65 protein-coding genes and 1 pseudogene (2 of these 66 running past the window's edge) are annotated in these 53,946 nt (G+C 53.3%); 38 read left to right on the top strand and 28 right to left on the bottom strand.

Translation table 11 applies throughout. The features are described 5' to 3' along the window. From K4305_RS11865 to K4305_RS11840, 6 genes are all read right to left on the bottom strand, one after another. Positions 1-1,488: the 5' portion of an ABC transporter ATP-binding protein gene (locus tag K4305_RS11865; protein ID WP_331562687.1), read on the bottom strand. It extends 57 nt beyond the left edge of the window; the window shows 1,488 of its 1,545 coding nt (coding positions 1-1,488); it begins with the start codon at positions 1,486-1,488; the stop codon falls past the left edge of the window. A 5-nt stretch (positions 1,489-1,493) separates the two neighbouring features. Next, positions 1,494-2,450 carry a zinc-dependent alcohol dehydrogenase gene (locus K4305_RS11860; protein WP_331562685.1) on the bottom strand — a complete coding sequence of 319 codons (957 nt, stop codon included), beginning with the start codon at positions 2,448-2,450 and terminating at the stop codon, positions 1,494-1,496. Positions 2,451-2,490: 40 nt separating this feature from the next. After that, positions 2,491-2,832, bottom strand: a complete 342-nt coding sequence (locus K4305_RS11855) for a phage holin family protein (RefSeq protein WP_331562684.1) — start codon at positions 2,830-2,832, stop codon at positions 2,491-2,493. A gap of 76 nt (positions 2,833-2,908) precedes the next feature. Beyond that, positions 2,909-4,282, bottom strand: coding sequence for a DNA repair protein RadA (radA, locus tag K4305_RS11850; protein ID WP_331562683.1), 1,374 nt, complete (start codon positions 4,280-4,282; stop codon positions 2,909-2,911). 6 nt (positions 4,283-4,288) lie between these two features. Further along, entirely contained in the window at positions 4,289-5,179 is an 891-nt protein-coding gene (gene folD / locus K4305_RS11845) for a bifunctional methylenetetrahydrofolate dehydrogenase/methenyltetrahydrofolate cyclohydrolase FolD (RefSeq protein WP_331562682.1), read from the bottom strand. 63 nt (positions 5,180-5,242) lie between these two features. Further along, positions 5,243-5,590 (bottom strand): hypothetical protein, encoded by a 348-nt coding sequence (locus K4305_RS11840; RefSeq protein ID WP_331562681.1) that lies wholly within the window; start codon positions 5,588-5,590, stop codon positions 5,243-5,245. On the opposite strand from K4305_RS11840, the gene K4305_RS11835 reads away from it, so the two are divergent. From K4305_RS11835 to aroQ, 5 genes are all read left to right on the top strand, one after another. Continuing rightward, a complete protein-coding gene (locus K4305_RS11835; RefSeq protein WP_331562679.1) occupies positions 5,589-6,173 on the top strand; it encodes a DUF3109 family protein in 585 nt (194 codons plus the stop codon). The two genes, K4305_RS11840 and K4305_RS11835, sit on opposite strands and share 2 nt — an antisense overlap. Further along, entirely contained in the window at positions 6,161-7,615 is a 1,455-nt protein-coding gene (gene rpoN / locus K4305_RS11830; protein WP_331562678.1) for an RNA polymerase factor sigma-54, read from the top strand. Before K4305_RS11835 ends, rpoN begins: the two co-directional genes overlap by 13 nt. 15 nt (positions 7,616-7,630) lie before the next feature. Then, positions 7,631-8,179, top strand: coding sequence for an ATP-dependent protease subunit HslV (gene hslV, locus K4305_RS11825; RefSeq protein WP_331562676.1), 549 nt, complete (start codon positions 7,631-7,633; stop codon positions 8,177-8,179). A 65-nt stretch (positions 8,180-8,244) separates the two neighbouring features. Further along, positions 8,245-9,717, top strand: coding sequence for an ATP-dependent protease ATPase subunit HslU (hslU, locus tag K4305_RS11820; protein WP_331562675.1), 1,473 nt, complete (start codon positions 8,245-8,247; stop codon positions 9,715-9,717). A gap of 11 nt (positions 9,718-9,728) precedes the next feature. After that, a complete protein-coding gene (gene aroQ, locus K4305_RS11815; protein ID WP_331562673.1) occupies positions 9,729-10,199 on the top strand; it encodes a type II 3-dehydroquinate dehydratase in 471 nt (156 codons plus the stop codon). A gap of 95 nt (positions 10,200-10,294) precedes the next feature. Here the strand turns inward: aroQ and K4305_RS11810 are convergent, their stop codons facing one another. Continuing rightward, a complete protein-coding gene (locus K4305_RS11810; RefSeq protein ID WP_331562672.1) occupies positions 10,295-10,765 on the bottom strand; it encodes an L-2-amino-thiazoline-4-carboxylic acid hydrolase in 471 nt (156 codons plus the stop codon). A gap of 210 nt (positions 10,766-10,975) precedes the next feature. Here K4305_RS11810 and K4305_RS11805 point away from each other — a divergent pair, with 210 nt between their 5' ends. Beyond that, positions 10,976-11,494, top strand: a complete 519-nt coding sequence (locus tag K4305_RS11805; protein ID WP_331562671.1) for a pyridoxamine 5'-phosphate oxidase family protein — start codon at positions 10,976-10,978, stop codon at positions 11,492-11,494. Positions 11,495-11,612: 118 nt separating this feature from the next. Beyond that, positions 11,613-12,632 (top strand): 6-phosphofructokinase, encoded by a 1,020-nt coding sequence (gene pfkA, locus K4305_RS11800; RefSeq protein ID WP_331562669.1) that lies wholly within the window; start codon positions 11,613-11,615, stop codon positions 12,630-12,632. Between the two features lie 43 nt (positions 12,633-12,675). Here the strand turns inward: pfkA and K4305_RS11795 are convergent, their stop codons facing one another. Both K4305_RS11795 and K4305_RS11790 read right to left on the bottom strand, forming a co-directional pair. Beyond that, the gene (locus tag K4305_RS11795) at positions 12,676-13,434 is read right to left on the bottom strand and encodes a SagB/ThcOx family dehydrogenase (RefSeq protein WP_331562668.1); all 759 of its coding nucleotides are present in this window, start codon (positions 13,432-13,434) and stop codon (positions 12,676-12,678) included. Positions 13,435-13,437: 3 nt separating this feature from the next. Continuing rightward, a complete protein-coding gene (locus K4305_RS11790; RefSeq protein WP_331562666.1) occupies positions 13,438-13,836 on the bottom strand; it encodes an NUDIX hydrolase in 399 nt (132 codons plus the stop codon). Between the two features lie 130 nt (positions 13,837-13,966). Here K4305_RS11790 and K4305_RS11785 point away from each other — a divergent pair, with 130 nt between their 5' ends. Continuing rightward, the gene (locus K4305_RS11785) at positions 13,967-14,500 is read left to right on the top strand and encodes a hypothetical protein (RefSeq protein ID WP_331562665.1); all 534 of its coding nucleotides are present in this window, start codon (positions 13,967-13,969) and stop codon (positions 14,498-14,500) included. A 75-nt stretch (positions 14,501-14,575) separates the two neighbouring features. Here the strand turns inward: K4305_RS11785 and K4305_RS11780 are convergent, their stop codons facing one another. After that, positions 14,576-14,800: a hypothetical protein gene (locus tag K4305_RS11780; RefSeq protein WP_331562664.1), complete on the bottom strand. Its 225-nt coding sequence runs from the start codon at positions 14,798-14,800 to the stop codon at positions 14,576-14,578. 208 nt (positions 14,801-15,008) lie between these two features. On the opposite strand from K4305_RS11780, the gene K4305_RS11775 reads away from it, so the two are divergent. Further along, on the top strand, positions 15,009-16,484 hold the full coding sequence (locus tag K4305_RS11775) for an aminoacyl-histidine dipeptidase (RefSeq protein ID WP_331562663.1): 1,476 nt from the start codon (positions 15,009-15,011) through the stop codon (positions 16,482-16,484). On the opposite strand, the gene K4305_RS11770 is transcribed toward K4305_RS11775, so the two are convergent. Then, positions 16,447-16,803 (bottom strand): GTPase, encoded by a 357-nt coding sequence (locus K4305_RS11770; RefSeq protein ID WP_331562662.1) that lies wholly within the window; start codon positions 16,801-16,803, stop codon positions 16,447-16,449. The two genes, K4305_RS11775 and K4305_RS11770, sit on opposite strands and share 38 nt — an antisense overlap. A gap of 229 nt (positions 16,804-17,032) precedes the next feature. Between K4305_RS11770 and purT the strand changes: the two genes are divergently transcribed. From purT to K4305_RS11755, 3 genes are read left to right on the top strand one after another with little or no spacing between them, the layout of a single operon-like run. Beyond that, a complete protein-coding gene (gene purT, locus K4305_RS11765) occupies positions 17,033-18,226 on the top strand; it encodes a formate-dependent phosphoribosylglycinamide formyltransferase (RefSeq protein WP_331562661.1) in 1,194 nt (397 codons plus the stop codon). An 11-nt stretch (positions 18,227-18,237) separates the two neighbouring features. Then, positions 18,238-19,143, top strand: coding sequence for a damage-control phosphatase ARMT1 family protein (locus K4305_RS11760; RefSeq protein WP_331562735.1), 906 nt, complete (start codon positions 18,238-18,240; stop codon positions 19,141-19,143). A 43-nt stretch (positions 19,144-19,186) separates the two neighbouring features. Continuing rightward, positions 19,187-20,053: a hypothetical protein gene (locus K4305_RS11755; protein ID WP_331562660.1), complete on the top strand. Its 867-nt coding sequence runs from the start codon at positions 19,187-19,189 to the stop codon at positions 20,051-20,053. Between the two features lie 6 nt (positions 20,054-20,059). On the opposite strand, the gene K4305_RS11750 is transcribed toward K4305_RS11755, so the two are convergent. After that, positions 20,060-20,344 carry a hypothetical protein gene (locus K4305_RS11750; protein WP_331562659.1) on the bottom strand — a complete coding sequence of 95 codons (285 nt, stop codon included), beginning with the start codon at positions 20,342-20,344 and terminating at the stop codon, positions 20,060-20,062. Positions 20,345-20,545: 201 nt separating this feature from the next. Here K4305_RS11750 and K4305_RS11745 point away from each other — a divergent pair, with 201 nt between their 5' ends. The 3 genes from K4305_RS11745 (at position 20,546) to K4305_RS11735 (ending at position 22,944) form a co-directional block, all read left to right on the top strand. After that, on the top strand, positions 20,546-21,745 hold the full coding sequence (locus tag K4305_RS11745) for an NADH:flavin oxidoreductase (protein ID WP_331562658.1): 1,200 nt from the start codon (positions 20,546-20,548) through the stop codon (positions 21,743-21,745). A gap of 110 nt (positions 21,746-21,855) precedes the next feature. Next, entirely contained in the window at positions 21,856-22,470 is a 615-nt protein-coding gene (locus tag K4305_RS11740; RefSeq protein WP_331562656.1) for a DUF134 domain-containing protein, read from the top strand. 105 nt (positions 22,471-22,575) lie between these two features. Continuing rightward, complete coding sequence (locus K4305_RS11735) at positions 22,576-22,944, top strand: NifB/NifX family molybdenum-iron cluster-binding protein (protein WP_331562655.1); 369 nt, start codon at positions 22,576-22,578, stop codon at positions 22,942-22,944. A 20-nt stretch (positions 22,945-22,964) separates the two neighbouring features. On the opposite strand, the gene zupT is transcribed toward K4305_RS11735, so the two are convergent. From zupT to K4305_RS11705, 6 genes are all read right to left on the bottom strand, one after another. Next, complete coding sequence (gene zupT / locus K4305_RS11730) at positions 22,965-23,765, bottom strand: zinc transporter ZupT (RefSeq protein WP_331562654.1); 801 nt, start codon at positions 23,763-23,765, stop codon at positions 22,965-22,967. A gap of 91 nt (positions 23,766-23,856) precedes the next feature. Beyond that, positions 23,857-24,414 carry a TIGR00730 family Rossman fold protein gene (locus tag K4305_RS11725; RefSeq protein ID WP_331562653.1) on the bottom strand — a complete coding sequence of 186 codons (558 nt, stop codon included), beginning with the start codon at positions 24,412-24,414 and terminating at the stop codon, positions 23,857-23,859. A 153-nt stretch (positions 24,415-24,567) separates the two neighbouring features. Next, the gene (locus K4305_RS11720) at positions 24,568-25,203 is read right to left on the bottom strand and encodes a glycosyltransferase family 2 protein (RefSeq protein ID WP_442880484.1); all 636 of its coding nucleotides are present in this window, start codon (positions 25,201-25,203) and stop codon (positions 24,568-24,570) included. Further along, a complete protein-coding gene (gene chlG / locus K4305_RS11715) occupies positions 25,203-26,204 on the bottom strand; it encodes a chlorophyll synthase ChlG (protein WP_331562651.1) in 1,002 nt (333 codons plus the stop codon). Before chlG ends, K4305_RS11720 begins: the two co-directional genes overlap by 1 nt. Before the next feature lie 50 nt (positions 26,205-26,254). Continuing rightward, positions 26,255-26,635: a type II toxin-antitoxin system RelE/ParE family toxin gene (locus K4305_RS12350; protein ID WP_442880480.1), complete on the bottom strand. Its 381-nt coding sequence runs from the start codon at positions 26,633-26,635 to the stop codon at positions 26,255-26,257. Continuing rightward, a complete protein-coding gene (locus K4305_RS11705; protein WP_331562649.1) occupies positions 26,632-26,922 on the bottom strand; it encodes a type II toxin-antitoxin system Phd/YefM family antitoxin in 291 nt (96 codons plus the stop codon). Before K4305_RS11705 ends, K4305_RS12350 begins: the two co-directional genes overlap by 4 nt. Positions 26,923-27,357: 435 nt before the next feature. Between K4305_RS11705 and K4305_RS11700 the strand changes: the two genes are divergently transcribed. Then, positions 27,358-27,678: a type II toxin-antitoxin system RelE/ParE family toxin gene (locus K4305_RS11700; protein ID WP_331562648.1), complete on the top strand. Its 321-nt coding sequence runs from the start codon at positions 27,358-27,360 to the stop codon at positions 27,676-27,678. Next, positions 27,678-28,004, top strand: a complete 327-nt coding sequence (locus tag K4305_RS11695) for a helix-turn-helix domain-containing protein (RefSeq protein ID WP_331562647.1) — start codon at positions 27,678-27,680, stop codon at positions 28,002-28,004. Before K4305_RS11700 ends, K4305_RS11695 begins: the two co-directional genes overlap by 1 nt. A gap of 198 nt (positions 28,005-28,202) precedes the next feature. On the opposite strand, the gene K4305_RS11690 is transcribed toward K4305_RS11695, so the two are convergent. Then, entirely contained in the window at positions 28,203-29,375 is a 1,173-nt protein-coding gene (locus K4305_RS11690) for an ATP-binding protein (protein ID WP_442880483.1), read from the bottom strand. Positions 29,376-29,613: 238 nt separating this feature from the next. On the opposite strand from K4305_RS11690, the pseudogene cas6 reads away from it, so the two are divergent. The 7 genes and pseudogenes from cas6 to K4305_RS11655 all read left to right on the top strand — a co-directional run. After that, positions 29,614-30,138, top strand: a pseudogene (cas6, locus tag K4305_RS11685) (CRISPR-associated endoribonuclease Cas6); the annotation flags it as partial. A 297-nt stretch (positions 30,139-30,435) separates the two neighbouring features. Continuing rightward, a complete protein-coding gene (locus K4305_RS11680) occupies positions 30,436-30,903 on the top strand; it encodes a hypothetical protein (RefSeq protein ID WP_331562645.1) in 468 nt (155 codons plus the stop codon). Between the two features lie 21 nt (positions 30,904-30,924). Further along, complete coding sequence (locus tag K4305_RS11675) at positions 30,925-31,416, top strand: GNAT family N-acetyltransferase (RefSeq protein ID WP_331562644.1); 492 nt, start codon at positions 30,925-30,927, stop codon at positions 31,414-31,416. 161 nt (positions 31,417-31,577) lie between these two features. After that, on the top strand, positions 31,578-32,198 hold the full coding sequence (locus K4305_RS11670; RefSeq protein WP_331562643.1) for a LysE family translocator: 621 nt from the start codon (positions 31,578-31,580) through the stop codon (positions 32,196-32,198). Between the two features lie 69 nt (positions 32,199-32,267). After that, entirely contained in the window at positions 32,268-33,389 is a 1,122-nt protein-coding gene (locus K4305_RS11665) for a Rieske 2Fe-2S domain-containing protein (protein ID WP_331562641.1), read from the top strand. A gap of 180 nt (positions 33,390-33,569) precedes the next feature. After that, complete coding sequence (locus K4305_RS11660; protein WP_331562640.1) at positions 33,570-34,469, top strand: D-alanyl-D-alanine carboxypeptidase family protein; 900 nt, start codon at positions 33,570-33,572, stop codon at positions 34,467-34,469. A 4-nt stretch (positions 34,470-34,473) separates the two neighbouring features. Beyond that, entirely contained in the window at positions 34,474-34,776 is a 303-nt protein-coding gene (locus tag K4305_RS11655; RefSeq protein ID WP_331562639.1) for a Dabb family protein, read from the top strand. Between the two features lie 163 nt (positions 34,777-34,939). Here the strand turns inward: K4305_RS11655 and K4305_RS11650 are convergent, their stop codons facing one another. From K4305_RS11650 to K4305_RS11625, 6 genes are all read right to left on the bottom strand, one after another. Continuing rightward, positions 34,940-35,128, bottom strand: a complete 189-nt coding sequence (locus K4305_RS11650; protein WP_331562638.1) for a 4Fe-4S binding protein — start codon at positions 35,126-35,128, stop codon at positions 34,940-34,942. A 115-nt stretch (positions 35,129-35,243) separates the two neighbouring features. Continuing rightward, positions 35,244-36,692 (bottom strand): B12-binding domain-containing radical SAM protein, encoded by a 1,449-nt coding sequence (locus K4305_RS11645; RefSeq protein WP_331562637.1) that lies wholly within the window; start codon positions 36,690-36,692, stop codon positions 35,244-35,246. Between the two features lie 273 nt (positions 36,693-36,965). Continuing rightward, entirely contained in the window at positions 36,966-37,154 is a 189-nt protein-coding gene (locus K4305_RS11640) for a 4Fe-4S binding protein (protein WP_331562636.1), read from the bottom strand. A gap of 141 nt (positions 37,155-37,295) precedes the next feature. Beyond that, the gene (locus K4305_RS11635; protein ID WP_331562635.1) at positions 37,296-38,255 is read right to left on the bottom strand and encodes a PhoH family protein; all 960 of its coding nucleotides are present in this window, start codon (positions 38,253-38,255) and stop codon (positions 37,296-37,298) included. Between the two features lie 12 nt (positions 38,256-38,267). Next, positions 38,268-39,266 (bottom strand): ADP-glyceromanno-heptose 6-epimerase, encoded by a 999-nt coding sequence (gene rfaD, locus K4305_RS11630; RefSeq protein WP_331562633.1) that lies wholly within the window; start codon positions 39,264-39,266, stop codon positions 38,268-38,270. A 117-nt stretch (positions 39,267-39,383) separates the two neighbouring features. Continuing rightward, positions 39,384-39,806, bottom strand: coding sequence for an RNA polymerase sigma factor (locus tag K4305_RS11625; protein ID WP_331562632.1), 423 nt, complete (start codon positions 39,804-39,806; stop codon positions 39,384-39,386). 180 nt (positions 39,807-39,986) lie between these two features. On the opposite strand from K4305_RS11625, the gene hisC reads away from it, so the two are divergent. From hisC to K4305_RS11610, 3 genes are all read left to right on the top strand, one after another. Next, positions 39,987-41,054, top strand: coding sequence for a histidinol-phosphate transaminase (gene hisC, locus K4305_RS11620; RefSeq protein WP_331562631.1), 1,068 nt, complete (start codon positions 39,987-39,989; stop codon positions 41,052-41,054). A 1-nt stretch (position 41,055) separates the two neighbouring features. Then, a complete protein-coding gene (locus tag K4305_RS11615) occupies positions 41,056-41,595 on the top strand; it encodes an RNA methyltransferase (protein ID WP_331562629.1) in 540 nt (179 codons plus the stop codon). A 66-nt stretch (positions 41,596-41,661) separates the two neighbouring features. Then, positions 41,662-42,495: an alpha/beta fold hydrolase gene (locus K4305_RS11610; protein ID WP_331562628.1), complete on the top strand. Its 834-nt coding sequence runs from the start codon at positions 41,662-41,664 to the stop codon at positions 42,493-42,495. Here K4305_RS11610 and pth read toward each other — a convergent pair. Both pth and K4305_RS11600 read right to left on the bottom strand, forming a co-directional pair. Beyond that, positions 42,492-43,064 (bottom strand): aminoacyl-tRNA hydrolase, encoded by a 573-nt coding sequence (pth, locus tag K4305_RS11605; RefSeq protein ID WP_331562627.1) that lies wholly within the window; start codon positions 43,062-43,064, stop codon positions 42,492-42,494. The genes K4305_RS11610 and pth overlap by 4 nt on opposite strands. Positions 43,065-43,155: 91 nt before the next feature. Continuing rightward, positions 43,156-45,240, bottom strand: coding sequence for a sodium-translocating pyrophosphatase (locus K4305_RS11600; RefSeq protein ID WP_331562626.1), 2,085 nt, complete (start codon positions 45,238-45,240; stop codon positions 43,156-43,158). Positions 45,241-45,548: 308 nt separating this feature from the next. Between K4305_RS11600 and K4305_RS11595 the strand changes: the two genes are divergently transcribed. The 3 genes from K4305_RS11595 to K4305_RS11585 all read left to right on the top strand — a co-directional run bounded on the left by K4305_RS11595 (position 45,549) and on the right by K4305_RS11585 (position 47,072). Next, positions 45,549-45,851 carry a helix-hairpin-helix domain-containing protein gene (locus tag K4305_RS11595; protein WP_331562625.1) on the top strand — a complete coding sequence of 101 codons (303 nt, stop codon included), beginning with the start codon at positions 45,549-45,551 and terminating at the stop codon, positions 45,849-45,851. Then, positions 45,851-46,675, top strand: coding sequence for a DUF1848 domain-containing protein (locus K4305_RS11590; RefSeq protein WP_331562624.1), 825 nt, complete (start codon positions 45,851-45,853; stop codon positions 46,673-46,675). Before K4305_RS11595 ends, K4305_RS11590 begins: the two co-directional genes overlap by 1 nt. Positions 46,676-46,850: 175 nt before the next feature. Then, a complete protein-coding gene (locus K4305_RS11585) occupies positions 46,851-47,072 on the top strand; it encodes a hypothetical protein (RefSeq protein ID WP_331562623.1) in 222 nt (73 codons plus the stop codon). 2 nt (positions 47,073-47,074) lie between these two features. Here K4305_RS11585 and K4305_RS11580 read toward each other — a convergent pair whose 3' ends face one another. After that, positions 47,075-48,109: an endonuclease/exonuclease/phosphatase family protein gene (locus K4305_RS11580; RefSeq protein WP_331562622.1), complete on the bottom strand. Its 1,035-nt coding sequence runs from the start codon at positions 48,107-48,109 to the stop codon at positions 47,075-47,077. A 111-nt stretch (positions 48,110-48,220) separates the two neighbouring features. On the opposite strand from K4305_RS11580, the gene K4305_RS11575 reads away from it, so the two are divergent. The 8 genes from K4305_RS11575 to K4305_RS11540 all read left to right on the top strand — a co-directional run. After that, the gene (locus tag K4305_RS11575) at positions 48,221-48,625 is read left to right on the top strand and encodes a RidA family protein (protein ID WP_331562621.1); all 405 of its coding nucleotides are present in this window, start codon (positions 48,221-48,223) and stop codon (positions 48,623-48,625) included. An 83-nt stretch (positions 48,626-48,708) separates the two neighbouring features. Further along, the gene (purC, locus tag K4305_RS11570) at positions 48,709-49,419 is read left to right on the top strand and encodes a phosphoribosylaminoimidazolesuccinocarboxamide synthase (RefSeq protein WP_331562620.1); all 711 of its coding nucleotides are present in this window, start codon (positions 48,709-48,711) and stop codon (positions 49,417-49,419) included. A gap of 31 nt (positions 49,420-49,450) precedes the next feature. Next, a complete protein-coding gene (locus K4305_RS11565) occupies positions 49,451-50,095 on the top strand; it encodes a DedA family protein (protein WP_331562619.1) in 645 nt (214 codons plus the stop codon). Positions 50,096-50,180: 85 nt separating this feature from the next. Next, positions 50,181-51,098 (top strand): transketolase, encoded by a 918-nt coding sequence (locus tag K4305_RS11560; RefSeq protein ID WP_331562618.1) that lies wholly within the window; start codon positions 50,181-50,183, stop codon positions 51,096-51,098. Between the two features lie 10 nt (positions 51,099-51,108). Further along, a complete protein-coding gene (rsmD, locus tag K4305_RS11555) occupies positions 51,109-51,660 on the top strand; it encodes a 16S rRNA (guanine(966)-N(2))-methyltransferase RsmD (RefSeq protein ID WP_331562734.1) in 552 nt (183 codons plus the stop codon). Next, positions 51,657-52,160, top strand: coding sequence for a pantetheine-phosphate adenylyltransferase (coaD, locus tag K4305_RS11550; RefSeq protein WP_331562617.1), 504 nt, complete (start codon positions 51,657-51,659; stop codon positions 52,158-52,160). The genes rsmD and coaD overlap by 4 nt, the downstream gene beginning before the upstream one ends. Before the next feature lie 12 nt (positions 52,161-52,172). Then, positions 52,173-53,381 carry a pyridoxal phosphate-dependent aminotransferase gene (locus K4305_RS11545; protein WP_331562616.1) on the top strand — a complete coding sequence of 403 codons (1,209 nt, stop codon included), beginning with the start codon at positions 52,173-52,175 and terminating at the stop codon, positions 53,379-53,381. 9 nt (positions 53,382-53,390) lie between these two features. After that, positions 53,391-53,946, top strand: the 5' portion of a protein-coding gene (locus K4305_RS11540) for a lysophospholipid acyltransferase family protein (RefSeq protein WP_331562615.1). 206 nt of this gene lie beyond the right edge of the window; 556 of the gene's 762 nt are visible here — the first part of the coding sequence; it begins with the start codon at positions 53,391-53,393; its stop codon lies off the right edge, out of view.

The raw sequence follows: 53,946 nt of genomic DNA, 5'->3' as shown, positions 1-53,946 counted from the left end.
AGCGATCTCCTCTTCGGCGAATACTTTTTTCAGGGATCCGTTGTACAGACAGCCGATTCTGGTCGAAAGCGTTATCAGTTCATCGAGTTCAGACGAAATCAGGAGGATTGCGACTCCCTTGTCCCGCGTTTCGATGATGCTGCGGTGAATAAGCTCAATGGCTCCGATATCTACTCCCCGGGTCGGTTGAGCGAGAATGAGAAGCTTCAGTGCCGGTCTGTCGAGTTCCCTTGCGACCACCACTTTCTGCTGGTTTCCGCCGGAAAGAGAGCCGAGGGATTGTTTATGGATATCGTCGAACCTGATGTCGAAGCGTTCAGCAAGTTCCCGCGCATAGGCGTCGAGCGTCTTCCTGTCGAAACCGGCGCCTTTCCGGAAGCGTTGTTCACGCTGCCGCCCGAACACAATGTTTTCGGTGACGCTGAAACTTCTGATGACGGCATGTTTCAGCCGGTTCTCAGGAATGTGCGATACGCCCAGCGATGCGATTTCGGCCGGGCTTTTGCCTGTAATCGGTGTGCCTTCAAGCCGGATGGCGCCGGATAAACGGTTTTTCCTGTCATTGAGCCCGCAGAGAATCGAGAGCAGTTCGCTCTGTCCGTTGCCTTCGACGCCGGCAATGCCGAAAATTTCTCCGCCTCGGATCGTAAAGCTCAGATTGTCGAGTTTCATTACCCCTTTTTGGGTTCTGCAGCAGAGCTTCTCGACGGCAAGCAGAGGCTTTAACGGAACGGGAGCGGGATTTTCAACCCTGAGCAGCACATTGCGTCCTACCATCATTCTGGCGAGTTCCGTCTTCGAGGTGTTTCGACATTCCACTGTGCCGGTCATTTCTCCTTTTCGCATGACGCTCACCCTGTCGGCAAGAGAAAGCACCTCATCGAGCTTGTGTGTGATGATCAGGATGGTTTTGCCGTTATCGCGCAGCGAGCGCAGCACGGAAAAGAGACGGTCGGTTTCCTGCGGCGCAAGGACTGCGGTAGGCTCGTCGAGAATGAGGATTTCGGCTTTCCGGTAAAGGACCTTGAGAATTTCCACCCGCTGTTCCTCTCCCACAGAGAGCGAACCGGTCAATGCCTCCGGATCCACCGGCATACCATAGCGTTCAGAAAGGATTCTGATCGATTCGGCGGTTTTCTTGAGGGAGATCGATGCGAAGAGAGCTTTTTCTTCGGCTCCGAGCATGATGTTTTCAGTAACGGTAAATGTCGGAACGAGCATGAAATGCTGGTGTACCATGCCTATGCCAAGAGCGATAGCGTCCTTTGGGGAGTTCATCGACACGGTTTTTCCATTAACGGCTATCGACCCGCTGTCCGGACGGTACAATCCGTAAACCATTTTAGCCAGCGTGCTTTTTCCGGCGCCGTTTTCTCCCGCTATGGCATGGATGCTTCCTTTCGGTACCGTGAGCGAAACGTTTCTGTTCGCCGCGACTGTACCGAATTTCCTGGATACGCCGGATAGTTTCAGAGCGTCCTGCGCCATGATCATCATACCCAGCTTATTACGGTCTTGATTGCCTCCTTGCTGTCGAGCGCGATACGGTAGGCAAGTTCGTACTGGCTGACAGGAAAGACATTCGTGAAAAACTTTTCCGTATCGAGCATTTCGCTGTCAAGGAGGGTATTGGCTTCCTTGAGATGGGCGAGGGTCGTTATGCTGGAGCAGAAAATCGCCGGTTCCTTGTGCTGAATCAGCCGGTAATCGTAAGCCATGACTTCATAATTGCCCATGAGAAGCACCTTCGCACGTGGCTTGAGAAGGCGGATGGATTTTTCTATCATCAGAATCCTTCCGGTCGTTTCGATCACCAGGTCATATCGGTCGTTGAATTCCGGAGTGAAGTCGCCGATTTCAAATGCGATATTCCCGGCATGGGAGAGCTGTCCCCTGATGCCGAACGTTTCTACGGCGTCAACCAGCATGCACCCTTTATTGCGCAGAAACTCCGAGACCATCAGCCCAACCGAGCCGAGGCCGAGGATGAGAATCCGCGACGACGTGTCGAAGGATACCTTCTCGAGAGCGCTGATGACATAGGCAACCAACCCTGTAAGCAGATCCCTGTGGATCGGCTGCCGTCCGAGTGGCAGGACGTTGCAGGCGGAGGTAGGTATCAGTTCCGCGTGGCATCCGTAATAGGGTTTTGCTCCGCTCCATCGGTCGCCGAGGAACGCATAGACAAAATCTCCGGCCTGCAGGCCACTGGCATCAGGGCCGGCTTCGACAACCTGTCCTATCGATTCGCTGCCGGTTATGATCGGGTATTCTATCACCCTGTGCGATACCGGTTTGTTGGTCAGGAGCAGGCGGTCGAGACCTGGCGTGATGGTGCTTGCGATGGTCTTCACCAGCAGATCGCCAGGCTTTCCGGCATCATATCCGACAGGCTGCAGTTTGAGTTTGTTGGCTTTTGGCAGTACGATTGCTGTTGCTTCGCCCTTCATGGCAGAGAGGAGTTGGTTACTTCGGAAAGACTGTATGTGTTCATGGCGTCATAACGGAGCTCAGCGCCCAGGAGATGAAACTGATGGCAATCGAACCCGCAACCGCCCACCAGAATCCGTCAACGGAGAACCCGTCGACAAGAGCCGCCGAAAGCTGCAGCAGCAGGGCATTGATAACCAGCAGGAAGAGACCGAGCGTGACGATGATGAACGGAATGGAGAAAAAAACCATGACCGGTCTGAGTACGGCATTGACGAATCCCAGTACCAATGCCACCACGATGGCTGCTCCGAAATTTCTGATGTGTATGCCGCTGAGCAGATGTGCCGTCGCATAGACCGCCAGAGCGTTGATAAGCCAGAGAACAAGAATTCTGAGCATGGCTTTTACTGTTTAAGGTTAACACGTTATGCAATTTAAGAAACGGAAAACCGAAAACGAAAAGCGTGCGGAAAGCCTATGCGATACCAAGGTGAGATAGCGCCTCCTGCAACGTTCTGCTTCCGGCAATGGCGATCGGCAGTTTTTTTACCGAGGCCTTCAGTTCCCGGGTATTGGCTTCGGGCAGCACGATTCGCCTGAACCCGAGATGCGCGGCTTCGCGGATGCGACGCTCGCTGTCGCTGACCGCTCTGAGCTCGCCGGCAAGGCCTATTTCGCCGCAGCAGACCGTCGAAGCATCTACCGGCAGGTCGGTCAGTCCGGAGGCTATTGCGGCAGCGATACCGAGGTCTGCTGCAGGTTCGACGAGTTTCAGCCCGCCGGCTATCTTGACGAATACGTCCTGTCCCCAGGTCTGCATGCAGAGACGTTTTTCAAGCACTGCAAGAATGATGGACATGCGCTTGAGATCGAAGCCGGTACTGATGCGCTGCGGCATGGCGTATCCGGTTTTCGATACAAGGGCCTGCACTTCGACAAGCAGCGCCCTTGATCCTTCTATGCCTGCAAGAATGGAATTTCCGGGAACGCCGCTGATCCGTCCTGAAATGAAAAACTCCGAAGGGTTCCGTACCTCTTCAAGGCCGTTCTCCTCCATGCGGAACACGCCGATTTCGTTGGTTGAGCCGAAGCGGTTTTTCACCGAACGTATGATCCGGTATCGCTGATACCCTTCGCCCTCGAACTGCAGCACGGTATCGACCATATGCTCGAGCGCTTTCGGCCCGGCAAGCGATCCTTCCTTGGTGATATGGCCGATAATCATGAGGATCACGTTCTGTTGCTTCGCCTTTCGGATCAGCATGGCCGCACTCTCGCGGATCTGGGTGATGGTGCCGGCCGAACTCTGGTACTCTCCCGTATAGACCGTCTGGATGGAATCGACGATAACGAGTCCGGGTTTCTGCTGTTCGATGGCGGCAATAATCCGTTCCACGTTCACTTCCGGCACGAGCAGCAGGTTTTCAGCCCTGATGCCGAGTCTTCCGGCCCGCTCGCGGATCTGGTTCGGAGACTCCTCACCGGAGATATAGAGTACTTTTGCGGGAGCTATCCGGGGCGCAAGCTGCAGCATCAGGGTCGATTTTCCAATTCCGGGCTCTCCTCCGACAAGTACCGCGGAAGCCTGCATGAGGCCTCCGCCGAGCACGCGGTCAAGCTCTCCGATTCCGGTAGAGTGCCTTGTGAATTCCGATGGCTCTACATCGAGTAACCGCTGCATGACGGGCAAGGCGGCCGATTCCGGGCGTTTTTTCCGCCCGCTCTCTTCAGGTGCCTCCCGGATTTCCTGCAAGGTTCCCCAGCTCTGGCATTCGAAGCACTTGCCCTGGTATTTCAGTGCAACCGCACCGCAAATGCTGCAGACATAGCGGACGCCGGTTTTGGCCATTTCGTTTTACTGCAGACCGTTGGCGCGTTCGAAGGACTGCAGCGTGTTCTTCAGCAGCATGGCGATGGTCATCGGTCCCACGCCGCCCGGAACAGGGGTCATGGCAGACGCCACATTGCACAGCCCATCGTAATCCACGTCGCCGACAAGCCTGCTGCCGCTTTTCGTCGTCGGATCGTCTATGCGGTTGATGCCGACGTCGATCACCACGGCGCCGGGTTTGACCATATCGGCGGTAATGAAGCGCGCCTTACCGATTGCGGCTATAAGGATGTCAGCCTGCCGGGTGTAGGACGGGATGTCTTTGGTTGCCGAATGGCAGATGGTGACGGTGCAGTTGGTTGCCTCGAGTTTTTGCAGCATGAGGTTAGCCATCGGTTTGCCGACGATGTTGCTGCGCCCGACAACGACGCAGTGTTTCCCTTTGGTTTCGATGCCGTATCGTCCGAGAAGTTCGAGAATGCCATACGGGGTGCAGCTTACGAAGCATTTGTCGAGATGTCCCATAACCAGCCGGCCAAGATTTTCGGGATGGAATCCGTCGACATCCTTTGCCGGGTCGATGGCAAGCGTTACGGCGAATTCGTCGATCTGTTTCGGCAAAGGCTGCTGTACGAGAATTCCGTGTACATCCGGGTCGTTATTGAGTTCCTCTATCTTAGCGAGCAGATCTTCCCGGGAGGTCGATGCGGGCATCTCGACAACGGTCGAATTCATGCCGATCTCCACACAGGATTTGGCCTTGTTGCGGACATATACCTGCGAGGCAGGATCTTCTCCGACGATGATCACTGTCAGTCCCGGTACCTTTCCGGTTGCTGCACGGTTTTCGTCAACGCGGATTTTCATTTCAGCTTTCAGGTCGCTGGAGACCTTTTTTCCGTCGATAATCAGCATGATTGCTCTGGATTCGGTGAAAAAGTTGATGATAAACCATTTCGTAAACCATAAAGATATGCTTTATCGATCTATTGCTGAAACCTGTTTTTTTGCCTCATCATATTGCAGAAATGCATGTATGCGAACTCCGTGAAGTCCCATGCCGAAACATGAAAAAGAGTGCAGGGCAGGAGCGACTGACCGATATTTCATCACTTTTTCCCCTTTTTCTTCTTTCCACGCCATCGTTGCAGGGTCGCTGATCAATGAGTGATTGAAATGAATTGAATTTAAAATTGGCATTATAGCGTCAGTGACGCTGTCATTGCGGCCGTGCGTTTTTCGATCTTTTCCAAAGTTTGTTAGATTTGTGCCCCTGATCGTCCCCGTAACGAGCAATTCTGACAATAGAGAAAACGAAATAGTCATGAAACTTGTATCGATAGGCAACGTACTTATTGATCCCGATCTGTTGCAGGCCGAGTTCGCCTGCGACCTGCAGGTATGCAGGGGTGCCTGTTGCGTTGAGGGCGAACTCGGAGCACCGCTCAGACCCGAAGAGGCACTGCAGCTCGAGGAGGCTTTCGGGCAACTTATGCGCATGCTGCCCGAAAAGAACCGCAGAAGCCTCCATCGTTACGGTGCCGTGGAGGTTTACCAGGGCTTGCAGTACACACGGACTGTCGAAGCACGCGAGTGCGTTTTCGCCTTGGTTCGCGACGGCATTACGCTCTGTGCCGTCGAAGTTGCGTGCCGCGAAGGATTGATCGATTTCGAAAAGCCTCTATCCTGCAGGCTTTTTCCTGTCAGGGTACGCAGGAAATTCGGTCTCGACCATCTCGTTTACGAACGGCACCAGATGTGCCGTTCGGCAAGAAATCACGGTAAGGAACGCAGGATCAGACTTGTTGATTATATTGGTGATGCGCTGGAAAGTGCTTATGGCGCCGAATGGCTTGAGAGCCTGAAAGATTTTGTCGATTCTTCTCCCAAATCGTCATGCCGGAAATAAGGCTTCAACAGAAACAGAAGGCGATTCTGTCTGCACAGCAGATTCTCAGCAGTCAATTGCTGCAGCTTCCCCTTCTGAACCTCGAACAGAGGATCTACGATGAACTGCAGGAAAATCCTCTGCTCGAACTTGCATCGGAAAACAAGGATACCGCGGGAGATCTCTCCCGGAGGGACGACGAGTTTTCCGGAGACGAGCTGTTCGATTCCGTCGATCGTTTCAGCAGACGGTCGCTTAAGGAACCTCTTCAGTCTCCTCAGTCGCAGCCTGAGCGCGAAGGGCGCCTGAACTTCACCCATGAAAGCGCCCCCCAGGAGCGTTTTTTTCAGGCCGTGCAGCATGACAGTTTCGATGAAACGCTGCTTCGGCAGCTCTCGATGCAGGAAGATATCGGCGAACGGGAAGCGATGATCGCCATCGAGATTCTCGGCAACCTTGACCAGGACGGCTATTTTACCGACGGGATCGATGTTGTTCTTGCAGGTCTGCAGAGGAACGGCATCGAAGCCGAAGAACGCGAGGTCGAAAAAATTCTTCTCAGGCTTCCGTTTCTCGATCCGCCTGGTATTGCCGTTCGGGATCTTCGCGAGCGGCTGCTTGTTCAGCTGAAACTCAGGGAACCGGAGTGTGATCCCTATGTGCATCGAACGGCAAGACGGATCCTTTCAGAGTTTTTCGACGACTTTCTCCATAAACGTTATGATCGTCTTGTCAGAAAACTCGACATTTCGAAAGAGGATATCGAAGAAGCTCTGGCCCTTATTATCTCTTTCGATCCCCATCCGGCTGAAGTTTTTCACGATGAAGTGGGACACTACATTACACCGGATTTCATTGTTACCTATGAAAACGGGGAGCTGATCGCAATGCTCAACGATCGCAGCGCGCTTTCGGTAAAGGTTTCCGAACGCTATCAGGGCGTCCTCAAAAACCGCAAGGCGCCAAAGGAAGAAAAGCAGTTCATCCGTTACAACCTCATCCGGGCCAACGATTTCGCGGCGGCCATCGCGATGCGTCGCCAGACCCTGCTCAAGGTGATCGAATCGCTCATGAAAGCGCAGTACGCTTTTTTCGTTTCCGGCCCGGAGCATATCGTTCCCCTCGGCATGAAAGCCATTGCCGAAGACACCGGGCTCGATATCTCTACGATCAGTCGTGCGGTCAACGGTAAATACGTGCAGACCCGTTACGGGGTATTCGAACTGAAGTACTTTTTCAGCAGCTCGCTTTCCACCGACGACGGCGAGGATATGTCGAGCAAGATTATCCGTCAGTATATCGTCGAAATGGTTAAGGCCGAAGATCCGCTCCAGCCGCACAGCGACGACGCCCTGACAGCCATGCTTAAGGAAAAGGGGATCATGATTGCCCGCAGAACGGTTGCAAAATATCGTGAACAAATGCAAATTCCAGTTGCAAGGCTAAGGAAAAAAATATTTTAACAGGTGTATCCGACTATGGGGCAGCAAACAAAGCCGTTAATACGCTCGACAACGGTACTTGGCGTTATCAGGAACGGAAAGGCGGCTCTCGGCAGCGATGGCCAGATGACGCTCGGCAATACGGTGCTCAAGCACTCCACACGAAAAACCCGTCGTCTCTACCAGGGCCGTATCATTACCGGTTTTGCCGGTGCAACCGCAGATGCCGTCACCCTGCTCGACCGTTTCGAAGAAAAGCTCGATGCATACAGCGGCCGGCTTGAACGCGCAGCAGTGGAACTTGCCCGCGACTGGCGTACCGACAAGTATCTGAGGCGCCTCGAGGCCATGCTTGCCGTCGTCAGCAGTGACAAGGCGCTCATCATCTCCGGAACAGGCGATGTCATCGAACCCGAAGACGGCATTGTGGCAATCGGAAGCGGCAGCATGTATGCCCTTGCCGCTGCCCGCTCGCTCATGAAGCATACCGATCTTCCGGCAAAAGAGATCGTTGGGGAGAGTCTGAAGATCGCCGCCGAGATCTGTATCTATACGAACGACCATATTATCATCGAAGAACTCTGAACCTCAATCGTGCCACACACGAATTATGTAAACAGTTTTTTACCGAACAAGAGAAATAATCATCAATGACCATTCACAGCGACTCGGAAGCTGCCGCCCTGACGGGAGAGAAAAGCGCTATCGCCGCTCATAATCTCACTCCTAACCAGATTGTGGAACTTCTTGACAAATACATTATCGGTCAGAAAGACGCCAAGAAATCTGTAGCCATCGCCCTGCGCAACCGGGTCCGTCGTCAGCATGTCAGCGACGAGCTGCGGGACGAGATCATGCCCAACAACATCATCATGATTGGCCCGACCGGCGTCGGCAAAACCGAAATCGCCCGCAGACTTGCCAAGCTTGCGAAGGCACCCTTCGTAAAGGTCGAAGCGTCCAAGTTCACCGAGGTCGGCTATGTGGGGCGCGACGTCGAATCGATGATCCGCGACCTTGTGGACCAGTCGGTAGCCATGGTGCGCAGTGAAAAATCGGAAGAGGTGAAAGAAAAAGCCGCAGGGCTTGTCGAAGAACGTCTTCTCGATATTCTTTTGCCGCCGATCTCTTCGGCAAGAGATCGTGAGGACGAGGATACGGATGCCGGTTCGGATTCTCAGGCCATGGTAAAAGCGGATGAGAACGACCTCTCGCACGAAATCAACCGGAAAAGCCGCGAAAAAATGCTTGAGCGGCTCCGCAGTGGCAGGATGGAAGACCGGCAGATCGAAATGGACATCGCAAGCGAAAGTCCCGGCGGAATGATGCAGATTTTCGGCCCGCTCGGCCAGATGGAAGAGATCGGAAATATCATGCAGGACCTCATGAGCGGTCTTCCCCGCAAACGCAAGAAGCGTCGCGTAACCATTGCTGAGGCCCGGAAGATTCTCGAGCAGGAAGAGGTGCAGAAGCTCATCGACATGGACGCCGTGGTAAAGGAAGCCATCAGCAAGGTCGAGCAGTCGGGCATCGTGTTCATCGACGAAATCGACAAAATTGCCGCTCCGTCCACCGGTTCCGGCAGTGGCAAGGGGCCGGACGTCAGTCGTGAAGGGGTGCAGCGCGATCTTCTGCCCATTGTCGAAGGCTCCAATGTCGCCACGAAATACGGCAGCGTGAAGACCGACCACGTGCTCTTTATCGCTTCCGGGGCATTTCACGTCGCCAAGCCTTCTGACCTGATTCCCGAGCTGCAGGGCCGTTTTCCCATCAGGGTGGAACTGAAAAGCCTTTCCGAAGAGGATTTTTACAAGATCCTAACACAGCCTGAAAACGCGCTTATCAAGCAGTATAAGGCGCTCCTTAGCACCGAGGGGGTAGATCTGGACTTTACCGACGGCGCAATACTCGAGATAGCAAAAATCGCGGCCAGGGTCAACGAAAGCGTCGAGAATATCGGCGCACGCAGGCTCCACACCATCATGACCAACCTGCTCGAAGAGCTTATGTTCAACATCCCGGAAAGCGTGACGGACGCAAATGTGGTGATAGACGAGGCGATGGTGCAGGATAAGCTTTCTGCGGTGTCATCGGATCGCGATCTGAGTCAGTATATCCTCTGATAATAAAGCATATGGGTACTCATTCTATTCTTGTACTGAACGGGCCGAACCTCTCCAGACTCGGTAAACGAGAGCCTGAAGTTTACGGCAATCGCACGCTCGATGATATCAATCGAGGGCTTTCCGAAGCCTTTCCTGAAGTGACCTTCGAGTTTTTTCAGTCGGAACGAGAAGGCGAGCTGCTCGAAAAACTCTTTCACTGTGAGGACAAAGGCGGTTTTACCGGCATCGTGCTCAATGCCGGAGCGCTTACGCACTACTCCATAGCCCTGCGCGATGCAATCCAGGCAATCAGGCTTCCGGTCGTGGAAGTCCACATTTCCAACATCTATGCCCGCGAAGCATTCCGTCACCACTCGGTTATCTCCGAAGTATGCAAGGGAGTCATCAGCGGTTTCGGAGTCAACAGCTATCACCTCGGAGTAAGGGCGATTCTTGAGGGAGGACCAAGGGTAGGGGACGTTGTTTTGCAGCTCAAGTAGCGTGATTTGGGGGAGGCGGGAGACAGGAGTTGGGATACGGGGGATGGGAGGGGCACGGTATGGCGTGCCCCTGCGTTTGTTTGTTTTGATGCTGCTTACTCGGCGGATGATATGCGGCCCGGTCGCTGGTACTTGAAGATGCAGACCGGGCTGCCGAGTGCCTGGCGGGAGAGTATCTCGCCGCTCATTTCCGGAAATGCCCGGTGCGAAGCCTCCATATCCAGTTCGCATATCACACGGCAGGGGGTATCGAACCCGTATTCGAGGCATATCTCCAGGTAGGGGCAATACCTCTGGATTTCCAGTACGGCATCGACGCCCCGGTTCGAAATATCAACGACATCCATATCCATGCCGACCGCGCTGAAAAACGGGACGGCAGCACGGAAACCTTCGGCAAGCGATGGCAAGGCCAGTAAAGGGCCCATTCGCTGCTTCTGCAGTTCCGGGAACCCTTCAAGAATGGATTCCCATGCATTTTCTTCTCCCAGTTTTTCGGTCAGTTCCCTGAATTGCGCGAATTTTTTTCTCGCGGCAGCGATCAGTTCCGGTTTGGCTTTCTGCATGGTGTTGTCTCCCGTTTTTTTCTAATTTTTTTATAGAACGTAAAAAACAGATATGCGGTTCAGTCGCCGGGTTGAGGCATGTTTGTTCGGGCGGCTGAGTCCGTTCCGGAATACCGGGAATTCGTACTGTCTTTCTCTTGTTATGGTTCTTTGTGTTCACGTGAATTTGTAAGACAACCGGAGATCGTCTTCCGGAAGAGGAGGGGGGGTATGGAAGAAAAACAGGAGCACGGAGTGCCGGAAATATTCACGAAACGCGTTACCCGGCAGCTTCCCTCCGATGAACTTGAAGCGCGCATTCTTGCCTTTCTCGGTTCCCGTAGTCTCTGCGTGCTTGCGACCTGCCGCAGCAATGTGCCTCGGGCCACGCCCGTTCTCTATCGCTCAAAGGGGTTCACCATCTATATGGCAGGAGAGCCCGGTCGGAAGCTCGGAAACATCAGTCAGAATCCGACGGTGAGCATAGCGATTTTTGACCCCGAAGCCGAATTTTCCGAAAAGATAGACGATATCACAGGTCTGCAGATCGGCGGCAAGGCGAGACTCATCGGGAAAGAGGAGCCGGAATTCATGGATGCGTTCCTCATGTTCGGGCGTCCCGCTTCTTGGGCAGAACACTGGTACGGAAAAATGATCGAAGTTGTGCCGGATCGTATCGAGCTGCTTGCAATGGGACTGAAAAACGAGGGGTATGCCGCAAGGCAGATCTGGGTGCGGAACGATAGGTGATGACGCTGATCGGGAGTCGAATACATTTTTCCCGATTTGTCGGTGTCCATTATTTTTGTAACATGGCACAGCCGACAGAAAGGGGGGCGACCCCATTGCAGCAACGTATATGATCCATATGACTGATACAATCAATATCCGGAGCGATTCTTACAAAAAGCCGAAACTGCGGAAGATCGGCGTATTTACGTCCGGGGGCGATGCTCCGGGAATGAATGCCGCCATCCGGGCGGTTACCCGTACGGCGCTTGCCAATAAACTGAAGGTGATCGGTATCCGCCGCGGATACCAGGGAATGATCGAGGGTGATTTCATGCCGCTGAGATCCTCTGATGTGAGCGGTATTATCCAGTTGGGGGGAACTATTCTCAAAACCGCGCGAAGCAAGGAGTTCAGAACCCCCGAGGGTCGCCAAAAAGCCTGGCTGCAGCTGCAGAACGCAGGCATAGACGCAGTCGTTGTGATCGGAGGTGACGGTTCCTTTACTGGAGCGCTGACCATGTCGCAGGAGTACAATGTTTCGTTTATCGGTATTCCAGGCACCATCGACAACGATATGTACGGAACGGATTATACCATCGGTTACGAAACGGCATTGAATTCCGTGGTGTGCGCCGTCGATAAGATCAGGGATACGGCAGTTTCGCACGGAAGGATTTTCATTGTCGAAGTCATGGGCCGGGAAGCGGGTCTGCTTGCATTGAACAGCGGCATTGCCTGTGGAGCCGAAGTGATTCTGATTCCTGAATCGAAGGAACAGCATGAGGCGCTGAAACGATTTCTCGAAAAAGGGTACAAAAGCAGGGAACGAAGCGGGATCATCATCGTTGCCGAAGGAGATGAGCCGGGAGGCGCACTGAAAATTTCCGAAGAGGTGCGAAGAGATCATCCCGAACTCGATGTGCGCGTTTCGATTCTGGGCCATATCCAGCGGGGGGGAAGTCCTACGGCAAACGACCGCATCAATGCCACGAGGATGGGTGTTGCCGCCATCGATGCCCTGCTTGACGACCAGAAGAGCATTATGATCGGCCTCGATAACGGAAAGATCGTGCAGGTGCCGCTCAACAAGGCGGTAAAGCTGAATCACAGTTTCAACGGCGAATTGCTTCAGATACAGAAGCTGCTCAACATATAGAGCGGCATTGCCGGAAACCTGTCAGGCCGAATGTCTGCGCGTCCTATAACCTTTTTCCGACAGGGGCGAGATAGATGGTGAACTCCTCTTTTCCGTCTATCTTCAGGAGAGTGTCCATCCCTGCCTGGTCATAGGCCGCGATAGCGCAGGTTCCGGCTCCGACAGCCTCGCTGGCGAGATAGAGGTTCTGGCAGACATGCCCGGCATCGAGGGCGATGACTTTATGGGCGGCAAGGCCGTATCGCCACTCCATGCGATAGGGAATGACCGTCCAGATGAAGGTGACGGCCGCCTCTCCGGCAAATTGCTGACCGAGGGCACCCTGTGCGATTCTGCGTTCGAGATGTTCGACTTCGAACTCGAAGAGCAGCCGGTGTTCGACAGGGAGGTATCGGTAGATGCCTTTTTCAAGTCCGTCGATACGGTGCACCGAAAGATAGGTTTCAAAGGCGTGGCGGCAGCCGGCTGAGGGGACGGTTCTCAGCGCATGGCCTGCATCGGGCTTGTGTCTGATGCCCTGGGTAGCCCAGAGCAGGAAGGAGAGTTCTTCGATGGAGAGAAATTCGCTGCTGTAAGTCCGGCAGCTTCTGCGTCTGCCGATGGCAGTGCGAAGGTCGATGCGACCGATTTCCGTAAGGGTTTCAATTCGAGGCAGCGCTGTTGTCTTTGCGCCGGCATCATAAGGTTTTTCGACAGGCGGGGGCGGCACCATGCGGTTCTGGTCGGTTTCCCGGAAATCGACATGTTGTCGAATGCTGTCCTTGAGGAGGTATCGATGCGCTTCGATGCTGTTGCTGTCCATTGGTCAGAGGTTCCGGTTTGATGCGAAAAAGTCTTCAAGTACGAGATCGAATCCGTACGCAAGCCGAAGTCCCGTCAACTCGTGCTCCGCGAACCACCGCAGCCGCTGGCCTTCGTGCAACGTGATCGATTCGGGTTTTGCTTCGAAAGGCATCAGGAAAATATGTTCGATGCGGTCGGGAAAATCGTAGACCGCTTGCAGGCTGCAGCACGAGACGTCGGTTTCGATCTCTTCGTGCATTTCGCGAACAATGCAGGCTTCGGGCGACTCCCCTTCATCGACGTGGCCTCCGGGAAGATCCCACATATTCGGATAGGGAATATCGGGCTTGTCGTCCCTGAGCAGAAGCAGTACTTCTCTTCGGCTGTTTATAAAGATGATGCTGGCTCCGGATCGTTTCATTGGCGGATGGTGGAGTTGTCTTTTCTCAATGATAGCGGATTTCTGCCGTTTTCATGCGTCCGACGGTTTTCGGATAGTGCCGTAATCCGGGTTTCGAGTAACTTTTTTTAACCGCTGATACCTGTATGTTATGAAAGATACTGCATCGAGGGAGCTTCCGGGAGAATTATTCGAGGAATATTCGGAATGGTATATGAGCCTTGCCGAGGACTGCGGAAGCCTGCCGCGTACGGTTTCGGGCGTCAGCGAAAACCTCCGGCAGTTCATCTATGTTCTCGATGACGTGGAGCTTCATCATATGTCGCGCAACAAGTTTATCCGTTTCGTGCTCGACGACTTCGCCGCAGAAGCATACGCCTACGGGTCTGTCGATATTCGGGGCGACAGCGATGAAGGGCGGCTTGAGGAGGTGCTCGATGTCATTGCCGCCGATAAGGAACATTACATTGCAGGTAGCTGGAGGGTCATCCGCGATGAAGAAGGGCGTGTGACCGGTCTTGTGCACCTGGGTATCCGCAAGGGAGACGATCATGAGAAACAGGCAGGCGCGTGGTTTCTCAGCGGCTCAATCCGCTTTACCGATGCCGAAAATGCCAGGTATCGTTCGCTCTGGGAGAATGCGAAACCTAGTGTCGTATTCAAGGACCGTAACGCTCGGCAGTAAGTTATGTGGCCTGCAACCGCCTGTCCCTGCACGGGACAAGGCGGTTGCGGCTGTACGAGAGGAATACCGGCAAGGTTATTTTTTAGGGGTAATTGCCGTGCTGATGCCGTTTGCAACTCCCTGCACGAGCTGAAGGGCAGTGTTGACCGAACCGGTCATGAGGTTCGCGCAGAGATTGGTGCAGGATTCGACGAGCGAAAGCGCCGAGCCGATGCCGCTTCCGGCCATGTCGGCTGCATTCTGTACCGGGGTGCCGACTGCGTTGAAGAGGTCCGAAAAAACGCCGTTTGAGTTTGCCATAGGTCTGTATGTTTACTGTTTGAAGGGATGTTCTGTATACAAAAAACCGGTGTTGGGTGGATCTGATTGTAAACCATGTAATATAATATATTGCCGGTTAAGCGGTGCGGCTTCAGCGTATACAATAGCGGTTAACCGGTAATTTTTATCACAATATTCCGATTGTGCCTGCAAGGGCACAAAAAGAGCATCCGGAGTACAATCCATAATGAGTGGCGATATACGCGAGCTTGAACCCCGCGAGGTGTGGACGCATTTTTACAGTCTCACACGGATTCCCCGTCCTTCGGGACACGAAGAGAAGATCAGAACCTTCCTGGCGGATTTCGGCCAGAGGCTCGGGCTGGAGACCATCCTCGACGGAGCGGGGAACGTGATCATCCGCAAGCCGGCGACCCCGGGAATGGAAGATCGCATGGGGGTGATTCTGCAGGCTCATCTCGACATGGTGCCGCAGAAGGTCGGAGGCTCTCTGCATGATTTCGAACGCGATCCGATCGAGCCGCTTATAGACGGTGAGTGGGTACGTGCAAACGGTACCACGCTTGGAGCCGATAACGGCATCGGCGTGGCTGCGGCCATGGCCGTGCTCGAGTCCTCCACTATACAGCATGGCCCTGTCGAAGCTCTTTTTACAAGCGAGGAGGAGACCGGCATGAACGGCGCTTCGGGGCTGCGACCCGGACTGCTTCGTGGTGAAATCCTGCTCAATCTTGATTCGGAAGATGAAGGGGAGCTATTCATCGGCTGCGCGGGGGGGCTTGACGGCACCATGACCTTCCGGTATGCCGAAACGCCGCTGCCTCCAGGCTATGCTGGTTTCGCTCTCAGGGTCGGCGGTCTCAGGGGCGGCCACAGCGGCATGGATATCCATCTTGGACGCGGCAACGCCAACAAAATCATGAACCGGCTGCTGCATGCGGGATACCGTGCTCACGGGCTGCTTCTGTCGGAAATCGAGGGGGGCAGCCTTCGCAACGCCATACCTCGCCAGTCCGAGGCCCATGTTGCCGTTCCGGAGGCGCGTGCCGGGCGTTTTCTTAAGGAGTTCAGTACTCTTGCCGAGTCGATACGATCCGAATTTGCCGGAGCCGACCCGATGCTGCAGATCGGAGCCGTTCCTGAACCCGCTCCGCTTCGGGTTATCGAAGAAGAGGTGTTCAGCCGATCGCTCCGGGCGATACATGCCTGCCCGAACGGCGTTATGCGAATGAGCTTCGAGATGGATGGACTGGTGGAAACCTCAAACAATCTGGCGATCGTGCGGTCAGGCGGCGGAGAACTGACCGTGCAATGCCTGCTGCGAAGTTCGGTGGATTCCGCCCGCGAAGATCTTGCCTCGATGGTCGGCAGCGTTTTCGATCTTGCCGGAGCTGACGCGGTTTTCGACGGAGGGTATCCGGGATGGAAGCCCGACCCCGAATCCGCTCTGCTCTCGCTCATGAAGGATACCTACCGGCAACTGTTCGGCAGGGATCCCGAGGTGCGCGCCGTGCATGCGGGACTGGAGTGCGGCATTATCGGGGCTATCTGTCCCGGCCTCGATATGATTTCCTTCGGTCCTACCATACGCTATCCGCATTCGCCCGACGAAAAAGCCGAAATATCTTCGGTCGGAAGATTCCGGGATTATCTTGTCCGGGTGCTTATGAGCGTACCGGCAGCGCGTCTCGGATCGCTTTGATGAGTTCGTCGAGGCTTTTTATCCGATCGATCTCCTCTTTGGCCATGAGCACCTGCAGATCGCCGTTTTTACGGAAAATAACCGGATAGATCTCTGTGCGGCCATACTTTTTTTCGAACTCGTCGCGATGGAGGAATTCCATAGGCATACCGACGTTTTTACGGAAATCCCGCCAGGACTCTTTTTCTGCAAAGGCATCGTGCGTGAGGGCGCAGAGGCTGCACTGATATGTTTCGGGGCTCAGCAACTTGTGCCCTATATCGATCAGGCCGCTTATGGGCCCGCTTTCGGAGTTGTAAACGAATACGATGGTTTTCATGATGTTCGGATTGTTAGAGTTGCCGATTGTGCTGCCAGAGTTGTTTCGTTCATAATTTGTAACACATGCGGCTTCCTGATCAATCCAATGACAAGCGATTTTCCTTATCCGTCATTAGAAACCATGATTTTGTTGAAATCGTGATAAATGACTTTACTGTTTTGCGTTATTGTCGTAAAACAGTAACATGAACACCATCGGATCATCTTAACGCTGAATATCTGCATCCATGCGAAAAAAAATAATGCTGCTTGGCAGCGGGGAACTGGGCAGGGAGTTCGTTATCGCCGCAAAGCGACTGGGGCAGTATGTCATAGCCGTTGACAGCTACGACGACGCTCCCGCACAGCAGGTAGCCGACGAACGGGAAGTGATCGATATGCTCGACGGCGAGGCGCTCGACGCCCTTGTGGCGAAGCATCGTCCCGATCTGATCGTGCCTGAAATCGAAGCGATCCGTACGGAACGATTCTATGCTTACGAGGAACAGGGCATCAGGGTGGTGCCTTCCGCACGCGCTGCGAATTTTACCATGAACCGCAAGGCGATCCGCGACCTGGCTGCAAAAGAACTTGGGTTGCGTACGGCGGACTACCGCTATGCATCGTCGCCTGAAGAACTGGAACAGGCCGTCGCACAGGTTGGCATGCCATGCGTCGTCAAGCCGCTTATGAGCTCCTCGGGCAAGGGGCAGTCTACAGTGAAGTGCGCCGGAGATGTCGAAAAAGCCTGGAGCTGTTCGCAGAGCGGCAAGCGCGGCGATATCGCCGAAGTGATCGTCGAGGCGTTCGTGCCGTTCCATACCGAAATCACCCTGCTGACCGTGACGCAGCAGAACGGCCCGACGCTTTTCTGTCCGCCTGTCGGCCACCGGCAGGAGCGGGGCGACTATCAGGAGAGCTGGCAGCCCTGCCGTATCAGCGAAGCTCATTTACAGGAAGCCCGGGAGATTGCAGGCAAGGTTACTCTTGCCCTCACCGGGGCTGGCATCTGGGGCGTGGAGTTCTTTCTTGCCGATGACGGGCTCTACTTTTCGGAACTGTCGCCGCGTCCGCATGATACCGGCATGGTCACTCTCGCAGGCACGCAGAATCTTTCGGAGTTCGACCTGCATGCAAGGTCTGTGCTCGGACTCCCCATTCCCGGGATCGAGCTGCTTCGTCCCGGCGCAAGCGCGGTTATTCTTGCCGCAGAGGACGGCAGCTCTCCGGATTTTACCGGACTCGACGATGCGCTTTGCGAGCCGGGCACCGACATCCGCATCTTCGGCAAACCCGTCACCCGCCCTTACCGACGGATGGCCGTTGCGCTTGCCGTCGGGGATCCAGGCAGCGATGTCGATATCCTGAGGAAGAAGGCCATCGATTGTGCGGCGAAGGTGCGGGTGGTATGCGGAGAGGAAGGCGTTTATCAGAACGTATGATAATGGATATAATGAATACCGACAGGCATATATCGGCGGAATGCTACCCATGTGTTTTCGAGCAGCTGCATTCGCTTGCAAGGGTTACGGAACTTGACCCCGGCAACGGGAAAATCCTGTTCGAACACTCCATGCGTCAGCTTCTCGACACCGGCGGAAAAGGCATCGTCGTACAGCATCTCATCAGGAGCGCCACAGACAGAGCCATCGCCCTTTCCGGAAAGGGGGCGGATTTCGATCCCTACCGGGCGATAAAAAAACAGTCGAACGACATGGCGCTGCAGTATGCCCCGGAGTTCAGGAATAAAATCCGCCATTCTCCTGACCCGCTGCAGGAGGCGGTAAAAATCGCCGCTGCAGGCAACATCATCGATTTCGGCGCCAAGCGGCACGGATCGCTCGATATCGAAAAGGAACTCCGTACCATCGATGAACGGGCTTTCGGCCGTTTCGATTTTCCTGAGTTTTCAAGACGTTTGAACTCGGCCGGGAGGCTTCTCTATATCTGCGATAATGCTGGCGAGATCGTTTTCGACAGACTGTTCATCGAGGAGATCCGACGCAGTTATCCCGAACTGCAACTCACCTGTGCGGTGCGTGAGCAGCCGGTCATCAACGATGCCGTCCTGGGAGACGCGCTTGATGCAGGGCTGCACGAGGAGGCCGCAGTCATATCATCAGGCAGCATCTATCCCGGCACCCTGCTCGATGAAACGTCCGAAGAGTTCCGGGCGCTGTTCGATAATGCCGACCTCATCATCTCAAAAGGACAGGGAAATTTCGAAACCCTGCTTGACGTTGCCGACGAACGGCTCTTTTTCATCCTGAGAATCAAGTGCGACCGGATGTCCAGACTCTCCAACGTACCAAAAGGAGAACTGGTACTCATGCAGGGGGGAAGGATCAGGCCTGCCTGAGCATGGTGCGCGAAGATCGAAGTAATCCAAAATAAAATGCGATATGATTAGCAGCTTCAGGCGGATTGTCTCGGTATACGACTGGCTGGAGCATCTATGGGAGCACAAGCGTACCGAACGGGCAATCGCGAATCTTCTCATTGCGGCATTTCTCGGCTCGCTCGTGCTGATCGAGCTGGCCCGCCAGGGATGGCTGCCCCAACAACTCGCACTGCTGCTGCCGAAAAGCCACTACTACGCCATCAATGTCGCTTTTTCCATGCTGCTCGGCATCGAGGTGATCGGACTGGTTTTCACCCTTGCCCATTCGGTTTCCGATTCGGTAGGCAAGCAGTTCGAGATTCTTTCGCTTATCCTCTTGCGAAACTCGTTCAAGGAGTTCGTTTACTTCCAGGAGCCGCTTGTATGGGATGAAGCCTCCGAACCTGTGCTGCATATCCTCTCGAACGCAGCCGGCGCGATACTGATTTTCATTCTTCTCGGCTTTTATTACCGCATGCAGCGCCATCGCGCAATCACGCAATCGCCCGGCGCAGCGGCGGATTTTATCGCGTCGAAAAAGGTCGTCGCGCTTCTGCTGCTGCTGATCGTCGGAGGTATCGGGACTCTTCAGGGGTACTATTTCCTTTCAGGCCGGCAGTCATACGATTTTTTCTCGATCTTCTATACGGTACTCGTTTTCAGCGATGTGCTGCTGGTGCTGATCTCACTGCGCTACAGTTCCGGATATCCGGTTCTGTTCCGCAACTCCGCCTTTGCAGTGGCAACGGTGGTGATCCGCCTTGCCCTGACAGCTCCGCCATACATCAATGTGCTTCTTGGCATAGGAGCCATGGCATTCGCCATAGGCATTATTGCAGCCTATAACCGTTTCGGAACCAGCGAACCGAAACCGGTTATCCCCCATTGAACGGTTTCATTCCGGCAGGGTGAATCCTTCGGAGACCTGGTTGAAATCCACCGGAAACGAAGGCTCTGTCCTGCCGTGTCGGTCTCGTCCCTCCGGCATCCCATGTATGCCCTTCGGCAGTTCTTTGTTTTCGGTAACATAGTTCAGCAGCCAGCCGGTCATGCGGTAGTAGCCGTTCGCCCTGCCGGAATCGGGGTTAAGGGCTTTTCCTTCGGCCCAGCGGTCGACCATTGCCGTCACGACAGGAAGATATCGTGCTTTCAGGTCATCAGGGGAATCGTATGCTTGCATAGTGTGTCTTTTGCGATCGGGTTCACAGGTGCGGCAGGCTGAAGCTGATGCCTCATGCCGTTTCACGAAAGATAACTGCCCCGCTCCAGCCTGGCAACTGTTGAACTTCGGCACGCGCCATTGCTTGTTCATCGCCCGGTATGATTATATTCGGACGTTCCCGGCTATAAGCGCCATGCAATCCATTATCCGGCTCTCTTCATGCTATTCGATTCCTGTTCCCTTGGCGGTATAGCCATGCGCAACCGCATCTTCCGTGCCGCAACGCACGAGAGCATGGCCGATCCTGCCGGCGCGCCCGGCACTGCCCATGAAAAGCTTTATTCGGCTCTTGCGCGAGGAGGCGCAGGGGCAATCATCACCGGATATGCAGGAGTGCGGCAGGATGGACGCAGCAGCCTGCCCGGGATGCTGATGATGCATGACGACACTCTGGTTCCCGCTTACCGTAAATTGACCGGATCGGTGCATCGGCATGGAGCGCCCCTCATTCTGCAGCTTGCCCACTGCGGACGGCAGACCCGCTCGAAAGTGACCGGCATGCCGACGGTCGCTCCTTCCCGCTTGCGTGATGGCGTCTTCAACGAAGATCTGCCTGTCGAGCTTACGGAATCAGGGATTCTCGACATTGCCCGAAGTTTTGCCGAGGCGGCAGTGCGGGCAAGAAGCGCAGGATTTGACGGCGTTCAGCTGCATATGGCCCACGGCTATCTGCTCTCCCGGTTTCTCTCCGGCTACAGCAACCGCCGTACCGACCGCTGGGGCGGTTCGACGGAAAACCGTTTCCGAATCATTCAGGAAATCATGCGTCGCATCCGGCATCTGCTGCCGGATTATCCCGTTCTTGCAAAGATCAACGGCTTTGACCGGCAACCCGGCGGCATGCGCATAGAGGAAGCCGTCCGGATTGCGCAAATGCTTGAAGCGTGCGGATGCACGGCCATCGAAGTGTCGTCGGGCACCGTCGAAGAGGGGCTGACGATCATGCGCGGTCCACGCATACCGGCTGAAGCCCTTCTGGCCTGCAACTTCAGGTTCGAGAGCGTACCGGCAATCCTGAAACCTGTTATCGCGCCGGCGATCAGGATTGCCCTGCCTAAACCGAAACTCTTGAATGGGTATAATGTTGAAGCTGCGGCTGAGATCAGAAAAGCGGTTTCAATTCCGGTCATCGTTGTGGGCGGCCTGCACACGCTCAATGATCTTGTTGCTCCGCTGACGGCCGGATTTGCCGATTTCGTATCGATGTCGCGCCCGTTCATCATCGAGCCCGATATTGTCAGCAAATTGCAGACGGGCAAACAACGCTCATCGCGCTGCACCATGTGCAACCATTGCGCCATCATGATCGAGGCCGGCCCCCTTCGCTGCTGGAACGGCAGGTTGCCCGGCAGAAAATAACGCATATCGAAAAAAAACAGCTCCCTTCCCTTGACAGAAGGCTTTTTTTGTGTTATGTTATTGGCATATGCTAATAACTGGGGCGAGAAAACGAAAACTGTCAAGGATTCATGACAAGACCGTTGAAATGCAGAAAAATCGGCAACGAAGCCGCATTCCGGATGTTCAAGCCATCAGGTTGCCCGGCTGAAGAACTCGAAGAGGTGGTATTGACGCTTGACGAGCTTGAGGCAATACGTCTTGCCGATCTTGAGGGGCTTTATCAGGAAGCTGCAGCTCGCGAAATGAACGTTTCCCGGCAGACATTCGGCAATATTCTCGCTTCAGCGAGGCACAAGGTTGGAGATATGCTGATCAACGGAAAAAAATTAACGATAACCGGAGGAAAGATCATGGTTGCCAATAATGAAAGAGTGTTCAGATGCGCATCGTGCGGACACGAATGGAGTCTTGCTCACGGTATTACACGGCCGGCAGTCTGCCCGTCATGTTCGGGAGAGAATATCCATCGTCGCTCGCCGGAAGGCGGTTTCGGCGGCGGCCGCATGGGAGGAGGCAGGTGCCGCGGATTTAAAACCGGCCTGCATCGCGAGGGCTATGGAGCCGGTCAGGCTATGGGCCGGGGAGTCCGTGGTCAGGGTCGTGGACGGGGCTGTTGCGAGGAGGAAACCGGGCATACCCATCATGAAGAGTCAGGGACTGAAAGCCGGAAGTCCGAAGAGTGATGGACGGAGGCGCAGGAAAAGCATGAACGATGGGGTGGCGCAGGGGTAAGGCATGCCGTACCCCTGCGATGACACGAGGCTTGAAAAACTATCAGGAGATAATCCATGAAAATTATTGTGCCACTGGACGAAAATAATGGCGGTATTTCGAAGGTATGCGATCATTTCGGCAGCGCGCCCTTTTTTGCGGTTGCCGATACGGAAAACGGCGCTTTCGACATTATTGAAAACGGTAACAGCCAGCACGATCACGGCCATTGCACTCCGGCAGACGCATTTACCGGAATGGGTATCAAGGCTGTTATCTGTAACGGTATCGGCGCCCGGGCTGCCGCACGTCTGCAGGAAACCGGAATCGACATTTATATGGCCGGTCTTGCCCGCACCGTGGAAGACGCTCTGGAGCGCTTCGGCACCGGAACGCTCAACAAAGTAGGCCCGAAACAGGCCTGCGCAGGGCACGATTGCCATTGATGGCAGGAGACGCCTGATTCCTAATTCAGCATCAGCAAGCTGACTGCCATCACAACCATGCCGAGGATGAGACCGGAGATGGCTATGTGGTGTTCGCCGTACTCTTCGGCGGCGGGGAGCAGTTCGTCGAGCGAAATGTATACCATGATGCCCGCTACTCCGGCCAGTACGCTTCCGAAAACCATAGGCGTGAGAAATGGTTTGAGCAGGGCATAGCCGATAATTGCGCCAAGCGGTTCGGCAAGGCCCGAAAGGAACGAGTAGCTGAACGCCCGCATGCGGCTTTTGGTGGCGAAATAGATCGGTACGGCAATGGCCATCCCTTCGGGAATGTTATGCAGCGCTATGGTTGCCGCAATCACCACGCCAAGATTCTGATCGGAAAGCGCGCTGAAGAACACCGCAAGACCTTCGGGAAAGTTGTGGATGGCAATCGCTACCGCCGTGAATATGCCCATGCGGTGGAGGCGGGCCTCCTCGGATGGCGCCGAGTTCATGGTACCGATCATCGACATTTCGTGAGGGTTTTCGAAATCCGGCACCAGCTGGTCAATCAGCCAGATGAAAAGCATGCCGCCGAAGAAAGCCCCTGTGGTTATCCAGCCGGCAATATTTTCCTGCATCTCTTCCCTGATGATCGCACCCGATTCCGGCATGATTTCCACGAACGAAACATAGAGCATGATACCCGCAGAAAAGCCGAGAGCCATGGTGAGGAACTTCTTGTTCGTATGATCGACCATCAGCGCAAGCAGGCTGCCGATGCCCGTTGAAAGGCCTGCAAGAAGGGTGAGTCCGAGTGCGGGGTAATAATTGTTCATAATATCATAGACAAGATCGGGGGCGGAGATTCGTAACCTTTTTCATCTTTACATCTTGCCAGAACATAACTTTTCCTCTTCCGGTTCCCGATCAGCTTGCCGGCTGCTGTAAGCCATCGAGAATATCGAATGCTTCTTCCGGCGTGCCGCAAACCGTGTAATAGCTTCCGTAGTCGTCCTTTACCATGCGGGCTTCGGCAATCCGTCCGAAAAACACGAGCAAAGGATCCCAGAACCCCTCGCAATTGAGCAGCAGAATCGGTTTCCGGTGGTGGCCGAGATGCTTCCAGGTGATGATTTCCATCAGCTCGTCGAGGGTACCGAATCCTCCCGGCAGAATCACGAACGCATCGCCCCACTCGGTCAGCTTCATCTTCCGCTCATGCATGGTTTCCACCACCACCAGTTCAGAAATGCCGTAATGGGCAACCTCACGCTCTTCGAGAAAGCGGGGAATAATACCGGTAACCTTGCCGCCATGACGCATTGCCGCATCGGCTGTCCGCCCCATGAGCCCGACATGGCCCCCGCCGAAAACCAGACCCATGCCGCGTTCGGCAAGACCTTGTCCCAGCCTTGCTGCGCATTCGAAATAGGATTCCGGCGCAAGGTTGCTCGAACTGCAGTAGACTGTGACGTTCCTGATCATGCGGGAACCTCTAAAAAGTGTGATGAGCGAACAAAGAGCAAGGCGGACGGAGCGGAGAAACCGGAGTGTACACGTAGTACATGAGGATTTCGAGCACCGACTAACGTAGCAATTTGGTTGCGTAATAACTTTTTAGAGGTTTCCATGCGGGGTTCAGGGGTTGAAGGTTAAGGTGATGCTGTCGTCAGCCCGAGTATAGATGTAGGTTTTCGGATCCTCGATTTTCTGCAGCCTGAAGTGTTTTTCCGCCCTCGACCAGAGTTCGGTTTCGCCCGCATAGGCAAGGGGTTTGAATCCGCCAAGCGCAAGAAATACCTCCCGCCGCCCGAAAAGCGTAGGGCCGACAATGCACTCGCGGATATCGATCATCCAGTCGGGATTGTAGCAATCCTTCACGAAAATCGCCTCATCGGTGTGGAACCCGCCGACGATCAGGTCGGTTTCGGGGTTCTCCCGCATGAACCGGATGCGGCTTTCAAGATGGTTGGTTGCATAGCTGTCGTCGCTGTCGAGAAAGGTGAGCCAGGTGCCGAATGCCGCCTGGATGCCTATGTTGCGCGTGGTGTTCAGCTTCCGGTTGCTGTGCTTCAGGTAACGGACGGCAGGGTTTGCTTCCACATACCTGTTTACCACCGTAAAAGTATCGTCGGAACTGCCGTCGTCCACCACAAGGAGTTCCCAGTCGGTAAACGATTGCGCCAGAACGCTCTCAATGGCTTTTTCGAGCAGTCCTGCCCGGTTGAAGGTCGGCAGGATGACCGATATTGCCGGTATCGTGCCGAGGTGCATCATTGCTGTGTGGCTTTGATGGCAAAGGCCGATACCAGCATGCCGGCAACAAGGAAGTTCTGGGCAATGGCATTGTAGCGCACGTCCATGGTTCGGGGCGAACGGATAAGGCCGAACTGCAGAATCACCTGCGGAACAACGAGCAGCGCCGTTATCCAGCCGAAAAGCGTTTGCCCTGTATAGAGCAGATAACCCGCAGCGAGACCCTGGCCGATATTGATGAGCACGGCGGCAATGATGGCGGCATTGGTTTCGCCGAACACTGCCGGCAGCGTCCTGATGCCGTTCTGCCGGTCGCCGTCAACCGACTTGAAGTCGTTGATGGTCATGGTGCCGGTACTCGCAATGGTGTACATGCCGGCAACGACGAGCGATGGCAGCATCGAGGAAAGCGTGAACTCTGGATCGTAGGCGATCACGCCGGCAATCCAGGGAATGATGAGGTACGAAACCGCGACGATGATGTTGCCCAGCCAGAGCCGTTTCTTCAGCTTGATAGGGTTCGCGCTGTAAAGGTGCGCATTGATGATGCCGATAATGACGTAAAAGCCTATCAGCGGCTCGATCAGGTAACCGGCAATAACCGACAGTACCGACCAGACCGCAATCAGGATGGTAGCGTTCTGCAGCGAAATGGCGCCGCCCGGAATGGGGCGGTCAGGCTCGTTGATTTCGTCGAGATCGCGGTCGAAATAATCGTTCAGCATCTGGCAGGTGCCGGTAGCCAGAGGTCCGGTCAGCAGCATCGCCAGCAGGAACTTCCATCCGGCAAGATCCTCCCATCCGAACCGACCGCTTGCAACCGCCCCGCACAGGAAGCTCCACATCACGGGAATCCATGTAACCGGCTTCAGAAAACGAAGAAAAAGCGCAAGCTTCGAGAGCGTCTTGGCCGAACGGTTCCGGGGAGCAACGAGTTTACGCACGCTGAGCGCATCCTGTACGCCGGTTGCTGTTTTTTCCGTAGTCTTTCGACGCTCTTTCGACTCCGCTCCCGTCACGATAACAAGGTTAATGGGTAAACAATACTGTCGGCCTGAAAAATAACACGTTAAGAGCAAAGAAGAGAATTCCGGGAGTGTAAAAATCGGTTTTTTGCCTTCAAGGCATCGGTTCGGCAGGGCACAACAGCGGAGCGGCAGCCGTAACCGCCAGTGTTCGGCCATCCGAAAGCAGCTTGCCGGAGCGTTCGTTGAAGAGCAGAACATGTCGTATGCCGGAGCCGCACGCCTGCTCGGCATATCGGCATCGGCGGAGAACCGGAAACTGATGCGGGAACAACTCTTCCAATTTCGGGAAATAATGCAATCGAATCGCCTTTTTCCAGAAGTCGGTCAATAAAGACGGCTGCCCGCTGAGAAGAGTCCTGCGCGATGAATCTCTCGATTTCATCGAGCTTTCCGAGAGCCTCGGATGACCAGACAATGTTCATTGCTTTCCCGTTGTTCTTTTTTCCGCAAGCTTTGCTCTTACCTCTTCTGTACTGTACACGTCGCCGACCTCAGCAGCCATCATTCCTCGCTCGATGGATTCGATAAATTGCTTCCGGTACACCAGGTTGTCATACTCCTCGGGTGACAGCAAAACGCCTGCGGGCCGACCGTTCTGTGTTATAATCAGAGGGTGACCTGTTGACCGGACCTTTTTAAGACAGGTGGAAATGCCCGTCTTGAACTCACCCAACGGGATTATATCGCTTGAAATACGAATGCTTTTCATGATACGAAAGGTTTGTATTCTGATCTGAAATCAGTTTCATATTCAGGTCTTAATATACGCATCAATACAGGATTGCCAAACACGCTCTTTCTGCAGGACTCTTCAGATTGGCGAACTGCCTCCTGCTTTCTGAAAGTGGAGCGCAACGTTTTCGAACACTGGTTTATGAGGCAGGGCGGAGCAAGCGATGTGCAATTGGGAAGCACGTACGGGGATGGAAGCGTGGTCATGATGAGCAGCCACGCACCTCTGTTGCTTCGGAACTGCGCCCCTGAAGGGGCATAGAGTCGCATCGGGGGTCAATCAGATGCTGATGCGTGTGCGAGAAGAATTGCAGTAATAAGGAGTGCCCCGGAATTGAGAGAGGGCCGGGATTTCTGAACTTTTTATTCGAAAAACGCTTTCAGGTAGTTGTCATATTCGCTAACTTTGTTCATGCATTACGAAATCGAATATTTTCACCCAACTATTGAGGCGGATATCGAAAAGTGGCCTGCGAGCATCAAGGCGGATTACAGGCGTATTTCTCTGCTCGTCATGGAATATGGTCCACAAGTTCGGATGCCGCATACCAAAGCGATGGGTGGCGGGTTATTTGAGATGAGGCCTAAAGGCCGGGATGGTATCGGTCGAGCCTTTTACTGCTATGTGAAAGGCAAAAAAATCATCATCCTGCACAGCTTTATTAAAAAGACCCAAAAAACGCCGCAAAAAGAGCTTCGGCTTGCCCTAAAAAGAATGCAGGAGGTACAATAATGGAAGACTTAACCTATCAGCCGGTACGTTATGACGTTGAGGCAGCTATACGCAAGGATTTTGAAGATGAGGAATTTCGCAAGGAATATGAAGCCCTTGAGCCGAAGTACGCACTGATCAGGGAATTGCTCTCTGCACGCAAGCAGTCCGGAATGACTCAAGAGGCTGTGGCAAATAAAATAGGCACGACAAAGAGCGCAATCTCCAGGCTTGAGGCTGGCAGCAAACATGCCCCATCCATTACCACCCTCAGGAAATACGCTGAAGCTGTCGGTTGTGACTTAATCATCAGGTTGGAGCCTAAACGGAAATCTGCTGACGCCTGAATGGTTTTTCATTCTCGAAACACAGATTCGGAAGTACTGTAGAAATAGCAGGACGTTCTGTATCATGAGCACGAAAAACGATATTTCGGCATCGGGGGTCAATCAGATGCTGATGCGTGCTCACAACACGTTGCAGTAATCAGGAGCGTCGAGCGTTCCGTTGGCGGTTTGAGGGGATAGCAGCCCGTACGCCAAGGGTTATGGGTTGTTTGCCTGCTGCAATTCGAGCGCAAGGTCTGCAAGTGAAACCGCCTCGACCGTTTCGGACATGCGATACCGTTCGGTTCCCGGATAGACGACAAACGAGCGCTCCGGGCCAAGATCTGCATGTGCGGAATGAAATCCCCTTTCAAGTTTCGGGGCAAGGCTTCTTTTGACTTCAACAGCCCACCGTTTCCCGTCCGGCCAGAGCAGCAACAGGTCAATCTCCGCGCCCCCTCCCGTCCGGTAGAAATAGCCCTGAACATCGGCAGGCGCGGAATCGAGTATGTTTTCAATGACAAAACACTCCCAGCTCTGTCCAGCGACCGGATGGGAAAGCAACATATCCTTGTCCGCTATGCCCAGCAGGGCATGCGTCAGCCCGCTGTCCCTGATAAACACTTTCGGGGATCGCACAAGCCGCTTGCCGGCATTTTCGTGCCAGGGCTGCAGACGCCGGACCAGCAGAAGATCGACAAGCAGGTCCATATAGTTGCTGACCGTCTTGACATCGATGCCGAGACTCCTCGAAAACTGCGACATGTTAACCAGACCGCCCTGATGCCACGCCAGCATTGTCCAGAACCTGCGCAGCGTTTCGGCGGCGATGCGCGGCCCGAACTGGGGAATATCCCGTTCGAGATAAGTTCTGATGAAATCCTGCCGCCAGCGAAAACTGAGCAGATCGGAGGATGCCAGCATACTGTCCGGAAAGCCTCCTCTCGTCCAGAGCAGACCGACGTTGGCCGCCCCGGCTTCAAGGATGGTGAACGGTGTCAACTCGATGTACGATATTCTTCCGGCCAACGACTCACCGGTTTGCTTCAGGAGATCAAGGGATGCCGAGCCGAGAAGAAGATACAGCCCCGAGCGTCTGCCTGTCCTTCGGCTCCTGTCTATAAGGCCACGCAAAACGGGAAACAGGCCGGGAGTACGATGCACTTCGTCAAGAATCACGAGGCGTTCAAGTTGATCAGACAGATAGAGTTCGGGATCGGCAAGCCTTGTTCTGTCCTGCTCGGATTCAAGGTCGAGATACCGTGCGTCGAACGATTTGCCGACTTCAAGGGCGAGCGTTGTTTTCCCTGATTGACGGGGCCCGAGCAGGGCGACTGCAGGATAGTGCCGCAATGCATCCTGCAGTTTCCGGGTCAAAATTCGATGAATCATCCTTGCGATTTTGGAAGTTGACTCCATGATTTGCATGGTTAAACTACAATTAAAACAGAAAAATCGCAACAAAACTCAGCAAATAACGCTTTTCGTGGCAAAAGGGGGGAATGCCAGGACGCTCTTTATTATTAGCACCAAAAATGGCATATCGGCATCGGTGGTCAATCAGATTCTGACGCGTGTGCGAGAAAAATTGTAATAATAAGGAGCGTCCCCGAATAGTTTTCTTTCGTCGCCGAAAGGCGAGTTCATCGAGCATCTTGTTGTGGGGTTGCTGCATGAGCCGTTTGTGTTTGTTGGGCAGGAGCAGTTCAGGGTTGAGACCGTCAGGCGGCTCGACTCTCCCGAATTGTCCGGCGATATGCGCTTTGTGGCACTTTCGCCCATAGTCTGCAAAACCAGGAACGAGGACGACCGGTATGCTCAGTATCTCTTTCCCGGCGACGGGGAGTTCGAGCACAAGTTGTTCGAGAACCTTTGTCGCAAGTTTGAGGTGTTGCATGGCCGCCCTTACGAGGGCGACAGGCGCTTCCGGTTCACGATTGACCCCGAGTACCTCGAACGCCGCAAGGGGAAGGTGCAGAAGCTGATAACGCTGAAGGAGGGGAAGCCGGATGAGACCAGGGTGAAAGGTACGCTGGCTCCGTTCAGGATTGAAGCACCACGTGAGCTGATTGAGATCGGGTACGAGTGCGGGTTCGGGGAGAAGAATTCGCAGGGGTTCGGTATGGTTAAGGTGGATTATCGGGGAGTGGGGTAATGGGTAATGGGGAATGGGGAATGGGAAGATTTGTGGGATGTTGGTTGTGGGCAGGGGGAGAGTGGAAAGTGGAATGGAAGGCAGGGAGAAGAGTGAGAGAGTGGAGAGTGGGCGGTGGGCTGGTAGCTTTGGAATGGAAGTCGGAGGGGAAGAGGAGAGAGTTGAGAGTTGAAAGTGGAGGCGGGATGAGCGGGTTACGGGAGAGTTGGGATCGGGGATTGCATGTAAGCTTTGAAATGCCTTACTTTCAGGTATGACCTGAACGCAATCCGAAACGAATAAAAGGAGTTATTGCCTATGCCGAAGCCGAGTCTGTGGAAGGACATGAAGAAGACTTTTCTGCTTCATGCCATTACTGCGCATTTCAGTAACGGTCTTATTCCCGTTGCTGTGCTGTATCTTTTGCTGGCGTTGCCGACCGGCAATACTTTTTTCGAGCATACGGTTCAGCATCTGCTCTGGATAACGTTTCTGGCCATTCCTGTTTCTTTTTTTTCCGGAGTGCATGACTGGAAAACAAAGTATCGGGCGGCGAAGGCTCCGGTATTCATAAAGAAAATCAGGTTGTCCATGGTGCTTTTTGCGCTATGTACCGTGGCGGTGACGGTGCGGCTTGTGGTGCCTGAGGTGATGGATCGCTCGGATTTTCTTCACTGGTTCTATATTGCCGTTATGCTCGGTATGCTGCCTGTGGTGACCCTGCTTGGTCATTATGGAGGCAAGCTTTCGCAGCAGAGCCGTCAGCAGCCGCAGAGGCCTTCATAATTTTAACCGGGCGGAGGGATCATGCATATCGTACTCGAACCGCTTGCCGACAGCGACGGGCCTGAAATACTCGATATTTTCAATTATTATGCCGAAAACAGCTTTGCGGCATATTCACTGCAGCCCTTGCCAGATGAGATGGCCTGCATGTTTCTGGATCTGTCGAACGGGTATCCGGCGGTCATTGCGCGCGACGAGAGAGGTACTTCCGTCGGGTTCGGTCTTTTGCGCCCGTACAGCCCGATGCCTGCTTTTGCAGCTACGGCTGAAATGACGATTTTTCTACGGGACGGGTATACCGGTCAGGGGACAGGCAAGGTTATTCTCGACCATCTTGTGGAGCAGGCTGCCGAAATGGGGTTGGTTTCGATTCTCGCGAGCGTCAGTTCCATGAACGAGGGGAGCATCAGGTTCCATCTCCGGAACGGATTCCAGGAGTGCGGTCGGTTCAGGGAGGCTGGCGAGAAGTTCGGAAAGCGGTTCGATGTGGTCTATCTGCAGAGGATGGTTTGAGGGGGGGCTGAGTGATGAGTGATGAGTGCTGAGTGATGAGTAGGAAGAGAGTGGAAAGTGGAGAGTGGGGAAGAAGAGAGCGATGAGCGGGGAGTAGGGAATGGGGAATAGGGAATAGGGAAGGGGGGATGTGGGGGATGATTTGATAATTGGTTACTGGTATGCCTGAATTGTATCATCTGCTTGGGTTTTTTGCTGCTTCGGTGTTGCTGGCGCTTGCTCCGGGGCCGGATAATCTGTTTGTGATGGCGCAGTCGGTACAGAATGGCCGGGCTGCGGGTTTGCTTGTTACGCTTGGGCTTGCTACGGGTCTTGTGGTGCATACGCTGGCGGTGGCTCTGGGTCTGGCGGCTCTTGTGCAGGCGTCGTCGGTTGCTTTTACGGTGCTGAAGTTCGTCGGTGCTGCGTATCTCTGTTATCTCGCTTACAGGGCTTTCCGGGCAGGAAAGAGTGCCGGTTGCGAGCCTTTGGCCGCGAGCCGGGGTAAGCTGTATCGGCGGGGGATTATCATGAACATTACGAATCCGAAAGTTTCGCTGTTTTTTCTGGCGTTTCTGCCCCAGTTCGCCGATCCTTCGCGCGGACCGGTTGTGCCTCAGCTGCTGCTGCTCGGCATGGTGTTCATTCTGGCGACGTTGCTGGTTTTCGGTATGCTCTGCATGGTGGCCGGCGGCGCCGGAGAACGGCTGCGGCGGTCGGAAAGGGCACAGCTCGTCATCAACCGGATTGCGGGAGGGGTTTTTGCCGTTCTCGCCGTGAAGCTTGTGCTGACTGAACGTTAAAGAGCCGTGGAGCATTGATAATGCAATATGAAGACCTCTTTCCGTTCAATGCATTGCAGGTTTTCGCCTATGAAATTCCTTTCGGTACTTCCTTGCTCCGAATTGCCTTCCGGTACCCACAGAACGGTTAAGGCGGGTAAACGACGGCTCACGCTGTTTCATTACGATGGACGTATAAGCGCGCTCGAACATGCCTGTCTGCACAAGGGAGGGGATCTTGGCGAGGGGTTCCTGCAGACGCTCGATGACGGGGAGCTGTATGTTGCCTGTCCGTGGCACGGGTGGCAGTACAATATCCGGACAGGCCAGGCACCTCACGGCTATCTCGACCGTCAGGCGGTTTTCGAGGTCAGGATAGAAGACGGGATGATACTGGTTTCGGAAAACCCGGTGATCACGGCTTTCCGGGCGGAACATGCGCATGACGGCCTGCAGGATCTGCGGCAGCTTGTTTACCGGACTACACCGGATTCATTGCACGTACTTGGAATTTCGGCAACCAACATGAACCAGGCTCTTCCCCGTCCTTCCACATCCGAAACTGCGCTGCAGTCCGCACTGGATTTTGCTGCTTCGGAGTATGGCGCCGAGACGAGGATGATAAGGCTGCGCGATTTGCAGTTCAGGCATTGCGAGGGGTATTACAGTCTTCACGAGGAGGCCTGCACCTGGCCCTGTTCCATTACGGAAATGAATCCTGACGATGGCATGACGGAAGTCTATCGCGCCATGGTGCTATGGGCTGACGTGGTGCTTCTTGCAACGCCGATCCGCTGGGGTAATGCCTCCTCGCTCTACTACAAGATGGCTGAACGGCTCAATACGGTTCAGAACCAGATAACTCTTCACGATCGTGTTCTTATACGGAACAAGGTGGTTTCGTTCATCATTACGGGAGGCCAGGATAACATTCAGGGCGTCGCCGGTCAGCTCAACGCCTTCTTTGCCGATCTTGGATTTATCTTTCCGCCCTTCAATTATATGGGCTGGAGCCGCGGTTGGATTGCCGAAGATATGAGGCATAACGTGAGCAGTTTCATGAAGAGCCGTTATGTGAAGCGTTCGGTAAAGGAGCTTGTTACCAATGCGGTAGAACTGCTGCGGCAGGTGAAGCGGATAGACAGCAGCCATCTGCAGACGCCGAAGCCGAGAATATCGGAGGCGGGAATGGGGAGTATAGGTAGTGGGTAGTAGGTAGTGGGTAGTAGGGAGGTTGGGTTAAGTAAAAAGATGATAAGGGGGGGCTTGGAAAGGTGGTTGTTTTTTCTTTACATAGACGGTATACATTGCGTTATGTGTTATAGCCGGATAATCCGGCTTAGTATCTGATTTGTTGACGGTACCTGATATTTACGGCAAAATGGAGCGACTATGAAACGGTTTTTTTCTGTGGTTTTTTTTCTGATTCTGGCGGCCTTCGGTTCGCGGCAGGTTATGGCCGATTCGGCGGGTATCGATTCGAGCATGTATTATCCCGATATCGCTTCCTATATCGTAAAGCAGACCGATGGAAAAAAGGTTTACATGGCCAAGGATACCGGTATGAAAATACAGCCGGCAAGCCTGACTAAAATTCTGACGGCAATCATAGCCATAGAAAGCGGCAAGCTCGATCAGGAGGTGCTTATCACCAAAGAGGCTACGCTCGTGGAGCCTACCAAGGCGGGTTTCAAGCCGGGAGACCGGGTGAAGCTGATCGATCTTGTCAAGGCGGCCATGGTCAGTTCGAGCAATGATGCGGCTTTTGCCATAGCGATTCATCTGAGCGGAAGCGTGGACCGGTTTGTGAAAGCCATGAATTATCGGGCTAAAAAAATCGGTATGAAGCGTTCAAATTTCACCAACCCTGCCGGATACGACAAGGGCGTTTACGCAGGCAATGTCTCTACGGCCGAGGATCTGCTTGCGCTGACGGAGTATGCCATAAGGAATCGAAAGTTCAATGAGATAGCCCAGCTGGAATCGGTGCTTGTAACCGAACTGACGAGCGGAAATATGCTGCTTCTGAAAACCCATAACAAGCTCCTTTCGAGGTATCCCTATACTGTCGGCATAAAGACCGGGTTCACCAGAAGGGCGGGTAAGTGCCTTATTGCGAGGGCGCAGAAGGAGAAGAGCGATCTTCTGCTGGTTATGCTCAATGCAAAGGGGGATCGGTGGCTGCTTGCCGAGGAGATGTTCGAAAAGGCGTTTGCCAGGGAACTGGGCCGGGAGCGCGATTATGCGGCAAGCGAGGGTGTCGATTTCAATTACAGGCCATGGAAAAGGTAAGGTTATGGTAAAACACATTGTGATGTGGCGTCTGAAAGAGAACGCTCATGGACATCAGAGGGCAGAGAACGCGAGGCTTTTCAAGGAAAAACTTGAGGGGCTTGCGGGGCGCATTCCGGGACTTCTGAGTATCGAGGCTGGAATCGATTTCAGTTGTTCTCCGGTTTCGTACGACGTTGTGCTGTATTCGGAATTTTCCGACAGGAACGCTCTTGACGCCTATCAGGTTCATCCGGAACATGAAGCGGTAAAGGCTTTTATTGTTGAGGCGGCAGCCGAGCGGGCTGTTGTGGATTATGAGTGCTGAGTGGTGTGTACTGAGTGGTGAGCAGGAAGAGGGTGGAGGCCGGGTACCGGGGAATAGGGAATAAGGAATAAGGAATGGGGAATAGATAGTGGAGAGCGGAGAGAAAACAAAAAAGCGGCATGATGGTCATGCCGCTTTTTTGTTTTTCGTCGTGCGGATCAGATCATCCCTGAACGATGCACTCTGCAGGGCAGACGGCCACGCATGCAGGGGCATCTGCATAACCGGCACATTCGGTGCATGAACCGGCGTCGATGACGTAGATGTCGTCACCGGCTGAAATTGCGTTAACCGGGCATTCCGGCTCGCAGGCGCCGCAGTAGGTGCATTCTTCTGTAATGTAGAGTGCCATATCCAAGTTCCTTTCTTAATGTTGGTTGTGAATGTGAGAGAAAGAACAATTCCTGAGAATTCCGAAAATATAAGCTTTTTTTCGAGCAGACAAAAAAGCAGATCGGAATCGCTGCTTATTTGGGCATGAAGGGCAGCGGAAATGGAAACGGCAGGGCTTTTTCAGCCATTTTTCTGAGATATTCAAGCCTGACGGCAACCGATGTGACGATGTAGGGCATGACTTCGATGCTGAGTGACGCTTTTCCCATAAGGTGGACGGGTATATCGGTGATCGGGTAGAGTTTGATGAAGTTTTCGTGCATGGCTTTCTGGAACTCTTCGGCGGAAATGCCTCCGGATGGTTTAAGGAGAATGTTGAAGGTGTTGTAAAGGCTCCAGTCGCAGGAGAGAATGTTGCCTTTTGCCTGCTGTTCCCTGAAGAATTTTGTGCCGGGCAGAGGAACGGCGAAGTTCAGCGATGAGAGCACGGCCCCGCTTTTTTTCGAGAAGTCGACGATTTTTTCCATGTCCTCTATGGTGTTTCTGACCGGATTGATCAGCCAGAAAAGCATGAAGGGCAGTTTGGCTTCCTGGCACTTTCTGATAGCTGCAAGATAGGTGGCTTCGATGTTTCGGTCGTTCAGTTCCATGCCTTCCTGAATGCTCGGTTCGGCTTTTCCGAAATCCTTGTCGAGCACTTCGGCGTTGAGCGATTCAAGACCTATGCTGGCGACCACGCATCCGGTTTCGGCAAGTTCACGAGCGAGATTGCCCTCGCAAAGCAGGTTCGGCGTGACCTGTACGCCGTATTTGACCTTGGCTTCCCCGAATTTGCGGAGGCAGGCGGAGGTGTGTTCACGGTCGTGACCGAAATATTCGTCTATGAACATGTACATGAACGGTTTGAATAGATTTTCGGCGACGGCAAGCTGTTCTTCGAGCAGGTCGGGGTCTATTGCGAAATACTTCTTGTGGTAGATTTCCGGCGTGACGCACATTTTGCAGGAGTGGGGGCAGCCGCGGCTGGTGAGAATCGGGAAGGGACGCATGTTTCGCGACAGGCCGCTGATCGGGTCTATGTAAGCCCGGGTATTGTCGAGGGCTGTTCTGATTTTTCTGTAATCGAACCATGCGCATTCTTCGACGGCCGGGAAATCTTCGGCCCGGTAGACCGGTCGGAGCGCACGGCATTCGGCATCTTCGAGGATCTGCAGCCACATGTTTTCTGCCATGCCTGATGCGACGCTGGAGTACCGGGATGCCTCTTCGATGCGGAGAGATGCATGGTTTCCCCCTATGATGCACGGCACGCCGTGTTTTGCGAATCCGTCGGCAATCTGGTAGGCCCTTCGGGCCTGTATGGTCCATGTGGTGGTTATGGCCACCAGATCGTATCGTTTTTTGAAATCGATCTTTTCTCCGATGATTTCGTCAACGTATTCCGCCCTGTGATGACGGGGAGTCATGGAAATCAGCATGCCAAGGGCAGGGGAGAAATACGGACGTATATAGCCGCCCATGGCATAGTCGGAGTATTCAATCTGCCGTATTTCATCGGGATTGACAAACAGGATGCGCATCATGCAGGCACGGAATGAGGTTGTGACGAAAGGTTCGGCCTGCTTGAATGCGTCGGAGCTCCGTTCAGACCGATACACTGACCGGTCTGAAGGCCCTGGAATTGCTGCTCTGGTTATTCAACGGCCTATCCGCTGAGCATATGGCACGAAATATAAGTAAAGCGAAGGATTTATGCAGACTTCCGCCGTCAATCATTTGCATTAATTTAATGATCTTTGCGGACAGTTAGCCTTTTTGACCTGCAGATATAAAGACGGCGTACTGCAACTGTCTGTTCAGACCTTGAAAATACAGTCGACAGGACAGACTGCGACGCATGCCGCTTCATCGTGATAGCCGACACAATCGATACAGACGTTTTCGTCGATGATGTAGATATCGTCACCTGCCGAGATCGCGTTTACCGGACACTCTGGTTCGCAAGCTCCACAGTAGGTGCATTCTTCGGAAATTCGATGTGCCATGATTGTTCTCCGATTAATTTGAACAGTTCCGCAGGTTGCTGAAGATGAATTTTCAATGCCATGATCTATAGTGATCGTCAATGAGTCAAACCTGTCGGCCGGGAACAAAGTTCCCCGGCCGGAATCGGGCTTATGAACACTTCATTTGCTCTCATGAATTTCGTAGGCGTTGATGATGTCCCTGACGAGCTTGTGGCGCACGACGTCGGATTTGTCGAGATAGACGAAGCTTATGCCTTTGATGTTTTTGAGAATCTTTTCTGCGCTTGGCAGTCCAGACTCCATGGTGGTGGGAAGATCGATCTGCGTGACGTCCCCGGTGATGATGGCTTTCGAGTTGATCCCGAGACGCGTAAGGCACATTTTCATCTGCTTGCCCGATGCGTTCTGGGCTTCGTCGAGGATGATGAAGGAGTTGTTGAGCGTCCTGCCCCGCATGTAAGCGAGCGGCACGATTTCGATGACGCGGCGTTCGGTGAGGAATTTGAGCTTTTCAGCGGTAAGCATATCCTGCAGGGCATCGTAGAGCGGACGAAGATAGGGATCGATTTTCTGCGCGAGGTCGCCCGGCAGAAAGCCGAGGCTCTCGCCGGCTTCCACGGCCGGACGTGCGAGCACGATACGCTTGACCTGTTTTGCTTTCCATGCGGCAACGGCGATGGCGACCGCTGTATAGGTTTTACCCGTTCCGGCCGGCCCGATCGCAAAGAGAATATCGTTGTTTTTCGCTTCCGCAACCATCCTTCGCTGTCCGTTGGTTTTTGCCCGAACGGCATAGTCGGCCGTCGCGACGATGATATCTTCGTCGCCGGGCGCCGGGGGTCTTGTTCGGGGAGCGGGGGAGAGCGCAAGATTGATGAGGGCATTGAGGTCGTTTTCAAGCACTTCCCCGTGCTTGTCGGCCAGAAAGATCATCTCCCTGAAAATCTTTTCGAGAACGGCTATATCGGCGTCTTCTCCTCTGAGGGCTATGGTTGTGCCTCTTGCGGTAATCTGGACGTCAGGAAAGGTATTCCTGATTGTTTTCAGGTAGGCGTCGAAAGGGCCGAAAAGTATGACCGGTTCGATGCCCTGGATATCAATTGTCTTTTCTGTTGTCAAGCGCTGATGCTGTTAAGCTGTTTGTTGCCGTTGAAGATCATAATAAGGTTCATTTGAGGCAAGATAGTTCCGAACATAGTCCCTGACGCCATCTTCGAGAGAGGTCATCGGGTTGGGGTATCCGGCCTGCCGCAGTTTCTGCATGTTCGCGCAGGTGTAGTACTGATAGCGCCCCTGCAGGTGATCGGGCATAGGGATGTAGGTGATGACGGGTTCCCTGCCGATCGCGGCGAAAGTGGCGTTGACAAGGTCGTTGAAGCTTCTCGCCTCGCCGCTTCCTATGTTGAACAGGCCCGTTACTGCGGGATTATCGAGCAGCCATGCCATGATGGCCGTGCAGTCGCGGACATAGACGAAATCGCGTAACTGCTCGCCGTCTCCGAAATCGGGACGGTGCGACTTGAAGAGGCTGACGCTTCCGGTTTCGCTGATCTGGTTGTAGGCCTTGGATACGACGCTCTGCATATCGCCCTTATGGTATTCGTTGGGGCCGTAGACGTTGAAGAATTTCAGCCCGGCGGCTTTTTCGAGCAGGCCGTTCTGCAGTGCCCACCGGTCGAACATCTGTTTCGAATAGCCGTACATGTTCAGGGGGCGGAGCAGATCCATTGCCGCTTCGTTGTCATCGTATCCTGAAGCTCCGTCTCCGTAGGTAGCTGCGCTCGATGCGTAAATCAGTCGGATATCCTGCTGCATGCAGCAGATCGCAATGCGTTTCGAAAAAGAGTAATTGCGTTCGATGAGCAGGTCTGCGTTGGTTTCCGTGGTGGCGCTGATTGCGCCCATGTGAATGATGGCCGATATGCCGGGGATCGCTTCGGATTCAAGGAGAGGCAGGAACTGTTCTCTTGGAATGAAATCCGCGAAGCGGAGACCGGATATGTTTTTCCACTTTCCTTTCGCCGTCTGGCCGAGGGTATCGACTACGACGATATCGTCTCGTCCGAGCAGATTGAGTTGCCAGATCATGGCACTGCCGATAAAACCGGCTCCGCCTGTAATGACGATCATGCTGAACGGATATGGCGATTAATAAAAAGTCGTCAAACAAAATAGGAAGCGACGTGCAGAAAAACAAAAGGCCGTTGCGGGTAATTCAACGGCCTTTTGTCAGCAGAGAGTAATGCATCAGGCGGAGGCTTTCAGAATGTCATCCTGAACGAGAAGCTTGCGGCCCCAGAAGAGCCATTTGCGAATGGTGGCGAGCGGTTTTTCAAGCACCTCGGCAATATCGGCATGCCTGAGTCCGGACAGTTCACTCAGCAGAACCGCGAGTTTAATGTCTGCCGCACGGTTTTTCAGGGATTTGACTATGCCGACTGATTCCTTGCATGGTTTATCGCTTATACAGAAATCGGCCTGCTGCCCGAACCGGTCGAGATAGCAGGTACGGAGTGTTTTAAGCAGATCGAGTTCCGGTGTGGTTATATCCGCATTCAGATACGTGCGGTTCACGAGATCACGTGAATCGGCTTCGTTGCCGGTCATCCAGTAGGCTATGCTGTATATGTTGTCGAGAAGTTCGATCGGTGTTTTCGTAATCGTAGTCATGGTATGTGTCCTCCTTATATATAGGATATTTTTGATCCTGATTTAAAGTATAAAAAAAATGAGAAATGTCCAGTTTTTTTTATAAAAAAAACTTAAAAAGATGTTTTTTTATTGAGGTTTGGGCCGCGGTGCGAAGCCGCTCATCCGCACATTGTCGACGGTTAACAGTAACTGATTGAAATGAAAAGAGATATACGGGATTTGCTTAATCCTGCCCTGCAGCGTATCGAGGTCTATAAGGTTGACGGGGGACAGGAAGCGGAAATCAAGCTTAACCAGAACGAGAGCCCTTTCGATCTGCCTTTGTGGCTGAAGGAGACTATCCTCGACGAGTTCCTCAGGGAACCATGGAATCGCTACCCCGATATTCTTCCGTTCAGGGCGATGGATGCCTATGCCGATTTCCTTGGGATTCCCCGCGATTGCGTTATCATGAGCAACGGGTCCAACGAGATGCTCTATACCATCTTCATGGCTTGTCTCGGACCAGGTAAAAAGATTCTTGTTCCTGAGCCGTCTTTTTCACTCTACGAAAAAATAGCATTGCTGCTTCAGGCGGAAGTGGTCAGGGTGCCCATGCATCCGGGGCTTGATTTCGATGCCGGGGCCATAATCGAAACGGCCCGGTCGCGTCAGGTCGATTTTATAGTGCTTTCCACGCCAAACAATCCTACAGGAAAATCGCTCGCTTACGACGATGTCTGCCGTATCGTCAGAGAGTCCGACGCCATTGTTCTGGTTGACGAGGCTTATATTGAATTTTCACGAGAAAAATCGCTGCTTGGACTTATCGGCGAGTTTCCGAATCTTGTGGTGCTCCGCACCATGTCGAAGGCGCTTGCTCTTGCCGGTATGCGTATCGGTTTCGCTATTGCCGATCCGGAACTTCTCGGAGAGCTGGCCAAGCCGAAAATTCCGTTTTCATCGAGCAGGCTTGCCGAAATCACTCTGCAGCATGTTTTGAAACACTACTATCTCGTTACCGATGCGGTAGCCTATATTCTCGGTGAAAGGGATCGTCTCTATTCGGAGCTTGAGGGGATTGCAGGGATCGAGGTTTTTGCAAGCGATACGAATTTTCTGATTATAAGGGTAGATGATGCCGCCGCCGTGTTTCGCGCGTTGAGCGGTTCCGGCATTCTTGTCCGTAATGTATCCGGATATCCGTTGATGAAGAACTGCCTGCGTTTCAACGTAGGTCTGCGGGACGAGAACGACCGTATACTCGATAAACTCAGGAAGTTATAGAATGTGCTTCAGAAAGCTGGCCGGTACGGAGATGAATCGGGTATCTCCCGAGGATCTTGACGATACGCCGCGCCATCCGGTTTACCTGATGCTCCACAATATCCGGAGCATGTGGAATGTCGGTTCCATGTTCCGTACTGCCGATGCCGCAGGCATCGAAAAAATGTTCATAACCGGCTATACGGCAACGCCTCCTCGCAAGGAGATAGATAAAACAGCTCTGGGGGCCCAGGAATTCGTGCGCTGGGAGTTCCGCGCAGATCCTCTCGATGCGATAGGCATCATGAAGGCATCGGGCATAAGGATTTACGGTCTTGAAATCGCTGAAAAGAGCCGGCCGTATACGGCGGTGCGCAAGAACGATTTTCCGCTTTGCCTGGTCGTCGGCAACGAGGTGGAGGGAATCGGTGACGAGGTGCTCATGCATTGCGACGAGGTGCTTGAAATTCCGCAGTACGGCACCAAGCACTCACTGAATGTGGCTGTGGCTGCGGGAATCGCTCTTTTCGAGCTTGTTAAGGCCGTGCGAAGCGGTATGTAACTTTTTGCGGATACTTCCGGTTTTTTCTGATAGAGAATCTCCTGCTATTTTTAAATGTGTTCTTCGATGCTTCACTTCAAAACATATGAACATACCGATGCCGACGCCCCATGGGTTGTTTTCGTGCATGGAGCCGGCGGCAGTTCATCGATCTGGTTTCTGCAGATCAAAGAGTTCATTCGGCATTTCAATGTTCTGCTTGTCGATCTCAGAGGGCACGGCAAGTCGAAGCATATCGTGGCGCACAAGGATGATCGGCATTACAATTTCGAGGACATTACACGCGACATCATTGAGGTTCTCGATACGCTGAAAATCGATAAAGCGCATTTCGTGGGGATATCCCTCGGTACCATTCTGATACGCAACATGAGCGAAATTGCCCCGGAACGGGTAAGCTCGATGATTATGGGGGGGGCCATCATCAGGCTGAATGTGCGCGCCAAGGTGCTGGTCACCCTGGGAAACATGTTCAAGCGGGTAGTGCCGTACATGTGGCTCTACAGCTTTTTTGCCTGGATCATCATGCCTCGCGAAAGGCACAAGAAATCCCGACTGCTGTTTGTGAACGAGGCCAAGAAGGTTGCACAGAAGGAGTTCATGCGCTGGTTCAGGCTCACTTACGAATTGACGCCGTTATTGAGGTATTTCGAAGAGAAGGATACCGGCATACCCACACTCTATCTGATGGGCGAAGAGGATCATATGTTCCTGCCCGCGGTTCGTCTGATTATAACACGACACACCAATTCCTGGCTTGAAGTTATCGAGAATTCCGGTCATGTGTGCAATGTCGATCAGCCAAGAGAGTTCAATGCCCGGGCTATTGCCTTTCTGAAGAGGATGAACGTCGGCAGTGTGTCGTCAGTTCGTGCTTATCCGCAGCTCGCAACCTGTTAAACGGCTGTTTTGTTGTAGCGGTTCATGGCGTGCTCTATACCGTTCTGCGCAAAATCAAGTACAGCTTCTTCGCACAGTGGAACTGTTTTTTCCATCGTTTTTTTCTCCTCGTCGCTGAATTTACCCAGGACGAACGACGAAAATGAGGTAGGTAACTGCTCTTCAAGGCGGATACCAACCCTCAATCGGGCGAACTCCTCGCTTCCGAGGCACTCGATGATATGTTTCAGGCCGTTCTGTCCTCCGGCCGAACCTTTGGCACGGAGCCTCAGAGTGCCTGAGGGAAGGTTCAGATCGTCACAGACGACGAGTATGTCCTGTCTCTGGATTTTCCAGAAGTTCATGGCTGCCACAACGGCATGACCCGAGAGGTTCATGTAGGTCATGGGCTTGAGCAGGATGATCGAGCTGTTCCTCCAGCTGATTTTCGCCCAGTGATAATTACCCTTTCCTTTACTGAACGATGTCCGGAAGGTTGCGCCCAGTTTATCGAGCACGTCGAATCCGATATTGTGCCGCGTGCCGGCATGTCTGGCCTCGGGGTTGCCGAGTCCTATGATTAGTTTCATGATCGGTAACGTACGGATGTGTTATACCATATAAAAAAAGCGGCCCTCCTGGCAGAAGGCCGCTGTAATGGTACGAAATGCCCCTGATTAATCAAAGAAGCGGAGCGATGACAAGCGCAACAACTGCAATGAGTTTCATAAGGATGTTGAGGCTCGGGCCGCTGGTATCCTTGAGAGGATCGCCGACGGTGTCACCGACGACGGCTGCCTTGTGCGTATCCGATCCTTTACCGTAAACCACGCCGTTGAATTCGATCTTGCCTTCGATGCGTTTTTTGGCATTGTCCCAGGCTCCGCCTGCGTTCGACTGGAAGATAGCCATCAATACGCCCGAAGAGGTGACGCCGGCAAGCAGCCCGCCGAGCATGTCCTTCGAAATGAACCCGACAACGACCGGAACAAGCACGCCCATGAGGCCGGGCAGGATCATTTCCCTGATGGCAGCCTTGGTGGAGATATCGACGCAGTGCGCGAATTCAGCCTCTGCAGTACCTTCGCGAAGGCCGGGGATTTCATTGAACTGGCGCCCGACCTCGTTGATCATGTCGGAAGCAGCTCGTCCGACGGCTCCCATAGCCATCGCACTGAAGACGAATGGCAGCATGGCGCCGATCAGAAGACCAGCCATGATGATGGGTTCTGAAATGTCGATCGAGGTGATACCGGCCTGCTGGCGGAATGCGGCGAAGAGCGCAAGTGCGGTCAGGGCGGCGCTGCCGATGGCAAAGCCTTTACCGATTGCCGCGGTGGTGTTGCCGACTGCATCGAGTTTGTCCGTACGTTCGCGCACTTCCGGCGGCAGTCCCGACATTTCGGCGATACCGCCTGCGTTGTCGGAAATCGGTCCGTAAGCGTCGACGGCGAGCTGTATGCCGGTGACGGAGAGCATGCCGAGCGCAGCGACGGCGATACCGTAGAGGCCGGAGAAGTGGTAAGAGGAAACGATTGCCGCGGAGAGCACGAGTATCGGCAGGCCGGTGGACATCATACCGGTACCGAGGCCGGCGATGATGTTGGTTGCCGCACCGGTGATGCTCTGTCGGGCGATATCGACAACCGGTTTATTGTGTGTCGAGCAGTAATACTCGGTGATCATGCCGATCAGCACACCGGCGATAAGACCGATGATGACCGAGAAGAAGATGTTCAGCGATGTGTAGGTGAAGCCGTCAACCGTCCAGCTTGCGGGAAGGAAGTAATCGATGATGAAGTAGCTGAGCAGGGCCATGATGGCTGATGCTCCGAACTCGCCCATGTTGAGGCCGGTCTGCGGGTTGCCGCCCTCCTTGACCTTCACGAAGAAGGAGCCGGCGATGGATACGAGAATGCCGACTGCCGCGATGATGAGCGGAAGGGTAACGGCAGCGACCGGATTGACGCCCATAGTGTTGAAGACCGGAACAAAGGCGGCTCCGAGCACCATGGTGCCGATGATGGCGCCGACGTAGCTTTCGAAGAGGTCCGCTCCCATGCCGGCAACGTCGCCCACGTTGTCGCCGACGTTGTCCGCGATTGTGGCCGGGTTGCGCGGGTCGTCTTCCGGAATACCTTCATACACTTTGCCTGCAAGGTCGGCGCCGACGTCTGCCGCCTTGGTGTAGATGCCGCCGCCGACACGTGCGAACAGCGCGATCGATGAGGCTCCGAGCGAGAAGCCGGAGATCAGGTTGATAACCTCTTCGACCTGCGTGAGAGCAGGGAACATCTGCGAGTAAACGATGAAAAGCACGGAAAGTCCAAGCACGCCGAGGCCGACAACGCTCAGGCCCATGACGAGGCCGCCGGAAAATGCGATGTTCAGCGCCTCACCGAGACCCGTCCTTGCCGCGTTGGTGGTGCGGACGTTAGCTTTGGTTGCAACCCTCATGCCGAAAAAACCGGCAAGAGCCGAACAGAGGGCTCCGACGATGAAGCTGACGGCGATGACAGGGGAAGTGGCCGGCCGGCCGCTGTTTGCATAGGCAAGAAGCGCCGCCACGGAGATGACGAAGATGAAGAGCACCTTGTACTCCCTCTTCAGAAAGGCAAGAGCGCCGTCAGCTATGTGTCCGGCGATTTTTGCCATTTTTTCGGTGCCTACGGGTTGTTTCGTTATCCACGAGGCTTTGAAAAAGGCATACAGCAATGCAAGAACACCACTAAGAGGAATCGCGTACAGAATGGTTTGATTGTCCATGTCTTTTAAGGGTTGAAATTGCTTGAAACCTGGGAACTGAAAGAAGACAAGAAAAATGCTCCGGGGCTCAGGGGAAAGCCTTATTGGTGCAGTCACGTGAATCCGTGGAAGAAGGCGACGCTGTGGTTATGTAATATGACTTTATAAATCATAACAATCCTGAAAGTTACGATTTATTGCAGGCAGTTCAAAGAGCAAGTTGTGTTATAAGGTTTCTTTTCAGCGGTTTTACAGGATGCGTGAAAAAGCTACATTGCACCATGCGATCCATGAGCTTATTCTGCCGGGAACACTTTAAGCGATTCACCATGCATCCATCGAAAGTCGATCGAAAGAAACTTGCAAGGTTGACCGATCTTCCCAACGTCGGCAAGGCGATTGCCGGGGATTTCAGACTGCTTGGCATAACGGAGCCCGAACAGCTCAAGGGCTGTTGCCCATTCGAGCTTTACCGCGATCTCTGCCGGAAAACCGGAGTTCAGTACGACCCATGCGTCATCGATGTGTTCATGTCGGTTACGAGCTTCATGGAGGGTTTCGAGGCCGAACCATGGTGGAATTTTACAACAGAGCGAAAGCGCATGCTCGGAACCGGCCGCACAGGGAAATAGTGATCATCAGCGCAAGCCGTCGGAGCGATATTCCTGCGTTTTACGGTCATTGGCTGATGGATTGTCTGAAAACCGGTGAGGTGGTTGTGCGCAATCCCGTGAACCCGACACAGTCAAGCAGGATATCCCTGCTGCCTGAAGATGTCGATGCACTGGTATTCTGGACGAAAAATCCTTCACCGATGTCAGACCATCTTCCGGAAATCGATGCCATGGGTTATTTCTACTATTTTCTTTTTACCCTCACACCGTACGATAGGTCGATCGAGCCCGGTGTGCCTGCCAAGTCCCGGATGATCGATGTTTTCCGCCGTCTTGCCGACACGATCGGTCCGGAAAGGGTCATCTGGCGGTACGATCCCGTTATTTTGACCGGCACGATGAATCACGCGTGGCATACAGCTGAGTTCCGTAATTTTTCAGGAGCACTTGCCGGATACACCAGGAGATGCATCGTCAGTTTTCTTGACGACTACCGGAAAATCAGGAACCGCATGCGATCAGTCGATTATGTTTTTCCTGATGATCGATCGATGAGTGCGCTTGCCTGCAGTCTTGCTGAAGTTGCCCGCAATGACGGCATTGAGTTTTTCATGTGCAGCCATGCCGGGGATCTATCCCATTGCGGCATTCTGAACGCAAGTTGTATCGATCGCAATCTTATTTTCCGGCTCAGCGGAAGATTTCCCGCAGGAAAAGAAAAAGACCGTGGCCAGCGCCGGCATTGCGGGTGTGCCGAAAGTCGAGATATCGGGGAATATGATACCTGTCGGCATGGATGCCTCTACTGTTATGCGATGCGTTCTCGATTTGTTGCTTTGTAAAGCAGTGTAATCTGTTATTTTAATATTATTTCTTTTTTTGTCGTGCCATGCATGTATTATTGGCGTGTAAAAGGGTGTTTCCAGGGTTTTTCAGTCCATTGATAGTCCGTGTCGTTGATTTTTTGAATTGAATGTGAGCTTTTTTGTCTTGCGCGAATTGAATCATTGATGAGCTATGAGCAGAAAACAGGACAGGACGGTATATCTGCGTGAAGATGGGGTATGGGTGAACCAGCTTAACGCTCCTCCATGGAGTTTTTCTCTGCACCCGACGCGAGAAGAGGCATTGCGGGTTGCGAAGGAGAATTTTATGAAACATGGCGGAGGCGATATTACGCTGCTTGCTCCGGACGGAACGGTCGAGTATCAGGTGACGCTGCTCCCCGAGGAGGGGTAAGTTCACTGTTTTTCGACGGAAACCTTCAGCAATAACGGGAGGTGATCGGAATACCCCCCTTTATACTGACCCCGGTAGTAGGTCTGCCAGGGTTTTCCCGACGACCTTGTGAGCATGTCGGGAAAATGATAGCATGTGAATGCTTCGGGGGCGGCAGAGAGCCCTTTCGGCTGCAGCATGCCGCATGACAGCAGGATCTGGTCTATTCTCTCCCATCGGTTACGGTACCAGTAACTCCCTATAGCCTCATAGCCGCTCCAGCAATTGAAGAAGAGCGTCCGGCACTCCTTCAATACTTTTTCCCTGTCGCCGGAAGATCCGAGAATATGCTTTACCGACCGGTCATGGGGTTCATCATTGAAATCTCCCATGATAATGATGTCGGCGCTATGGTCTGCAGCCCGAAGGCTGTCGGCAATGTGACGGGCTGTCTTTGCGGCTGTTATTCGTTTCTGCTCGCTCCATTCCCTGTCAAAGGCTCTTGAGGGCCAGTGGTTGAGTATGACATGGAACGGGTGCCTGCCGGCATAAAAACCTGCGACGATGATGTGTCTGGTTGGTTTGTCATTGACGATCGGCACATGGTAAGCTTTCGATGATCGAAGTCTGACGCTCTCGGGATTGTAAGCGAGTCCAATGTCAATGCCTCTTGTATCCGGCGATTCGTAATAGACCGTCTTCAAGGATAGTTCCGGTATTTTTTTCAGCGACCCGGCAAAAACCGCCCGGTTTTCGGTTTCGGCAAAGGCTATGATGTCGGGGTAGCGGCGCACATCGGGATCGATGCGGATAGTTTCTATTACCTTGCGGATCCGTAGCTGTTTCAATGCCAGCTTTTTCTCCGTCCAGTTCCTTTTGCCTCCAGGGGTGAACTCGTCGTCTTCGGTTGCGGGATCGTTTCGGGTATCAAAGAGGTTCTCGACGTTCCACCAGGCCAGTAGCAGCTCTCTGTCGGAGTGCTCTTTGGCGGAAAGAACGGAATGCCGGAGCAGCAGAAGGATAAAAAAGAGAAAAACAGAGAGGGAGGTTTTCTTCATAATCGCTTATCTTTGCAATATTTTTTATTTACTATTGTAAAATGTAGGGTTATTCCTGATTTTTCAGCAGTAGCATTGAAGTTTTCTCTATCCAACGATCCAGAAAACAGTATGACTCAAATGTCTGACGTCAAGAAGCAGGCAAAGGATATTCTCGAAGAAACGCTGGACAGGGAGGCTGTCATCGTACTTGCAAGAATTTCCGAAGAGATGCAGTTGCTGCTTCAGGCTCATCCGGAACCGGATCACCAGGATGTTGAACGGATCATAACGGGTTATTTTCTGGAAAAAGGCAAGACCGAAGAGTTCATCGCAGACTGGATCGATACTTCACTGGAGTATGGCCGAACCAGAGGGCTCGGAGGCAGCGATCTGACGAGGGCCATGCTCTCCGATCTGGGTGTTTTCAGGTTCATGAGCTTTCTGAAAGACAAAGGGCTGACCGATGAGCAGATCACCATAGTGCTCACAGGCGCAATTCAGCAGGCAGCGTTCGGGGGGAACGGAACCGCTTGACCCGCTGAAGAAACACACAGGCTTTTTTTATCGTTACATTCACCAAGTGCCGTGCCGGCACCTTTTTTCACTATTTTTTTTTTATGCAAAAGACAACATTGCTCCATGAGGGCAAAGCAAAAAAAGTTTTCCTGACGGAAGACAAGGATCTTGTTATTCAGGAGTTCAAGGACGATGCAACCGCGTTCAATAACAAAAAAAAGGGGACTATCGCCGACAAGGGCGTTGTAAACAACGCGATTTCCTGCAAACTGTTTACACTTCTTGAAGCAAACGGCGTCAAAACCCATCTTGTTGAAAAATTGTCCGAACGCGATATGCTCTGCCGCCGTCTCGATATCATCAAGGTGGAGGTCGTTGTGCGAAACATTGCTGCCGGATCTCTGGTTAAACGGTACGGATTTGTCGAGGGGACAGTGCTCGAACGGCCGATCGTGGAACTCTATCTGAAAGATGACGATCTCGACGATCCCCTCATGAACGAGTCTCATGCTGTAGCGCTTGGTCTTGCCAGTTATGATGAACTTTCCATACTTAAAGAAAGGGCCGAAAGTATCAATGGGGTTCTGAAATCGTTTTTTGCCGGGAGAAAACTGAAACTTGTCGATTTCAAACTCGAGTTCGGCAGGCACCACGAGGAAATTCTTCTCGGCGACGAGATCAGTCCTGACACCTGCAGATTCTGGGACCTTGAAACCAATGAAAAGATGGACAAGGATCGTTTCCGTTTTGATCTCGGAGGTGTCGAGGATGCATACAGCGAGGTTCAGCGACGCGTTCTGGAACTTGACTGAAAAAACTCTCGAACGAACACGAGGACAACCCATGCTTGATTCTGTCATTGCGTATCTGCAGCATGCGGATCCTTTGAGTATCTACATATTCCTTTTTATTATCGCGTTTCTTGAAAACGTGATTCCGCCTATACCCGGTGACGTGCCTGTTGCGTTCATCGGGTATCTTGTTCCCTTCAGCGGAATTTCGTTTTCTGCTGCAGTTTTTTTCGCTTCCCTCGGTTCGACTGCAGGTTTCATGCTGGTATTTCTGCTGAGTCGCCATTTTGGCATGAAGCTCTACAGCGACAGGGGCGATAAGGTTTCTCACAGTCTTTCGACAGGCTTCCATCGTTTTTTTCCACCTTCCGATATGGCGTTGTTGCGCAGGCGGTTCGCGACCCACGGATATCTTGCTGTTCTGGTCAACCGCTTTCTTTTCGGTTCAAGGGCGGTCATATCGGTTATGAGCGGGCTGATGCATCTCGGCAGATTTCGCGTTTTTCTTGCGGCTTCGGTCAGTGCGACGGCATGGAATATACTGCTTCTCTCGGGCGGTCTTCTGCTCGGCAAAAACTGGAGTGCCATAGGAAGTTATGCGGCCATCTACAGCCTGCCGGTCAGTATCGTTTTTGTCGCTGTTTTCTTTTTTGCCGGTTGGAAGTTCATGCAGGAAAGAAAACGGGAGCACGAGTGAGTTTTTTTTATTATTTATGGCCCCGGCCCGTTAACTTCAGATTCAGGCTCATTTAATTCTCAAGAAAGTAGTTCTCCATACAGCAATGGCACATGATTTAGCACTTTATCCGGCAGACAGGAAAGGCGAGCTGCTCGAGCTCGCCTCTGTAGACGATCTTAAAACCATGGCCCGGCAGGTACGCAGGGACGTCGTCAGAATGCTTGCCCTGGCCAATTCCGGCCATACCGGTGGTTCGCTCGGCATGGCTGACATTTTCACTGCCTTGTATTTCAGGGTTATCCGTCATAATCCGCACGGTTTCTGGGAACACGACGATGAGGATGCTGTATTCCTTTCGAATGGCCATATCGCTCCGGTATGGTACAGCGTGCTTGCAAGAGCCGGTTATTTTCCGCTCGGCGAATTGAAATCTCTCCGTCAGCTCAACTCTTACCTGCAGGGACACCCTACTTCCGAGGCAAAACTGCCGGGCATCAGGATCGCATCGGGTTCACTCGGTCAGGGGCTGTCGGCGGCCGTTGGGGCTGCCCTCGGGCACCGTATAGATGGTCGCACCAACAGGATTTTCTGTCTGATGGGCGACGGTGAGTGCCAGGAAGGACAGATATGGGAGGCGGCGATGTGCGCTGCGCATTACGGTCTCGGCAACCTGATCGGCATTGTCGATTACAATAACCAGCAGATCGACGGCGAGGTTGACAAGATAATGAATATCGAACCGTTTGCCGACAAATGGCGGGCTTTCGGCTGGAATGTCTACAGTTGCGACGGTAACTCTATCGAGGATTTCATTGCAACGATGGAGGGTATCCTTACGGTTGAAAACCGCTCGAAACCATCGGTAGTGCTTGCTTCGACCCTGATGGGCAAAGGCGTTCCTTTCTTCGAGGGATCAATGGCGGATGGCTCCAACTGGCATGGAAAGCCGCCTTCAAAGGATGATGCCGAAAAGGCTCTTGCCATTCTTGGCGATACGCCTTTCGGCGATTTCGGGGTATAGGAACCGGATAGTGCAGATTATTGCCGGAAGATACCGGGGCCAGAAAATCACAAGCACATCGTCACGAGATATCCGCCCATGCAGCAGCCGGGTGAAAAAGTCGCTTTTCGATACCCTTCTGGCCAGAATGGATTTCGATGATATCGTTGTGCTCGACCTGTTTGCAGGATTCGGCAATATGGGCTTCGAGGCGCTCAGTCGCGGCGCAGGCTTTGTATATTTTGTCGATTGCCACAGCGAGGCTCTGAAATCCATGCGGACGACCGCACAGCGTCTCGGGGTGTCGGAGCAGGTCTGTATCGTGAACTCCGATGTTCCGGCTTTTATCGATCGTAACAGGGAGCGTTTCGATCTTGTCTTCTGCGATCCACCTTACACCTGGCCCGATTACGAACTTCTGATAGAGCGTATTGCAGGATCGTCCAGACTTGCCGACGAGGGGATGCTTCTTATTGAACACAGCGCAGCCATGCAGTTTCAGGAATCACCGTATTACCTGATGCATAAGGATTATGGAATGACCAGGGTCACCTTTTTCAAGCATCAACAGGATCGCCAATGACGCAGAAAGCTATTTATCCCGGAACGTTCGACCCTTTCACCAACGGGCATCTCGATGTTCTCGAGCGCGCTCTGAATATTTTCGCAGAGGTTGTCGTTGTCATAGCGGAAAACAGCAGGAAACAGTCCCTGTTCAGTGTTGATGAACGGTTCGACATGATCAGCAGGGTGGTAGAGGAATATTCCTCCGTCAGCGTCGAGGTGCTGCATGACGGACTTCTTGCCGATTATGCCCGTCAGCAGGGAGCGAGAGCCATCGTTCGGGGTGTACGACAGGTCAAGGATTTCGAGTACGAATTCCAGATGTCCCTTCTGAACCGTCACCTCTATCCCGAAGTGACCACCGTGTTTCTGATGCCGAATGTGAAATATACCTATGTGGCATCGTCTATTATCAGGGAGGTGGCGATGCTTGACGGCGATGTGTCGAAATTTGTCCATCCTTTCGTTCTCGATATGCTGCACCGGAAACTCGAAGAATCAAAAATGAATAAAAAGTAAATCATATATACCATGTCTACGTCAACAGTTCCCGGAGAGATCCATCTGACCCGCCGCGTCTTGAGCATGCAGGAGTCGCAGACCATGCGCATCACCGCTCTGGCGAATAAAATGAAAGCTGAAGGAAAGGATATTGTCAGCCTTTCGGCCGGAGAGCCCGATTTCCCGACTCCCGACCATGTCAATAAGGCGGGTATCGATGCCATCAATGCCGGGTTTACCCGCTATACGGCCAACTCGGGTATTCCCGAACTGAAAAAAGCCATTCTCGAAAAATTCCGTCGCGATAACGGGCTTGAATTCCAGGAGAACCAGATAATCGTCAGCAATGGGGGCAAGCAGACACTTGCCAATACATTTCTTGCGCTTTGCCAGGAGGGCGATGAAGTTATCGTGCCTGCGCCTTACTGGGTCAGTTTTCCCGAGATGGTCCGTCTTGCAGGCGCCGAACCGGTAATCGTCGATACTACCATAGAGGCGGAATACAAGATCACGCCGGCACAGCTTGAAGCGGCCATAACGCCGAAAACGAAAATCCTGGTGCTGAACTCTCCTTCCAACCCTACCGGCGCGGTCTACAGCGAGTCCGAGGTACGCGGGCTGATGAAGGTGCTCGAGGGTCGCAACATTTTTGTCGTGTCCGATGAAATGTACGATATGATCGTTTACGGAGATGTCCGTCCGTTCTCTCCGGCCCGTATTCCTGAAATGAAGGAGTGGGTGATCGTGAGCAACGGCGTATCGAAAACCTATTCCATGACAGGATGGCGCATCGGTTATCTTGCCGGTCCGAAATGGCTGATCGATGCCTGTGACAAAATCCAGTCGCAGACCACGTCGAATCCCAATGCTATCGCGCAGAAAGCAGCCGTGGCAGCGCTTATGGGGGATCAGGGCATCGTTGAGGAGCGGCGGCTCGAATTCGAGCGTCGCCGCGACTATATGTATGAAGCCATCAACAGTATTCCGGGGTTCCGGACTGCTTTGCCCCAGGGCGCATTTTACATATTTCCCTCGATCAGCGGCGTGCTCGGCAAAAGCTTCAACGGAACGGTCATGAACGATTCTGCTGATGTTGCCGAATACCTGCTGAAGGAGCATTTCGTCGCAACGGTTCCCGGCGATGCTTTCGGCGCTCCCGAGAACCTGCGGCTTTCGTATGCAGCTTCGATCTCTTCGCTCGAAGAGGCTGTGAACCGCATAAAGAAAGCTTTCCGGTAAGCACAGTCGATGCTCAGAGTTCGCCGGAGCCGATTCTATACCTTATGGTTCGGATGGTATTCGCGCAGGCAGTTCAGGCGATATTTCAATACGTTGCGGGTCTTTATGGACCCGCAGACGCCTGAAATGGAGATCGGTTTTCCCGTGATTTTTTATTGCAATCACGCTTACTGGTGGGACGGTTTCTGGTCGCAGCTCTGCACTGAAAGGTTTTTCCGCCAGAATCTTCATATCATCATCGAATACCCGCAGCTGAACCAGCACCGCTTTTTCACTCGTATCGGCGCGTTTTCTATTGACCGCTCAAACGCGAGAAGCGCGCTGCAGACGCTTGATTATGCGGCGGAACTGTTGCTGCAGCCATCAGACCGGCAGAATGCTCTCTGGATTTTTCCGCAGGGCAGGATTGTTCATATCGACGAACGACCGCTTTTTTTCTACAAAGGAACGGCTGGCATCGTTTCCCGCGTTCTTCAGAAAAACCGCCCTGTTTACCTTGTTTCAGTTGTCAGCAGGATTGAATATCTTGAAGAACAGAAGCCGGAACTTTTTCTGTCGTTCAGAG

The sequence above is a fragment of the Chlorobium sp. genome, assembly GCF_036528655.1.
Taxonomy (GTDB): Bacteria; Bacteroidota; Chlorobiia; order Chlorobiales; family Chlorobiaceae; genus Chlorobium.
This window is presented reverse-complemented; position numbering and strand designations above follow the sequence as displayed.

Coding starts and splice junctions, on each gene's coding strand:
- aroQ (WP_331562673.1), top strand. CDS start 9,729: ATGGGTACTCATTCTATTCTTGTACTGAACGGGCCGAACCTCTCCAGA.
- K4305_RS11615 (WP_331562629.1), top strand. CDS start 41,056: ATGTGCTTCAGAAAGCTGGCCGGTACGGAGATGAATCGGGTATCTCCC.
- K4305_RS11625 (WP_331562632.1), bottom strand. CDS start 39,806: ATGACTACGATTACGAAAACACCGATCGAACTTCTCGACAACATATAC.
- K4305_RS11680 (WP_331562645.1), top strand. CDS start 30,436: ATGCCGAAGCCGAGTCTGTGGAAGGACATGAAGAAGACTTTTCTGCTT.
- K4305_RS11670 (WP_331562643.1), top strand. CDS start 31,578: ATGCCTGAATTGTATCATCTGCTTGGGTTTTTTGCTGCTTCGGTGTTG.
- hisC (WP_331562631.1), top strand. CDS start 39,987: ATGAAAAGAGATATACGGGATTTGCTTAATCCTGCCCTGCAGCGTATC.
- K4305_RS11725 (WP_331562653.1), bottom strand. CDS start 24,414: ATGATCAGGAACGTCACAGTCTACTGCAGTTCGAGCAACCTTGCGCCG.
- K4305_RS11780 (WP_331562664.1), bottom strand. CDS start 14,800: ATGGCAAACTCAAACGGCGTTTTTTCGGACCTCTTCAACGCAGTCGGC.
- K4305_RS11840 (WP_331562681.1), bottom strand. CDS start 5,590: ATGACTATTTCGTTTTCTCTATTGTCAGAATTGCTCGTTACGGGGACG.
- K4305_RS11610 (WP_331562628.1), top strand. CDS start 41,662: ATGCTTCACTTCAAAACATATGAACATACCGATGCCGACGCCCCATGG.
- K4305_RS11560 (WP_331562618.1), top strand. CDS start 50,181: ATGGCACATGATTTAGCACTTTATCCGGCAGACAGGAAAGGCGAGCTG.
- K4305_RS11775 (WP_331562663.1), top strand. CDS start 15,009: ATGAGTGGCGATATACGCGAGCTTGAACCCCGCGAGGTGTGGACGCAT.
- K4305_RS11650 (WP_331562638.1), bottom strand. CDS start 35,128: ATGGCACTCTACATTACAGAAGAATGCACCTACTGCGGCGCCTGCGAG.
- K4305_RS12350 (WP_442880480.1), bottom strand. CDS start 26,635: ATGAACATTGTCTGGTCATCCGAGGCTCTCGGAAAGCTCGATGAAATC.
- K4305_RS11675 (WP_331562644.1), top strand. CDS start 30,925: ATGCATATCGTACTCGAACCGCTTGCCGACAGCGACGGGCCTGAAATA.
- K4305_RS11545 (WP_331562616.1), top strand. CDS start 52,173: ATGTCTACGTCAACAGTTCCCGGAGAGATCCATCTGACCCGCCGCGTC.
- zupT (WP_331562654.1), bottom strand. CDS start 23,765: ATGAACAATTATTACCCCGCACTCGGACTCACCCTTCTTGCAGGCCTT.
- coaD (WP_331562617.1), top strand. CDS start 51,657: ATGACGCAGAAAGCTATTTATCCCGGAACGTTCGACCCTTTCACCAAC.
- K4305_RS11760 (WP_331562735.1), top strand. CDS start 18,238: ATGAATACCGACAGGCATATATCGGCGGAATGCTACCCATGTGTTTTC.
- K4305_RS11690 (WP_442880483.1), bottom strand. CDS start 29,375: ATGATTCATCGAATTTTGACCCGGAAACTGCAGGATGCATTGCGGCAC.
- K4305_RS11565 (WP_331562619.1), top strand. CDS start 49,451: ATGCTTGATTCTGTCATTGCGTATCTGCAGCATGCGGATCCTTTGAGT.
- hslV (WP_331562676.1), top strand. CDS start 7,631: ATGGGGCAGCAAACAAAGCCGTTAATACGCTCGACAACGGTACTTGGC.
- K4305_RS11640 (WP_331562636.1), bottom strand. CDS start 37,154: ATGGCACATCGAATTTCCGAAGAATGCACCTACTGTGGAGCTTGCGAA.
- rfaD (WP_331562633.1), bottom strand. CDS start 39,266: ATGATCGTCATTACAGGCGGAGCCGGTTTTATCGGCAGTGCCATGATC.
- K4305_RS11860 (WP_331562685.1), bottom strand. CDS start 2,450: ATGAAGGGCGAAGCAACAGCAATCGTACTGCCAAAAGCCAACAAACTC.
- K4305_RS11695 (WP_331562647.1), top strand. CDS start 27,678: ATGGAAGACTTAACCTATCAGCCGGTACGTTATGACGTTGAGGCAGCT.
- K4305_RS11740 (WP_331562656.1), top strand. CDS start 21,856: ATGACAAGACCGTTGAAATGCAGAAAAATCGGCAACGAAGCCGCATTC.
- K4305_RS11790 (WP_331562666.1), bottom strand. CDS start 13,836: ATGAAACGATCCGGAGCCAGCATCATCTTTATAAACAGCCGAAGAGAA.
- K4305_RS11665 (WP_331562641.1), top strand. CDS start 32,268: ATGAAATTCCTTTCGGTACTTCCTTGCTCCGAATTGCCTTCCGGTACC.
- K4305_RS11855 (WP_331562684.1), bottom strand. CDS start 2,832: ATGCTCAGAATTCTTGTTCTCTGGCTTATCAACGCTCTGGCGGTCTAT.
- K4305_RS11660 (WP_331562640.1), top strand. CDS start 33,570: ATGAAACGGTTTTTTTCTGTGGTTTTTTTTCTGATTCTGGCGGCCTTC.
- K4305_RS11810 (WP_331562672.1), bottom strand. CDS start 10,765: ATGCAGAAAGCCAAACCGGAACTGATCGCTGCCGCGAGAAAAAAATTC.
- purC (WP_331562620.1), top strand. CDS start 48,709: ATGCAAAAGACAACATTGCTCCATGAGGGCAAAGCAAAAAAAGTTTTC.
- K4305_RS11750 (WP_331562659.1), bottom strand. CDS start 20,344: ATGCAAGCATACGATTCCCCTGATGACCTGAAAGCACGATATCTTCCT.
- K4305_RS11645 (WP_331562637.1), bottom strand. CDS start 36,692: ATGATGCGCATCCTGTTTGTCAATCCCGATGAAATACGGCAGATTGAA.
- K4305_RS11655 (WP_331562639.1), top strand. CDS start 34,474: ATGGTAAAACACATTGTGATGTGGCGTCTGAAAGAGAACGCTCATGGA.
- pth (WP_331562627.1), bottom strand. CDS start 43,064: ATGAAACTAATCATAGGACTCGGCAACCCCGAGGCCAGACATGCCGGC.
- K4305_RS11755 (WP_331562660.1), top strand. CDS start 19,187: ATGATTAGCAGCTTCAGGCGGATTGTCTCGGTATACGACTGGCTGGAG.
- folD (WP_331562682.1), bottom strand. CDS start 5,179: ATGCTGATTATCGACGGAAAAAAGGTCTCCAGCGACCTGAAAGCTGAA.
- K4305_RS11705 (WP_331562649.1), bottom strand. CDS start 26,922: ATGAAAAGCATTCGTATTTCAAGCGATATAATCCCGTTGGGTGAGTTC.
- K4305_RS11600 (WP_331562626.1), bottom strand. CDS start 45,240: ATGGACAATCAAACCATTCTGTACGCGATTCCTCTTAGTGGTGTTCTT.
- K4305_RS11595 (WP_331562625.1), top strand. CDS start 45,549: ATGCATCCATCGAAAGTCGATCGAAAGAAACTTGCAAGGTTGACCGAT.
- hslU (WP_331562675.1), top strand. CDS start 8,245: ATGACCATTCACAGCGACTCGGAAGCTGCCGCCCTGACGGGAGAGAAA.
- K4305_RS11575 (WP_331562621.1), top strand. CDS start 48,221: ATGACTCAAATGTCTGACGTCAAGAAGCAGGCAAAGGATATTCTCGAA.
- K4305_RS11735 (WP_331562655.1), top strand. CDS start 22,576: ATGAAAATTATTGTGCCACTGGACGAAAATAATGGCGGTATTTCGAAG.
- K4305_RS11785 (WP_331562665.1), top strand. CDS start 13,967: ATGAAAGATACTGCATCGAGGGAGCTTCCGGGAGAATTATTCGAGGAA.
- K4305_RS11720 (WP_442880484.1), bottom strand. CDS start 25,203: ATGCACCTCGGCACGATACCGGCAATATCGGTCATCCTGCCGACCTTC.
- K4305_RS11835 (WP_331562679.1), top strand. CDS start 5,589: ATGAAACTTGTATCGATAGGCAACGTACTTATTGATCCCGATCTGTTG.
- pfkA (WP_331562669.1), top strand. CDS start 11,613: ATGACTGATACAATCAATATCCGGAGCGATTCTTACAAAAAGCCGAAA.
- K4305_RS11745 (WP_331562658.1), top strand. CDS start 20,546: ATGCTATTCGATTCCTGTTCCCTTGGCGGTATAGCCATGCGCAACCGC.
- rpoN (WP_331562678.1), top strand. CDS start 6,161: ATGCCGGAAATAAGGCTTCAACAGAAACAGAAGGCGATTCTGTCTGCA.
- K4305_RS11795 (WP_331562668.1), bottom strand. CDS start 13,434: ATGGACAGCAACAGCATCGAAGCGCATCGATACCTCCTCAAGGACAGC.
- K4305_RS11585 (WP_331562623.1), top strand. CDS start 46,851: ATGAGCAGAAAACAGGACAGGACGGTATATCTGCGTGAAGATGGGGTA.
- K4305_RS11700 (WP_331562648.1), top strand. CDS start 27,358: ATGCATTACGAAATCGAATATTTTCACCCAACTATTGAGGCGGATATC.
- purT (WP_331562661.1), top strand. CDS start 17,033: ATGCGAAAAAAAATAATGCTGCTTGGCAGCGGGGAACTGGGCAGGGAG.
- K4305_RS11805 (WP_331562671.1), top strand. CDS start 10,976: ATGGAAGAAAAACAGGAGCACGGAGTGCCGGAAATATTCACGAAACGC.
- K4305_RS11580 (WP_331562622.1), bottom strand. CDS start 48,109: ATGAAGAAAACCTCCCTCTCTGTTTTTCTCTTTTTTATCCTTCTGCTG.
- radA (WP_331562683.1), bottom strand. CDS start 4,282: ATGGCCAAAACCGGCGTCCGCTATGTCTGCAGCATTTGCGGTGCGGTT.
- K4305_RS11770 (WP_331562662.1), bottom strand. CDS start 16,803: ATGAAAACCATCGTATTCGTTTACAACTCCGAAAGCGGGCCCATAAGC.